General features: G+C 59.9%; 50 protein-coding genes (1 of these 50 running past the window's edge). 17 read left to right on the top strand and 33 right to left on the bottom strand.

Going from position 1 to position 57,671, the window contains the following annotated elements; all coding sequences use genetic code 11:
• The 4 genes in view from xdhC to uraH are tightly spaced (at most 4 nt apart) and all read right to left on the bottom strand, a layout consistent with a single transcriptional unit that may run on beyond the window.
• A protein-coding gene (gene xdhC / locus C7U61_RS05090) for a xanthine dehydrogenase accessory protein XdhC (protein ID WP_106997079.1) crosses the window boundary here: on the bottom strand, positions 1–801 show its 5' portion. It extends 51 nt beyond the left edge of the window; 801 of the gene's 852 nt are visible here — the first part of the coding sequence; its start codon is at positions 799–801; its stop codon lies off the left edge, out of view.
• 4 nt (positions 802–805) lie between these two features.
• Positions 806–3,160, bottom strand: a complete 2,355-nt coding sequence (gene xdhB, locus C7U61_RS05085; RefSeq protein ID WP_106997078.1) for a xanthine dehydrogenase molybdopterin binding subunit — start codon at positions 3,158–3,160, stop codon at positions 806–808.
• 3 nt (positions 3,161–3,163) lie between these two features.
• Complete coding sequence (gene xdhA, locus C7U61_RS05080; RefSeq protein WP_106997077.1) at positions 3,164–4,648, bottom strand: xanthine dehydrogenase small subunit; 1,485 nt, start codon at positions 4,646–4,648, stop codon at positions 3,164–3,166.
• A 3-nt stretch (positions 4,649–4,651) separates the two neighbouring features.
• A complete protein-coding gene (gene uraH, locus C7U61_RS05075) occupies positions 4,652–5,017 on the bottom strand; it encodes a hydroxyisourate hydrolase (protein WP_106997076.1) in 366 nt (121 codons plus the stop codon).
• 560 nt (positions 5,018–5,577) lie between these two features.
• Between uraH and C7U61_RS05070 the strand changes: the two genes are divergently transcribed.
• Entirely contained in the window at positions 5,578–6,063 is a 486-nt protein-coding gene (locus C7U61_RS05070) for an ureidoglycolate lyase (protein ID WP_106997075.1), read from the top strand.
• Positions 6,064–6,209: 146 nt separating this feature from the next.
• Here the strand turns inward: C7U61_RS05070 and C7U61_RS05065 are convergent, their stop codons facing one another.
• On the bottom strand, positions 6,210–7,502 hold the full coding sequence (locus C7U61_RS05065) for an NCS2 family permease (RefSeq protein ID WP_106997074.1): 1,293 nt from the start codon (positions 7,500–7,502) through the stop codon (positions 6,210–6,212).
• 632 nt (positions 7,503–8,134) lie between these two features.
• Between C7U61_RS05065 and C7U61_RS05060 the strand changes: the two genes are divergently transcribed.
• The 3 genes from C7U61_RS05060 (at position 8,135) to C7U61_RS05050 (ending at position 9,633) form a co-directional block, all read left to right on the top strand.
• Complete coding sequence (locus C7U61_RS05060) at positions 8,135–8,458, top strand: metalloregulator ArsR/SmtB family transcription factor (protein WP_106997073.1); 324 nt, start codon at positions 8,135–8,137, stop codon at positions 8,456–8,458.
• Positions 8,455–8,886 (top strand): SRPBCC domain-containing protein, encoded by a 432-nt coding sequence (locus C7U61_RS05055; protein WP_106997072.1) that lies wholly within the window; start codon positions 8,455–8,457, stop codon positions 8,884–8,886. Before C7U61_RS05060 ends, C7U61_RS05055 begins: the two co-directional genes overlap by 4 nt.
• 126 nt (positions 8,887–9,012) lie before the next feature.
• Positions 9,013–9,633 (top strand): YdeI/OmpD-associated family protein, encoded by a 621-nt coding sequence (locus C7U61_RS05050; protein WP_106997209.1) that lies wholly within the window; start codon positions 9,013–9,015, stop codon positions 9,631–9,633.
• Positions 9,634–9,705: 72 nt separating this feature from the next.
• On the opposite strand, the gene C7U61_RS05045 is transcribed toward C7U61_RS05050, so the two are convergent.
• The 5 genes from C7U61_RS05045 to C7U61_RS05020 all read right to left on the bottom strand — a co-directional run bounded on the left by C7U61_RS05045 (position 9,706) and on the right by C7U61_RS05020 (position 19,072).
• Entirely contained in the window at positions 9,706–11,265 is a 1,560-nt protein-coding gene (locus C7U61_RS05045; RefSeq protein WP_106997071.1) for a glycosyltransferase family 39 protein, read from the bottom strand.
• A 794-nt stretch (positions 11,266–12,059) separates the two neighbouring features.
• Positions 12,060–12,644, bottom strand: a complete 585-nt coding sequence (locus C7U61_RS05040) for a YigZ family protein (protein ID WP_106997070.1) — start codon at positions 12,642–12,644, stop codon at positions 12,060–12,062.
• A gap of 501 nt (positions 12,645–13,145) precedes the next feature.
• A complete protein-coding gene (locus C7U61_RS05035; RefSeq protein WP_106997069.1) occupies positions 13,146–15,242 on the bottom strand; it encodes a carboxy terminal-processing peptidase in 2,097 nt (698 codons plus the stop codon).
• Between the two features lie 549 nt (positions 15,243–15,791).
• Complete coding sequence (locus tag C7U61_RS05030; protein WP_106997068.1) at positions 15,792–16,841, bottom strand: porin; 1,050 nt, start codon at positions 16,839–16,841, stop codon at positions 15,792–15,794.
• A gap of 758 nt (positions 16,842–17,599) precedes the next feature.
• Positions 17,600–19,072 (bottom strand): nucleobase:cation symporter-2 family protein, encoded by a 1,473-nt coding sequence (locus C7U61_RS05020; protein WP_106997208.1) that lies wholly within the window; start codon positions 19,070–19,072, stop codon positions 17,600–17,602.
• 335 nt (positions 19,073–19,407) lie between these two features.
• Here C7U61_RS05020 and C7U61_RS05015 point away from each other — a divergent pair, with 335 nt between their 5' ends.
• Together C7U61_RS05015 and C7U61_RS05005 are read left to right on the top strand one after the other, a co-directional pair.
• Positions 19,408–21,036 carry a thiamine pyrophosphate-binding protein gene (locus tag C7U61_RS05015; RefSeq protein WP_106997066.1) on the top strand — a complete coding sequence of 543 codons (1,629 nt, stop codon included), beginning with the start codon at positions 19,408–19,410 and terminating at the stop codon, positions 21,034–21,036.
• Between the two features lie 259 nt (positions 21,037–21,295).
• Positions 21,296–22,009, top strand: coding sequence for a Pr6Pr family membrane protein (locus C7U61_RS05005; RefSeq protein WP_245410744.1), 714 nt, complete (start codon positions 21,296–21,298; stop codon positions 22,007–22,009).
• A gap of 80 nt (positions 22,010–22,089) precedes the next feature.
• Here C7U61_RS05005 and C7U61_RS05000 read toward each other — a convergent pair whose 3' ends face one another.
• A complete protein-coding gene (locus C7U61_RS05000; protein WP_106997064.1) occupies positions 22,090–23,313 on the bottom strand; it encodes an MFS transporter in 1,224 nt (407 codons plus the stop codon).
• Between the two features lie 132 nt (positions 23,314–23,445).
• Between C7U61_RS05000 and C7U61_RS04995 the strand changes: the two genes are divergently transcribed.
• Entirely contained in the window at positions 23,446–24,039 is a 594-nt protein-coding gene (locus C7U61_RS04995) for a TetR/AcrR family transcriptional regulator (protein ID WP_181315793.1), read from the top strand.
• Between the two features lie 67 nt (positions 24,040–24,106).
• Here the strand turns inward: C7U61_RS04995 and C7U61_RS04990 are convergent, their stop codons facing one another.
• From C7U61_RS04990 to C7U61_RS04975, 4 genes are all read right to left on the bottom strand, one after another.
• Positions 24,107–25,138: an ABC transporter substrate-binding protein gene (locus C7U61_RS04990; protein ID WP_106997062.1), complete on the bottom strand. Its 1,032-nt coding sequence runs from the start codon at positions 25,136–25,138 to the stop codon at positions 24,107–24,109.
• 34 nt (positions 25,139–25,172) lie between these two features.
• Complete coding sequence (locus tag C7U61_RS04985; RefSeq protein ID WP_106997061.1) at positions 25,173–25,943, bottom strand: ABC transporter permease; 771 nt, start codon at positions 25,941–25,943, stop codon at positions 25,173–25,175.
• A complete protein-coding gene (locus C7U61_RS04980) occupies positions 25,940–26,758 on the bottom strand; it encodes an ABC transporter ATP-binding protein (RefSeq protein WP_106997060.1) in 819 nt (272 codons plus the stop codon). Before C7U61_RS04980 ends, C7U61_RS04985 begins: the two co-directional genes overlap by 4 nt.
• A gap of 191 nt (positions 26,759–26,949) precedes the next feature.
• On the bottom strand, positions 26,950–27,510 hold the full coding sequence (locus tag C7U61_RS04975) for a type 1 glutamine amidotransferase domain-containing protein (RefSeq protein ID WP_106997059.1): 561 nt from the start codon (positions 27,508–27,510) through the stop codon (positions 26,950–26,952).
• A 133-nt stretch (positions 27,511–27,643) separates the two neighbouring features.
• On the opposite strand from C7U61_RS04975, the gene C7U61_RS04970 reads away from it, so the two are divergent.
• Positions 27,644–28,141 carry a cupin domain-containing protein gene (locus C7U61_RS04970; RefSeq protein WP_106997058.1) on the top strand — a complete coding sequence of 166 codons (498 nt, stop codon included), beginning with the start codon at positions 27,644–27,646 and terminating at the stop codon, positions 28,139–28,141.
• Positions 28,142–28,159: 18 nt separating this feature from the next.
• Here the strand turns inward: C7U61_RS04970 and C7U61_RS04965 are convergent, their stop codons facing one another.
• A complete protein-coding gene (locus tag C7U61_RS04965) occupies positions 28,160–28,858 on the bottom strand; it encodes an isoprenylcysteine carboxylmethyltransferase family protein (RefSeq protein WP_181315792.1) in 699 nt (232 codons plus the stop codon).
• A 157-nt stretch (positions 28,859–29,015) separates the two neighbouring features.
• On the opposite strand from C7U61_RS04965, the gene C7U61_RS04960 reads away from it, so the two are divergent.
• Complete coding sequence (locus tag C7U61_RS04960; protein WP_106997057.1) at positions 29,016–29,963, top strand: bile acid:sodium symporter family protein; 948 nt, start codon at positions 29,016–29,018, stop codon at positions 29,961–29,963.
• A gap of 76 nt (positions 29,964–30,039) precedes the next feature.
• Here the strand turns inward: C7U61_RS04960 and C7U61_RS04955 are convergent, their stop codons facing one another.
• Positions 30,040–30,657, bottom strand: a complete 618-nt coding sequence (locus C7U61_RS04955; protein WP_106997056.1) for a 4'-phosphopantetheinyl transferase superfamily protein — start codon at positions 30,655–30,657, stop codon at positions 30,040–30,042.
• 7 nt (positions 30,658–30,664) lie between these two features.
• Positions 30,665–34,708 (bottom strand): Pls/PosA family non-ribosomal peptide synthetase, encoded by a 4,044-nt coding sequence (locus C7U61_RS04950; RefSeq protein ID WP_106997055.1) that lies wholly within the window; start codon positions 34,706–34,708, stop codon positions 30,665–30,667.
• A 257-nt stretch (positions 34,709–34,965) separates the two neighbouring features.
• On the opposite strand from C7U61_RS04950, the gene C7U61_RS04945 reads away from it, so the two are divergent.
• Genes C7U61_RS04945 through C7U61_RS04935 form a run of 3 tightly spaced genes read left to right on the top strand, consistent with a single transcriptional unit; the run spans position 34,966 to position 37,264 of the window.
• Positions 34,966–35,202, top strand: a complete 237-nt coding sequence (locus C7U61_RS04945; RefSeq protein ID WP_106997054.1) for a hypothetical protein — start codon at positions 34,966–34,968, stop codon at positions 35,200–35,202.
• A gap of 2 nt (positions 35,203–35,204) precedes the next feature.
• Positions 35,205–35,876, top strand: a complete 672-nt coding sequence (locus tag C7U61_RS04940) for a response regulator transcription factor (RefSeq protein ID WP_106997053.1) — start codon at positions 35,205–35,207, stop codon at positions 35,874–35,876.
• The gene (locus tag C7U61_RS04935; RefSeq protein ID WP_106997052.1) at positions 35,873–37,264 is read left to right on the top strand and encodes a HAMP domain-containing sensor histidine kinase; all 1,392 of its coding nucleotides are present in this window, start codon (positions 35,873–35,875) and stop codon (positions 37,262–37,264) included. Before C7U61_RS04940 ends, C7U61_RS04935 begins: the two co-directional genes overlap by 4 nt.
• A 27-nt stretch (positions 37,265–37,291) precedes the next feature.
• Here C7U61_RS04935 and C7U61_RS04930 read toward each other — a convergent pair whose 3' ends face one another.
• A complete protein-coding gene (locus C7U61_RS04930; RefSeq protein ID WP_106997051.1) occupies positions 37,292–38,098 on the bottom strand; it encodes an MBL fold metallo-hydrolase in 807 nt (268 codons plus the stop codon).
• 376 nt (positions 38,099–38,474) lie between these two features.
• Here C7U61_RS04930 and C7U61_RS04925 point away from each other — a divergent pair, with 376 nt between their 5' ends.
• Positions 38,475–40,160 carry a Na/Pi cotransporter family protein gene (locus C7U61_RS04925; protein WP_106997050.1) on the top strand — a complete coding sequence of 562 codons (1,686 nt, stop codon included), beginning with the start codon at positions 38,475–38,477 and terminating at the stop codon, positions 40,158–40,160.
• Positions 40,161–40,302: 142 nt separating this feature from the next.
• Here C7U61_RS04925 and C7U61_RS04920 read toward each other — a convergent pair whose 3' ends face one another.
• The 5 genes from C7U61_RS04920 to C7U61_RS04900 form a co-directional block, all read right to left on the bottom strand.
• Complete coding sequence (locus C7U61_RS04920) at positions 40,303–41,223, bottom strand: homocysteine S-methyltransferase family protein (protein WP_106997049.1); 921 nt, start codon at positions 41,221–41,223, stop codon at positions 40,303–40,305.
• 62 nt (positions 41,224–41,285) lie between these two features.
• Positions 41,286–41,975 (bottom strand): ABC transporter permease, encoded by a 690-nt coding sequence (locus tag C7U61_RS04915; protein WP_106997048.1) that lies wholly within the window; start codon positions 41,973–41,975, stop codon positions 41,286–41,288.
• An 11-nt stretch (positions 41,976–41,986) separates the two neighbouring features.
• Positions 41,987–42,712 (bottom strand): ABC transporter permease subunit, encoded by a 726-nt coding sequence (locus C7U61_RS04910; protein WP_106997047.1) that lies wholly within the window; start codon positions 42,710–42,712, stop codon positions 41,987–41,989.
• A gap of 12 nt (positions 42,713–42,724) precedes the next feature.
• Positions 42,725–43,498 (bottom strand): transporter substrate-binding domain-containing protein, encoded by a 774-nt coding sequence (locus C7U61_RS04905; protein WP_106997046.1) that lies wholly within the window; start codon positions 43,496–43,498, stop codon positions 42,725–42,727.
• A gap of 44 nt (positions 43,499–43,542) precedes the next feature.
• Positions 43,543–44,322, bottom strand: coding sequence for an ATP-binding cassette domain-containing protein (locus C7U61_RS04900; protein ID WP_106997045.1), 780 nt, complete (start codon positions 44,320–44,322; stop codon positions 43,543–43,545).
• Between the two features lie 172 nt (positions 44,323–44,494).
• On the opposite strand from C7U61_RS04900, the gene C7U61_RS04895 reads away from it, so the two are divergent.
• A complete protein-coding gene (locus C7U61_RS04895; RefSeq protein WP_106997044.1) occupies positions 44,495–44,977 on the top strand; it encodes an Lrp/AsnC family transcriptional regulator in 483 nt (160 codons plus the stop codon).
• A 161-nt stretch (positions 44,978–45,138) separates the two neighbouring features.
• Here the strand turns inward: C7U61_RS04895 and C7U61_RS04890 are convergent, their stop codons facing one another.
• From C7U61_RS04890 to C7U61_RS04870, 5 genes are all read right to left on the bottom strand, one after another.
• Positions 45,139–47,280 carry a beta-galactosidase gene (locus tag C7U61_RS04890; protein ID WP_106997043.1) on the bottom strand — a complete coding sequence of 714 codons (2,142 nt, stop codon included), beginning with the start codon at positions 47,278–47,280 and terminating at the stop codon, positions 45,139–45,141.
• A 17-nt stretch (positions 47,281–47,297) separates the two neighbouring features.
• Positions 47,298–48,449: an ABC transporter ATP-binding protein gene (locus C7U61_RS04885; protein ID WP_106997042.1), complete on the bottom strand. Its 1,152-nt coding sequence runs from the start codon at positions 48,447–48,449 to the stop codon at positions 47,298–47,300.
• A gap of 38 nt (positions 48,450–48,487) precedes the next feature.
• Positions 48,488–49,339, bottom strand: a complete 852-nt coding sequence (locus tag C7U61_RS04880) for a carbohydrate ABC transporter permease (protein WP_106997041.1) — start codon at positions 49,337–49,339, stop codon at positions 48,488–48,490.
• Positions 49,339–50,214 carry a sugar ABC transporter permease gene (locus C7U61_RS04875; protein ID WP_106997040.1) on the bottom strand — a complete coding sequence of 292 codons (876 nt, stop codon included), beginning with the start codon at positions 50,212–50,214 and terminating at the stop codon, positions 49,339–49,341. Before C7U61_RS04875 ends, C7U61_RS04880 begins: the two co-directional genes overlap by 1 nt.
• A gap of 117 nt (positions 50,215–50,331) precedes the next feature.
• Entirely contained in the window at positions 50,332–51,609 is a 1,278-nt protein-coding gene (locus tag C7U61_RS04870; protein WP_106997039.1) for an ABC transporter substrate-binding protein, read from the bottom strand.
• Between the two features lie 199 nt (positions 51,610–51,808).
• Between C7U61_RS04870 and C7U61_RS04865 the strand changes: the two genes are divergently transcribed.
• Positions 51,809–52,954, top strand: coding sequence for an ROK family transcriptional regulator (locus C7U61_RS04865; RefSeq protein ID WP_106997038.1), 1,146 nt, complete (start codon positions 51,809–51,811; stop codon positions 52,952–52,954).
• A gap of 54 nt (positions 52,955–53,008) precedes the next feature.
• Here the strand turns inward: C7U61_RS04865 and C7U61_RS04860 are convergent, their stop codons facing one another.
• Complete coding sequence (locus tag C7U61_RS04860) at positions 53,009–53,692, bottom strand: 5-formyltetrahydrofolate cyclo-ligase (protein ID WP_106997037.1); 684 nt, start codon at positions 53,690–53,692, stop codon at positions 53,009–53,011.
• 111 nt (positions 53,693–53,803) lie between these two features.
• Here C7U61_RS04860 and C7U61_RS04855 point away from each other — a divergent pair, with 111 nt between their 5' ends.
• The gene (locus C7U61_RS04855; RefSeq protein WP_106997036.1) at positions 53,804–54,709 is read left to right on the top strand and encodes a LysR family transcriptional regulator; all 906 of its coding nucleotides are present in this window, start codon (positions 53,804–53,806) and stop codon (positions 54,707–54,709) included.
• 53 nt (positions 54,710–54,762) lie between these two features.
• A complete protein-coding gene (locus C7U61_RS04850) occupies positions 54,763–55,884 on the top strand; it encodes an HPP family protein (RefSeq protein ID WP_106997035.1) in 1,122 nt (373 codons plus the stop codon).
• Positions 55,885–55,929: 45 nt separating this feature from the next.
• Here C7U61_RS04850 and metB read toward each other — a convergent pair whose 3' ends face one another.
• From metB to C7U61_RS04840, 3 genes are read right to left on the bottom strand one after another with little or no spacing between them, the layout of a single operon-like run.
• Complete coding sequence (gene metB / locus C7U61_RS04845) at positions 55,930–57,087, bottom strand: cystathionine gamma-synthase (RefSeq protein ID WP_106997205.1); 1,158 nt, start codon at positions 57,085–57,087, stop codon at positions 55,930–55,932.
• Positions 57,088–57,101: 14 nt separating this feature from the next.
• Positions 57,102–57,257 (bottom strand): hypothetical protein, encoded by a 156-nt coding sequence (locus C7U61_RS19455; protein ID WP_181315791.1) that lies wholly within the window; start codon positions 57,255–57,257, stop codon positions 57,102–57,104.
• Between the two features lie 58 nt (positions 57,258–57,315).
• The gene (locus tag C7U61_RS04840) at positions 57,316–57,663 is read right to left on the bottom strand and encodes a DUF488 domain-containing protein (RefSeq protein WP_106997204.1); all 348 of its coding nucleotides are present in this window, start codon (positions 57,661–57,663) and stop codon (positions 57,316–57,318) included.
• Between the last annotated feature and the right edge of the window lie 8 nt (positions 57,664–57,671).

Genomic DNA, 57,671 nt, shown 5'->3' with positions numbered 1-57,671 from the left:
CAATGCAGCCGTCATGATCTCGGCGGCGGCGAGCGTTGCGATGACGGTCGGGCGTTTGTCTTTCACTGCCGTTCCGCCGATCGGACATATCAGGCGTTCGAAAAGCTCCGTCTGGCCGGTTTCGCGCGACAGCCAGTTGCGGAAGGTGGCGCGCTTCGTCTTGGAGCCGATCATGCCGACATAGGCTGCGTCCATGCGCTTGAGCGCCTCGGCCGCAATCAGGAAATCGAGCGCATGGTCATGAGTTAATATCACGAAGCTGCTGCCGGCCGGCGCGTCCCGCACCACGGCTTCCGGCATGGCCGTTAGGCAGGTTTCGACGCGCGGCACGGTGCTGGCAACGAGTTCTTCCTCTCGTGTATCGACAAGCACCACGCGCAACGGCGCTAGCGAAAGTGCCATGGCGAGGGCATCGCCGACATGGCCGGCGCCGAAAACATAGACATGTGGGCGTGCGGCCATCTCGCGATCGCTCCAGGCTATGAGATCATTCGCAAGTCTTTGGTTGAGGGCGGTGAAGGCAAGTCCAACACGGCCGCCGCAGCACTGGCCGATCTCCGGGCCGAGCGGCACGTTCATCGGCTCGGCTGCGAGACCCGAACGCAAGGCGCGTCGCGCCTGGTCGATCGCCATATATTCGAGCTGCCCGCCGCCGATCGTTGCAAAAATCGCTCGTTCCGACACCAGCATCCAGGCGTCGGTATCGCGCGGCGCGGAGCCCGCGACGCCAGTCACCTCCACCAGGATCGAGGCCGGCTCGCGGCGCAGAAAATCCCGGATATCTTCACGGGCGGCAGACATTGCCTCACTCCTTTTTTGCGGCCTTGAGACGCTCGATCGCCATCAGCACCCGTTCGGGTGTCGCCGGCGCGTCGAGACGCGGGCAGATCTTGTGATCGGCCACGCTCGCCACCGCGTCTGAAAGGGCATGCAGCACGGACAGGCCGAGCGGCAGCGGCGGCTCTCCCACAGCCTTCGAGCGATGGATCGTCGGCTCATAGGCCTCCGACCAGTCTGTTAGGGCTACATTGAAAATCTTCGGGCGGTCGGATGCAAGCGGGATCTTGTAGGTCGAGGGCGCATGGGTGCGCAGGCGGCCCTTCGCATCCCACCAAAGCTCTTCCGTCGTCAGCCATCCCATGCCCTGGATGAAGCCGCCCTCGACCTGGCCGATATCGATCGCCTGGTTCAGCGAGCGGCCGGTATCGTGCAGGATATCCGTGCGCTCGACGACATATTCCCCCGTCAGCGTGTCGACGGAGACCTCCGAGCAGGCAGCGCCATAGGCATAGTAGTAGAAGGCATGGCCGCGGCCCGCCTTGCGGTCCCAGTGGATCTTCGGCGTTTTGTAGAAGCCGGCGGCCGAAAGCTGGACGCGGGCCATATAGGCTTTCTTGATGAGCTCCGGGAAGGACATCTCGATATTGCCGATCCGTACGCGGTTCGGCAGGAACACCACCTGCTCGCGAGGCACCTGATGGCTTTCGGCGGCAAAGGCGATTAGCCGGTCCTTGATCTGCCGGGCCGCATTCTGCGCCGCCATGCCGTTCAAATCCGCGCCCGAGGAGGCCGCGGTCGGCGAGGTGTTCGGCACCTTGGTTGTCGTTGTTGCCGTGATCTTCACCCGGTCGAGATCGATCTGGAATTCTTCGGCTACGACCTGCGCCACCTTCAGATGCAGGCCTTGTCCCATTTCGGTGCCGCCATGATTCATGTGCACGGAACCGTCGCTGTAGACATGCACAAGCGCGCCGGCCTGGTTCGATTCCGTCTTGGTGAAGGAAATGCCGAATTTGACCGGGGTCAGCGCAATGCCGCGCTTGACGATGCGGTTCCTTGCGTTGAACTCGGCAATTGCCTTTCGACGGCCGGCATAGTCGGCGCTTTCCTCCAGTTCCGCAACGATGCGCTGGATGATGCAGTCCTCGACCTTCTGGTGGTAGGGGGTCAGGTTGCGCTCGCCGTCGACTCCCATTGCGTCGTAGAAATTCAGCTTCCGGATATCGAGCGGGTCCTTGCCGACGGCGAAGGCTACCTCGTCGATAACGCGTTCAGCACCGACCATGCCCTGCGGCCCGCCGAAGCCGCGAAAGGCGGTGTTGGAGACGGTATTGGTATAGAGCGGCGCCGACTTTGCAAGCACATGCGGGAAGAAATAGGCGTTGTCGCAATGGAACAGTGCGCGATCGCCGACCGGGCCTGAGAGATCGGCAGAGAAACCCGCTCTCAGCGCGAAAGTATAGCCCACGGCAAGGATGCGGCCCTCATCGTCGAAGCCGACATCATAGTCGATGGCAAAGTCATGCCGCTTGCCGGTCGCCACCATATCCTCGTCGCGGTCGAGCCGGATTTTGACGGCGCGCTTCAGCTTCTTGGCGGCGATCGCTGCAATCGCCGCACACTGGTTTGCCTGGGTTTCCTTGCCGCCGAAGCCGCCGCCCATGCGGCGAACCTCGACGGTGACAGCATTGCTCGGGACGCCGAGCGCGTGGGCGACCATATGCTGCGTCTCGCTCGGACCCTGCGTGGAGCAATAGACGACAACCTCGTCGTCCTCGCCGGGAACGGCAAGCGAGACTTGACCTTCGAGATAGAAATGATCCTGACCGCCAAGCCGCATGCGGCCTTTCACACGACGCGGAGCACTTTTGAGGGCCGCTTCCGCATCGCCGCGCTTCAGCGTCAACGGCGTGACCACCTGTCTATGGGTGGAAACATCGAGATCCCATATGTCGATATCGGCAGGCAATTCCTCGTACTCGATGTCTGCCAGCCTCGCGGCACGCCGCGCCTGTTCGCGTGTTTCGGCGATCACACAGAAGATCGGCTGGCCGTGAAACTCGACCTTGCCGGCGGCAAGCACCGGATCGTCGTTCATGTAGGAGGGCGAGATATCGTTGACGCCGGGCACGTCCTCATGGGTCAGCACGGCAACGACGCCGGGGGCGGCGCGGACGGCTGACAGATCGACGGATTTCAGGATGGCGTGGGCGACGGTCGACAGGCCAAGACCGGCGTGAAGCGTGCCCGCGGGTTCGGTGATGTCGTCGATGTAGACGGCCGTACCTGAGACATGCTTATGCGCGGAGTCATGGCGAGGGCTGGTATGAACGCCGCCAACGATGGTTTCGGCCTTGATGTCCGAAGCGTGTTTGTTCATGGCCTATGCAGCCTCATATCTGGACACCTGAGCCGGTGCCGCACTGGATGTCGTTTCCAGGTAGAAACGCAATAAAAGATTCTTCGCTGTCAGCGCCCGATATTCCGCGGTTGCCCGCATATCGGTCAGCGGCGTGTAATCCTCGGCGTATCTCTCCATCGCCGCTTCGACGGTCGCTTCGTTCCAGGGCTTGCCGAGCAGGGATTTTTCGACGGCGAAAGCCCGCTTCGGCGTTGCGGCCATGCCGCCATAGGCGATCCGGATTTCTGCGACCCTGCCGTCGGCGGCAAGTGCGAGACGGAAGGCGCCGAGTGTTGCGGTGATATCCTCGTCCCGCCGCTTCGTCACCTTGTAGACCGCGAATTTTTCGTCCGCTGCCGGAAGCGGAATATGCACGGTTTCGATGAATTCCCCCGGCTGGCGGTCCTGCTTGCCATAGGCGATGAAGAAGTCCTCGAGTGCTATCGTGCGGCGGGTTTGGCCCTTGCGCAGGGTCAGCGATGCCCCGAGTGCGATCAAGGGCGGCGGCATGTCGCCGATCGGCGAGCCGTTGGCGATGTTGCCGCCGATCGTGCCCATGTTGCGCACCTGCTGGCCGCCGATGCGCGTGATCAGCGGCCCGAGTGCCGGGATGTGCTGCGACAGAGTCGCGATCGCCTCCGAATAGGTGACGCCGGCGCCGATGGTCATGATATTGTCTTTAATGGCGATCGACTTCAATTCCTGCAGCCCGGCAATGAAGACGACCGGCGTAATGTCGCGCATATGCTTGGTGACCCAAAGGCCGACATCGGTGGAACCGGCAATCACGGTCGCAGTCGGCGAGGCTTGGAGAACATCAGCGAAATCGTCGAGATCAGCCGGCACGATCAGGCGATGGCGCCCGTCTCCGATTTCGACGCGCGCACCATCGGCAAGAGTCTTCAGCCGCGTGACCATGGTTTCGCGCTCGGCAAGCAGGGGATCGTTCTGCGTGCCGCCATAATTGGAAATAGCGCGGGCCGCACGCAGGATCGGCTCGTAGCCGGTGCAGCGACAGAGATTGCCCTGCAGTGTCGTTTCGATCTGCTGATCCGTTGGGTTCGGCGTCTGCATCCATAGCCCATAGAGCGACATCACGAAGCCAGGCGTGCAGAAGCCGCATTGCGATCCATGGAAATCGACCATCGCCTGCTGCACCGGGTGCAGCCGGCCGTCGCTGGCTGCCAGATGCTCGACGGTAACGACATGACAGCCATCGAGAGAACCGAGGAAGCGAATGCAGGAGTTGACGCCTTCATAGACGAGTTCGCCCGCCGGCGTCAGGCGTCCCACAAGTACCGAGCAGGCGCCGCAGTCTCCCTCGGCGCAGCCTTCCTTGGTGCCTTTCAGCGAGCGGGAAAGCCGCAGCCAGTCGAGCAGGCTCTGGTCCGGCGCGATGTCTTTGAGCGCAACGTCGTCGCCGTTCAAGATGAAGCGCAGTTCGGAGCGGATTCTTGCAGCGGTCATCAGTCAGCTCCCGCGATAGGTGGAGTAGCTGTAGGGCGAGAGGAGCAGCGGTACATGGTAATGTGCATTCTCGTCGGCAAGGCCGAAGCGGACCGGGATGATATCCAGAAACATCGGGCCATCGGTCGGGCGGCCGAGATAATCGCCCGCATGGAAGCGCAGCTCGTAGATGCCGGCCTTCATGGCATCGCCAGACAGGAGCGGTGCGTCGCAGCGGCCGTCATCATTGGTTTGAGTGGATTTCAGGAGGCGCAGTTCATCGCCATCGATCCGATAGAGATCGATGCGCAAGCCCTCGGCGGGCTTGCCGCGCGCCGTATCCAGCACGTGGGCCGTGAGCCGGCCGGCTCCTGGCGAATGAGGCTGCATGCTTTTCTCCCGAACCTAGCACTTCTGTCTCCACTATCCGCCAGGTCCATACCTCTGAAAAGCGGCGGCAACCTTCGAGACTTTCAAATTTTCCGAGGGGAATGGCGCGCGCGATTTACGGTTAGAAATTTGCGACGGAAAACGTTTGGAGGAACGTTTCATGCGCTATCGACGCAACATACCTGGACATGGCCGACACTTTTGCGGTTCACCGACACGATGAAGCAGGCATCGGCATAGAAAACTGCCCGATTGATGAAGCGGCAGCGAGAGCTGTCGGCAAGCTTATGCCCCAAGCCTATGCGCCCGGCTTCTGCCGGCGATGTCGGGCACAAAATAACGTGCACCATGCCAGCCGACCCCACAGCGAGAGACAGGCCTTAGGGATAACATCTGTAAGAATTATTTTACGGAAAGATAGGGCATGTCGGTTGGCGGAGTGTGGTTGTGCTCCGGACGCACCCGCTTGTCCGCGCTGCAGGCCACGCATCGAATTTCACAGACCCATTGCCAGTCGAGGCAGCGATGACTTCTAGGGAAATGAAAAAGGGAGACCAGGGATGAAAATGATCGAGATTCAGCCGCTGACCAGAGCCGCATTCGCCGCCTTTGGCGATGTGATCGAAATGGAGGACGCGCACAGCTATCCCATCAACGCCGGCAAATGCGTTCGTTATCACGACCTCGCAAAGGTCGAAGCGACCGGTGAGGAGGCAAAAACGATGATCAGCTGGCTGCGCGGCGAACCCTATGCGCTGCCGCTGGAGTTGAAGATGGTCGAACGGCATCCCCTCGGCAGCCAGGCCTTCGTTCCGCTGTCCAATCATCCGTTCCTCGTCGTTGCGGCGCGGGAAACGGATAAAGGACCAAGCGACCCCGTGGCCTTCCGCACCAGGCCCGGGCAAGGCGTCAACATCTGGCGCAATGTCTGGCACGGTATTCTGACGCCCCTCGACGGCGTCTCCGACTTCATCGTGGTCGATCGCGGCGGAAAGGGCGTCAATCTCGAGGAGCATTTCTATGAGGAGGTGTTCCTGATCCGCTGATCGGATTGGAAGCGATTGGGGTATTGGAAGGGGCGCTGCCATCGCAACGCCCTTATTTGCTGGCGTAAGTTCCTGTTTCAACTGGTCAAGTGCCAAAAGGCGGGGTCATCTAAGCGAATGACCCCGCCTAGCATTTATATCCGCCGTCAGTCCGCAAAGAAGGCGAAGCGCACGACGAAAAGGGCGGCGACGATCTGCGTTGCCGGGTGCAGCATCGACCAGCGGCCGGTGAGGACCTTCACGGCGACATAGGTGATGAAGCCGAAGGCTAGGCCGTTGGCGATCGAATAGGTGAAGGGCATGGCAAGTGCCGTGATTGCGGCTGGCGCCGCTTCGGTCAGGTCATCCCATTCGATCTCCGTCAGTTCACGCATCATCAGGCCGGCGACATAGAGCAGGGCCGGAGCCGTCGCATAGGCAGGAACGGAAGCCGCGAGCGGCGAGAAGAAGAGGGCAGCTATGAAGAGGGCTGCGATAGTGATCGCGGTCAGGCCCGTGCGGCCGCCGGCCTGAACGCCGGAAGCGCTTTCCACGAAGGCCGTCGTGCTGCTGGTGCCCATCAGCGAGCCCGCAACGATGGCGGCGCTATCGGCAAGCAGCGCCCTACTCAACCGGTTCGGCTTCCCGTCCTGGATCAGGTTCGCGCGCTTGGCGATACCGATCAGCGTTCCAGTGGCATCGAAGACCTCGACGAGTACGAAGACGAGAATGATATGAACCAGGCCGCCGTGGAGAGCGCCGACAATGTCGAGCTGCAAAAAGGTTGGCATGATGGACGGCGGTGCGGAAACGATGCCGTGAAACTGGCTGACGCCGAAGATCCACGAGAGAATGGTGACGGCAAGAATACCGATGAGGATCGAACCTCTTACCTTCAGTGCATCGAGAACGGCGATGACGAAGAAGCCGAAGATTGCGAGAAGTGGGCCGGTCTGCTTCAGGTCGCCGAGGCCGACGAGCGTCGCCTTGTTGGCGACGACGATGCCGGCGCTCTTAAGCGCTATGATCGCCAGGAAAAGGCCGATACCGGCAGCAATCGCGCTTCGAAGCGAGTGGGGAATGCCGGCGATCAGCCAGCTGCGCACGCCGGTCACCGTCAGTAGCACGAAGATGGAACCCGAAATGAAGACTGCGCCGAGCGCCTGCTGCCAGGTGAAGCCGAGGGCGGCAACGACAGTGAAGGCGAAGAAGGCATTGAGCCCCATGCCGGGTGCCATGCCGATCGGCCAATTGGCAACGAGGCCCATGACCATGGAACCCAGCGCGGCTGCGAGACAGGTGGCGACGAAGATCGCATTGCGATCCATGCCAGTCGTCGACAGAATGTCGGGATTGACGAAGATGATATAGGACATCGTCAGAAACGTCGTCACGCCGGCAATGAGCTCGGTGCGTACGGACGTGCCGTGCTCACTTAATTTGAAAAGTCGTTCAAGCATTGTTCCTCCCTAAGCGTTCCCGACGCTCGTCAAATCATGGGGCTTTCCCCGCATCTCCTCCAGATACGGGTGGCGAGAAGCGGCGTTCAGCGCTTCGTGGCGAGGGGGGATTGTGCGCTGTTAATGGCTTGACGCGCTAGAGCCGGATTTCCCCGCAATTCGCGAAAGACATTCTAATTTTTCAAGCTATTTCCGCGCGAATTCTTCTGAGCTCGGAGCCGTGATCGGGTGGTCGAAGCCATTCCCTTCATCCTGCACAATCGCTCGATGCAGCTCAGCAGGAAGATATGCGTAATATTTACAGCGACAAGGTGACAAAGCCAAACTATTTCCGTCCGATGGCGAAACCGTGAAGGCCGCCCCGACGGCGGCTATGAAGGATTGCGCTACGGCCGAAGCCGGAGAAGGCCAGCCGCGAAGGCCCTCATCCTCTGGTGCCGGCCCCCGGCCGTTGCTTCCCCGGTAATCGAACTCGTCGCGGCCTGCGCCGCCCTCTCCAAGGGGGCGGGACGAAGATGCCGCAGGAGGGATTGGAGAAAGGGTCCGCCGGCTGAAAGGCCATCCGCATCTTGACTTATCCATAACTCCTTGGCTATGAATTACATTCAATAGCTGAAGAGTTATGAATTGCCATGGCAAACGCTCACGATCCGATTTTCAGGGCTCTCGCCGATCCGACGCGGCGGGCGATCTTCGAGCGGTTGTGCCGCAATGGCGATCAGACCGTCGTCGCGCTCACCGCTTATGCCGGCGTGTCCCAGCCGGGTGTTTCGAAGCATCTCGCCGTTTTGAAACAGGCGGGGCTGGTGCGTGACCGGCACGAAGGCCGCGTGACCCATTATAGCGTGCGGCGAAACGCTCTTGAGCCGCTGGTTGATTGGACAAACCAAATGGTGGGCTTCTGGGAAAGCAAGCTCGACGATCTCGAAGACTTGCTCGGCAGGATGGATCAATGAAGGAAGGATCGCGTCAAATGGGCGCTGTGGTGGTCGAGCGCGAAATTGCCCATCCGCCCGAACGGATTTGGCGTGCCCTCACTGAGCCGCATTTGATGGCGGAATGGCTGATGAAGAACGACTTCGTTCTCGCCTTGGGACACAGGTTTACTCTTCGCGGCGACTGGGGCGGTGTCTTGGATTGCGAGGTGCTCGTCATCGAGCCGAACAGCAGGCTGTCCTATAGATGGAATTTCGCACATGATGACCCGGCTTTCGATCTGAAGAGCGTCGTGACCTTCACGTTGACGCCCACGGAGAAGGGAACGCGTCTGCGCGTGGAACAGCTCGGCTTCAGGCCGGATCAGAAGCAGGCCTATGGAGGCGCCAAAGCGGGATGGCGGCAGTTCCTCGAAAAGCTTGAACAGGTGCTGACGGGTGCAAGTTGAGACCATTGTCGGCAAGCCGCGGATGCGATCATGTGTGCACCGCCCCCAGGCTTGCTTTCATCTGGCCCTTTATCCCGTTCGACGCTGTGTCAGGCGTCAAGTACAGAATTAGAGATGGATGAGATCATGATTACCGATATCGAGGACTTCTTTACGCAGGGATGTGGACGCTGCGAACGCTTTGCGACGGCGGACTGTTCGACCAGGCGATGGATAGACGGTCTAAACGAACTGCGTCGGATCTGTTTGGAGGCGGGGCTCGCCGAGACGGTGAAATGGGCCCATCCATGCTACATGCATGAGGGCCGCAACATCGTCATCATCGGCGCCTTTCGCGGCGATTTTCGCCTCACTTTCTTCAACGCGGCGCTGATGAAGGACCCCGAGGGCGTGCTTGAAAAGCAAGGGCAGAATACCCGATATCCCGATATGATCCGCTTCGTGGATAATGCCGCCGTGGCGAAGATGGAGCCTGTCATCCGAGCCTATCTGAAGGAGGCAACGGAATATGCGGCGGCCGGCATCAAGCCTGCCAAAGAGGTGGGCGAGATCGACTTGCCGGAAGAACTGATCGAGGCGCTGGATTCCGATCCCGAGTTGGCGGAGGCTTTTCACGATCTGACGCCAGGACGAAAGAAAAGCTATGTGATCAACCTCGGTTCCGTGAAGAAGTCCGAAACGCGGACCGCTCGGATTGCCAAGTTTCGCAATCATATTCTCGCCGGAAAGGGCGCGCTGGAGCGCTAGCCGACGGTTGATGTCTCCTGTTTCTCGATCGTCTCGTCCACCGATGAGATCGAGCACCTACGCAATCTCAAATCAGTTCGGCTTTGGATAATACCACGCATAGCCAAAATGATAGCGATCCGGCTCCCTGCCGTAGTAATACGGAAGGGCGATGTCCTGTTGCGGCGGCAACTGCGCCGTCGTCCCGAATTTCGACGCGAACCATAGCTGCAGCGCGTCCGGCATGGTGGATTGATGCCCGTCCCGCTCGTTCCAGACCAGCAAGACCGGTCCATCTCCTATGACCTGCCGGCTGAGATCCGACGCGGGATATTCCGTCGATATGACCGGTGTGTGCGGCATGTTCACCCGGAGATTGCCGGCCTTGAGCCAGGTCGTCGCCACCACCGCCGAGGGTTGTTTTCCCTCTGCGGTGACGACTTTGTCCACAAAGGTGGCATAGGGCGTATTCAGATGCTCGTAGGAATGGAAAAACCGCGCGAAAAGAACACTTCCCGCTATGATCAGAGGCAGCGCAATCATCATGATGATGGGCAGGTAAAGGAGTTTTTTGATATCGGCCTGGCTTTGAGGCCCCGCTGCATCGAGCTTGAGACAGAAATAGGCCGGCAGCAGAAACAGGAAGGGGAGCAGCCAGCGGTCGCGAAACTCCGTAAGCGTGATCACCAGTATCAACACCACCAAGATCGCGATGGTGCTTAAAAGTATTCTGCCGACGAAATCGCTCCATTCGCTTCTGGCCCGCAGCGCTCGCAGGAGTGATTGGCGGAAGAACAGAAGAAAGATCACGCTCGTGGGAGCAATGATTGCCACGCTCGTCTTGACCAGCTCCAGAAGTCCGAAACCGATATCGGAAAGCTTTCCGCCGTCGCCTTGCTCCGACATGGTGTGGACCGTCGTTGTCAGGACCCGATCCATGTTGGACACCATCCATATCGCGTGTGGCAGGAACACCAGAACGGCGATTGCGAGCGTCAGCAGAAGGCGCCAGTCCATGAGCCTTTTTCGTCCGACCGGATGAAAGAAGGTCGCGGCGAGGACGCTGCCGATTACCAGAGCGAAATTGTACTTCGTCAGCATGCCGAGGCCGGCCCAGAGGCCGATCTGCGCATAGGAGATGACGGTCGGGCGGCGAATGGTCACGACGATGAAGTAGATCAACATGAGCACCGCAAGCAGGGTGCCGACGGTATGCGTCAGGTCTCTCTGCGCCTGCCAGAACATCTGTGGCATCGTCAAGAGCGATAGCGTTCCGACCGCCGCCAGGCCCTTATCGGTCACGAGCAATCGCAGAAGCTTGTAATAGGCGAGATAGACCAGGAAAAGCAGAAGATTCTTGACGATGACGAGGGATGCCACGCTCGTGCCGAAAATTTCGAAGATGCCGTATTGAATCCAGTTGTAGAGCGGCGGCTGGGCGTCATACCCCCAGGCGAGCCATTGGCCGACGAGAAACTGCTGCGCTTCGTCGATCCGCAGCGAGTTCGAGATGGCAATGCGAATGGCTGCCTGCACGATGAAATATATCGCCAGGCTTCCCGGTACCCACCAATATTCTGAGGATGATCTGCTGCCTATTGATGCAGTCTGCTGGCGGGCACCCGCAAAACTGTCTTTTCTGAGAAGATTCATCCGATTCTCCGTGCGATTGCCAAGATCGTTGCACGGCCATCCCATAGATGTCGCGACGGCACAATCGTTTTCAGCAGGATTTCAAGAGTTGCCGGTCGAGGGGAGATGTTATTCCTCAGATATCCTCCCTTGAGCAGCCGGGTCGTTAAGCATCCTCGTCATTTGTCGCCTTCTGCATTTCAACACCATGCCCGTCGAATCCGCATGGTCAAGGGAGCATGAATGCCAAACCTGGCGTCAACAACCGTTTTCCAAATGTTGCCGTAATCCGCTTGAAATCGGTTGTCAAACATACCGAATGTATGTATATAGAATTCATAGCTCGGGCGAGGGGCATTTTCAAGCTCCAAGTCCGGTCGCCATCCGACACCCTGTGTCGGTAGCTGCAGCCCGTCGTTCCAATCCGATGGGGCTGCCCGCCCCGATCGGTTGACCTCCGATCAAGATGAGAAGGATTCGGCTTTCCCTCCGAATCCTTCTCTTTTTTAACTGCATGACTTTTCAGTAATTTGGTGAAGCGCATCTGTTGATGATGCGGGGCGGCAAGTATGGATGTTGCCGGCGTTCCACTGGTGGCTGGCGCGGGCGGGAAATCGGTTACGGTACGATGTTCATTATCCTTGGGAGCTTGCGCTCGGGTCTATTGCGCTTTGGGTCGGGTTTACGGCGTACGGGGCGTCGTCGAGATCGGGGCCGCTGCGTGGGCTTGTATTATAAGCTGACCGATCGTCTATGCGTGTCCTATCGCAAGCACAGGCAAGCGCCATTATTCGCCGTCGTGATGAATGTTCCAATCAATCCCATTTTACCGCAGCGCGGCCGCTCGTCAGATCCTGGACGTTGTCAGAAACCCGCTCGACGAGCGAGGCGGCTATGGTCACACTGAGCACGGCTCCGGATTCGGTGAAACGCTCTTCCAGAATCTGCACGCCGGCCTCCGCGTGGAGCTTCGCTTTCACCAGAGCGAGATATGAAAACTGCACGTCGATGGTTGCCGCGATGGTGGGGAGTATTTCTTTCTTCTCAGCGCCTTGCAGACATAGTGCGGCGGTGCCGCCATAAGCGCGGATCAGCCCGCCAGCGCCCAAAAGAGTGCCGCCGAACCAGCGTGTCACGATGACGGCGATCTTATCCAATTCGAAGCCGTCGATAGCCTGGAGGATCGGCTTGCCAGCCGTACCGCTCGGCTCGCCATCATCGCTGAAGCGATAGTTCTGTCCGATACGCCAGGCCCAGCAATTGTGATTGGCATCCATGGCAGAGTGCTGTGCGACGAACGTCTTTGCCGCCTCGGTATCGGCAATTGGAGCGGCCGTCGCAACGAACCGGCTTCGCTTGATTTCCTGACTGGCGGTGGCGATCGAAACAAGCTCAAACATATGGCCTCTTAGCCAATTTCGTGCACCCTGCGAAGAGGCAGTTGTCGCCGTTCCTAAAGAGATGCGGTGGAGAGTCGTGGGGATGAAAATGAATTCAATGAGGATAGCTGCGGAGAGTATCCAAAGCTTCAATGATGTAGCCGAAGCACGTTGAGCCTGCTCGGGCGGGGAAAGCTCTGCCTCATTGGCATGAGGCAGAGCAGAGAGCCTTATCGGCGCCTCGTGCGAAACTTTGTTGGGGGCGCAAGTATTCGCACGCACATAGCCTACAACGGCTAGCTGAAACGTAGCTGAGGCCCTGAAGCCGGATGAATTCAGGTCTATCGAACTGAAATCCGAATTCGCCTTGAAATCAAGGCAGTAGAGCGGAAGGCCGTCTGAAGGCTATCCACACTTTTTTGCATTTTGCTCTAACTGCGCGTCTCACGCACCCGCAGCCGACGAGCCGGTCGAGGTCCGGCCGCGCCGTCGATTCCTCGGCGGCGCGATGTAACTTCGTGACTACTTTGCCGCAGCCCTCGACATACCGGCCTGCAGGTCCGCCTCATCCGCGACGATGGAGGCAGCCTCATTCTGCAGGATATCCTTTGCGTTCTTGCGGGCCTTTTCGATGGCGATATCGGCGCTCAGGCTGCGCTCATTGGCCTGCAGCCCGTCATCCTCGCCGGTATCGATGCCGTCATTCACCTGTCCGCGTGCCTTGAGGCGGTTTGCCTGGGCGGCCAGCTCGCTGCGGCGCTCGGCTTCGTTGAGAGAGATGACCTTCTTGTCGCGCTGCTCCTTGAGCGTCATGACGTCTTCCACGAAGCGCTGGTATTCCGGATCGTCCTTCACCCGCGCGTCATGGCGGCTTTGCAATTGCGGCAGCAGCGCCTGGACATTACCCCAAGTTTTGTAATTCGCAGGCTTCACCTGCGTCCAGGGCAGCGCGTTGTCGTAGCTCGACTCGCCGAAGGTCTTGAGATCGGAAAGTCCCGGCAGGCTGATATCCGGCGTCACACCGCGCAGCTGTGTCGTACCGCCATTGACGCGGAAGAATTGAGCGACCGTCAATTTCAGCTCGCCGAATTTCGGTTTCTGATTATGGGCGACCTGATCGAGATTGACCACGGTTTGCACCGTGCCCTTGCCGAAGCTCGGTTCCCCGATAATCACGCCGCGGCCGTAATCCTGGATCGCTGCGGCAAAGATCTCGGAGGCCGATGCCGAGCCGCGATTGATGAGCACGCCGACCGGACCGGTCCAGGCCGGAGCGGCAAGATCATCGCTCTCGACCTCCACTTCGCCGCCGGCATCGCGCTGCTGGACGACCGGACCCTTGCCGACGAACAGACCGGTCAGGTCGATCGCTTCCGACAGTGAGCCGCCGCCATTGTTGCGCAGGTCGATCAGCACCCCATCGACTTTTTCCTGCTTCAATTCGCCGAGAAGCTTGGCGACGTCGCGGCTGGCGCTGCGGTAATCCTTGTCGCCCTTGCGCCGCGCTTCGAAATCTTCATAGAAAGCAGGCAGAGTGATCACGCCGATCCTGCGCGTCGCATTGCCGTCCTTTACCGACAGGATCGTCTGCTTGGCGGCTTGCTTGTCGAGGCTGATCTTGTCACGGACGAGGCTGATGACGTGATGCTTGCCATCCGGCCCGGCATCGGCGGGCAAAATGTCAAGGCGCACGACCGAACCCTTGGCGCCGCGGATCATCTGTACGATTTCATCGAGCCGCGTGCCGACGACTTCCTTGATGGGGCCGCTCTCGCCTTGACCGACACCGATGATGCGATCGCCAACCGCAAGCTTGCCGGACAATTGTGCCGGACCCCCGGCGACCAGTTCGCGGATCGTCGTATAATCGTCCCTTTCTTGCAGCACCGCGCCGATACCGACCAGCGAGAGCTTCATCGAAATATCGAATTCCGCCGAGGCGGTCGCGCCGAAATAGTCGGTATGCGGATCGACGGACGTCGTATAGGCGTCCATGAACGTCTGGAAGACATCGTCACTCTTGTATTTATAGGCGCGCTCCAGGGAATTTTCGTAGCGCTTGTCGAGCGTATCGCGAATGGCGGCATCATCCTTGCCCGCAAGCTTGAGGCGCAGCCAGTCGTTCTTGACGCGCTTGCGCCAGAGATCATTGCTTTCCGCTTCCGTTTGCGGCCATGGCTCCTTGTCCCGCACCAGCGAGTAGTCTTCCTTGACCGTGAAATCGAACTTCTGGCTGAGCAGGCTGCGCGCATAGCTCATGCGATCGACGACGCGCTGCTCGTAAACGTTGAAAATGGAAAATGGGATATTCAGGTCTTCCTGATTGATGGAGTCATCGATCTTGGTGCTGCCCACCATGAACTTGTCGATATCGCTCTGCAGGAAGATGACACGATCCGGATCAAGGGATTTGATGAAGCGATTCATGATCCTGGCGGAGAGAACGTCATCCAGCGGAACGGGCTTATAGTGGAAGCGCTGCAGAAATTGCGCCGTCAAATGAGCGGCCTGCGCCTGCTGCGGCAGCGGTGTCAAAACTGGCGGTGAACCGGCTTCCAGAGCATATGCCGATGAGGCAAATGTCAGGAACAGGCAGAGGAAACCATATTTCGTACGCATCAAGTCTGGGCCCGATTCTCAACGTTAAATGTTCAATCTATAATCTAGGTGGAACAATTATGGTTTTTTGGCAACCAGACAGATGCTTTCCTTCGGGAAAGATTCTCGAAACATTTGGGTTGCGCGAGTGCGAAGACCGTCAACTCCTCCGCAAAGACAAAGTTGAATCTCGCTGATTCGACCTTGAGATGCCACAGAACATGCTACGCGAAACGTTCCTCGGCTATGCCCAGGTGCGTCAGGCGGTATCATCTTCGGATCTTACGGGTCGGAGTACCCTTTCTTAGGTCTCGCGGCGGGCAATGTGCGGCAAGGGGAGGGATTACGAAAGCAGTGTCTCCCCGGCGTGTCTTATCGCGGTAGGCGCAGGCCGTCAGGCTGGAAAGTTTCGCCTCGGTAACGCGAGCGCTTCTTCTCGCCTTGCTCGGACTGCGTGACATATGGATTGGAAATGACAGCCGGAATATGGCTTCAATGAATTATGGAAGAAGACCCGGAGGGAAACCAGGTCTTCTCCCGTCTCTGATCGGAGGTCTAGTTCAGATCAGATTAGAAGGTGCGCTCGAAGCGGAGCCTGCCTGCCCACTGATCCTGGTTGATGGAGTCCCAGTTGGTGTAGGAAATTTCCGGCTGAATCAGGAGGTTCTTGACCGGATGCCACTTGACGTTCGTGGTTGCGGCGAAGGTCTTGTTGTCCGTGTAGGCGAGCTGCAGGTTCCACTTCAGCTTGTCGTTGACGGGAACGCCAACGCCACCCCAAACAGCCCAGTCACCCCAGCTCTGGCCGATCGAATCGCCAGGCGCATACTTGTTGAGCTTGTCGCCATCGGTGTTCCAGCCGCCCATCACGAAGACCGAGAAGACGCCGAAGTCGGCATCGACACGAGCCTTGATGGCGCCTTCTTCAACGATCGAGTCGTAGCCGCCAACGAGCTTGAAGCTCCATGCACCAGACTTGAAGCCAGCACCGGCAACAACATCAGGAGCGTAGTGGTTGTGGCTGTCTTCGCCGTTTGCGCCGGTGGCGCCAGGGCCGGAGTTGCTGTCTTCGACCGAGATCACAGCCGTGAAGCCGTTGCCGGCGTCGTAGTTGTAGGTGATCTGGTTCAGTTCATACGGGCCGTCAGCGATCACGTCGTCGTTGATGACGTCGCCGGCATAACCGGTGAAGACGTTGAACTGCGAGTCTTCCTTACCAATGGTGAAGCCGCCGAGGCTGATGCTGGCGTGCAGCAGGTTGGTCGCCGTGGCATTGCCTTCCTGCCAGTCCCAACGCAGTTCGGTGTTGGTCTTCAGCGGGCCGTATTCGGTGTCCGTTGCCGTCTGGAACTGCAGCTCAGCACGAGTGTGCCAGAGAGTGCCAAAATGAGTGTTCGGGTTGTAGGCGTCGTACCACTGACCTTCGGTACGAACCTTACCACCGATCTTGAGGCAGGTTTCCGTGCCCGGGATGAAGAAGTAACCGGCACCGTAAGCGTCGCAGATGCGAACGTATTCCAGCGGCTCGGGCTCAGCAGCAACAATAGCGTCGGCCGCGTGAGCACCGGAAACTGCTGCAAGCGCAGCAGCGGAGCCGAGAAGAAGGCTCTTGATATTCATTTTTTCTCCAATCGTTTGCCGGATCGGAACGCAGTCGGAGGTTATCCGCCACGTCCATCAATTCGGGGTCCCTCTTACCGAAAGCTCAAAAACTTTCGTGCAGGCACGCTAGCGAGGCTAATGGCGTACCGGAATAGAATAGTTCGAAGTTGTTATGTATTTTGTCTTCATAAATCCGTCACAGGTGCAAAAATACACCATAAACTAATGTAAACTTAGTACTTTTACAAAGTATATTAGCGGGACTTACTTAATAAACATACCATATGTATATTATCTTTGTACAAGATTTCGCAAAATAATAAGTTTTACATAGAAATATACTGTAGGGCGCATAGGTGCGCCGGGCGGCAAACGCAAATTTTGACGCGCCTTACTCAAGGTCCTTGGGGCTTGCCGGAGGAAGAGTCGGATTTACGACCCGTCGGTCTACCGGTGATGACGCGAAGGCGCTGCGCTCAAAGCCGAACTCGGCCCGCACCCCACTTGCGAACGTGGTAATGCTTCGTCAGTCCTGCCGCCCGGCAGCCGACTGGATTGAAGGGGCCGGCGCAGCCATGGAATACGCCCGGGCGACGGTGTTGACGGAATCGATCAAGACGGTGAGAGGCGGCGGCCTTTGAGGGTGCGATAGCACCGTAGAGGCTTCAAACCGCGTCCAAAACGCCGCATCTATCAGCAATAGCAGTTGGGACTGCATAAGGAGGCGGCTCCAAGATGCCGAAGCTTTGAAGCCGCCGAAGCGGGTCTGTTTGCGTTCAATGCGCTTCCGCAGGGATCAGCGGCACTTCAGAGCCATTGGCGTCGTAGAGTTTGCCGTTCAGGAAATAATCGCCGTCATGCAGGCCGGCAATATCCTGGTAATGGATCAGGCGTTCCGTTCCCGCAACGAAGACCGATTGCTGATCCGAGTTTCCGGTCGTGAGGTGATTGAACAGGAGGTTCAGCGTGATCGCCATCAAGGCCGCCGAACTGATACCCGAGTGGAAGATGGTGATGACCCATGCGGGAAAGTGCTCGTAGAAGCCCGGCGAGGCGATCGGGATCATGCCGAAGCCGATCGAGGTCGCCACGATGATGAGATTCATGTTGTTCTCGTAGTCGACCTTGGCGAGTGTGCGGATACCACTTGCCGCAACCGTCCCAAAGAGGACGAGCCCCGCCCCGCCGAGGACGGAACTCGGCACCGCCGCGACGATGCGGCCGACGATCGGCAGCAAGCCGAGGGCGACGAGAAAAAGGCCGCCGGTCGCCACGACAAATCGGCTCTTGATGCCGGTCACGGCCACAAGGCCGACATTCTGGGCAAAGGCACTCTGGGTGAAGGAGCCGACGACCGGGGCGAGGATGCTGGAAAGCATATCGGCGCGCAAGCCGTCGCCGAGCCGGCGCGCGTCAACCTTGGTGCCGACGATCTCGCCGACGGCGAGGATATCCGCCGAGGTTTCGACCAGCGTCACCATGATGACGATGCACATCGAGATGATTGCCGCCGTATCGAATACAGGATAGCCGAAATGGAAGATCTGCGGTAGGGCGACAAGTGGTCCGTTCATCACCCGCGAGAAATCGGCAATGCCGGCTGCATAGGCGATCCCCGTGCCGATGATGATGGCGAGCAGGATCGATAATCTCGATATTGCGGCACTTCCCAGCTTGCTGAGCAGCAGCACGATCATGAGCGTCGCGGCGGCAAGCAGAATATTGGCCTGGCTGCCGAAATCCGGCGCGCTCCTGTTGCCGCCCATGGCCCAGCCCGCCGCAACCGGCATGAGCGTGAGCCCGATGGTCGTGATGACAATGCCGGTGACGATAGGCGGAAAGAAGCGTGTGACGCGTGAAAAGACGGGCGTGATGATGAGCCCGATAAGCGATGCCGCAATAACCGCTCCGAATACCGCCTGTATGCCACCATGTCCGGTAATGGCAATCATCGTTGCGACCCCGGAAAAGGATACGCCTTGCACGAGGGGAAGGCGGCTGCCGAAAAAGGGTATCCCCATCGTCTGCAGGATGGTCGCAAGACCGCCGGCAAACAGCGATGCGGTCACGAGCAGACCGACGTCGGCCGGCGTGAGGCCTGAGGCCTGGCCAATGATCAATGGAACGGCGACGATGCCGCCATACATGGTCAGAACATGCTGAAGCCCATAGGCCAGATTGGCGCCGATGCTGAGTTTTTCATCTTCGGGGGATAGGCGTGCGGTATTTTCCTCTGCTGCTTCTGCCAAGGTAATCTCCTCCATACCTTTGCGTTTCTCGTTTCCTCCAAACGAGCGTCGCACGTTACGGGGTGAGCCGCCGCAAGACTTTATAGAAAAATGCGAAACACCTTATCGGAAGGCGTGCCGGAGATGGTAGCATGACATCTCACACCCAAACCCATGAGGAGATGTCTTGAGGTCATCGCATCCGTATACGCACAAATCATGTATGATCTTCAAAAGGCCAGGCATTGTCTTGCGCGAAAATGGATATTTGATCTCCAACTTGCGCACCTCTTGCACAGTCTTCCTGATATTCTGAGCGTCACCGATTTGACGCGCTGCGGCGGGGGAAATACTCAATGACCGACAATACGATCTATGTGTACCAGTCGATCGCTCGCGCGGTTCGTGATCACGATGTCGGGACGATGTTCGGTCTCATGGGGGATGCCAATCTCTTCATGATCGACCATTATGTGCGCGGATGCGGCGGCCGTTTCGTGCCGGCAGCGCACGAGGGAAGTTCGGTCCTGATGGCGCTTGCCTATGCCCACGTCGCGGGCAGGGTGGGTGTGGCGAGCGTAACCCACGGTCCGGCTTTGACCAATTGCGTCACGGCGCTCACCGAAGGTGTGCGCGGCTCCATCCCGATGGTGCTCCTGGCGGGTGACACGCCGGTTGTCAACCCGCACCACCTGCAAAGCATCGATCAGCGCGAGGTGGTCAAGGCCACCGGCGCCGGGTTCGAGCAGATGCGCTCACCGGAAACCGCAACCCGGGATGTCGCCCGCGCTTTCTACCGAGCCCGCGTCGAGCGGCGTCCGATCGTCTTGAATATGCCCGCCGATTTCATGTGGTGCGAACAGGCTCACGAGCGGGCTGTCTTCGAAGTCTTCGACGCTCCCGGCTATGTGCCCGAGGGCGATGCGCTGGACAGGGCCATCGGCATGATCGCTTCGGCAAAGCGTCCGCTCATTCTCGCGGGCGGCGGGGCTTGCAGCGCGCGCGATCAGCTGATCCGGCTGGCGGATCGGCTGGAGGCGCCGCTTGCAACGACCTTGAAAGCCAAGGGCCTCTTCGGCGGTCATCCCTATAATATGGACATATTCGGCACGCTCAGCACACCCGCCGCCTATGAGCTGATCGCCAGGACGGATTGCCTGATCTGCTTTGGAGCGGGACTGCATGACTTCACCACCGACAGGGGCAAGCTCCCGAAGGGCAAGCGCGTTGTCCAGATCGATATGGATGCGCGCGCCATCGGCAGGAACATTCATCCGGATGCGGCTTTGGTGGCCGATGCGGGATTGACGGCAGACAATTTCGTTCATTGGCTGGATATGGCGGAAATTCCGCCCAGCGGCTTCACGCGTGAACTGGATATTCCCTCGCTCACCACCCATCCACCCGATCAGCGCGGCAAGACGAATGCGGGATATGTAAACTACATCTGGGCGCTCGAGGAGCTGGAAAAAGCCCTGCCGAAGAACAGAGTGCTTGTGACCGACGGCGGACGTTTCATGACCGAGGTCTGGTGCCGGATTTCGGTCGGCGATCCCAGCAGTTTCGTCGTGACGGCAAATTTCGGCTCGATCGGTCTTGGATTGCAGGAAGCGATCGGCGCAAGCGTTGCCGCGCCGGATCGGCCGGTCGTGCTTTTCACCGGGGACGGCGGTTTCATGATGAGCGGCGTCAACGAGTTCAATACCGCCGTGCGTCTGGGGCAGGACCTGATCGTCATCGTCTGCAATGATTCCGCCTATGGGGCGGAACATATCCAGTTTCGCGATCGGAAGATGGACCCGGGTCTCACCCAGTTCGACTGGCCTTCGTTTGCCGAGGTCGCTACCGCGCTCGGCGGCCACGGTATTGCGGTCAACTCGGCCGATCAGCTTGAAGGCGCTCTGGACGCCATCAGGAATCGCAATCGCCCGGTGCTGATCGAGCTGCGCCTCGATCCCAACGACGTGCCGCGCATGCGCATCTGACGATCTCCTGCGAGAGCGCGTCCTGCAAGCGGCTTTCAAGCATCAACGTACCGATATCAAGCCGGCGATCCCTAGAAGAGCCGGTCGCTTCACGGCCGAAGGGCTGCTTTGGCCGTTCGATGCTTGCTTTTGATTTGCCGCAATCGAATAGTCTTCTGCGAGCGGATTTATCTCCGATACGGCCGATCTTACCGTGGAGTTTGGCGGACTGGCGGAAGTTTCGGGGTGTGTCTTGTCTTCGATGAGATATGGAATTTCGATGAAATCGAACGGTTTCGATGTTAAATTTTCCCAGCCTCCGCTGCGGCGGCGATTCAGCAGGCGAGGCTTCATGAGAGGCTTGATTCCCATCTATCGATATCTGCTTGCGCTACTCGCTTTATCGGGTATCGCGGTTTCATATTTCGCCATCATACCCGCCGCGCATGTTTCCCGGCTGACGATGACGGTGAATTTCTTCAGCTATTTCACCATTCAGTCCAATCTCCTGCTTGCTGCGATACTGCTTTGCGCGCAGATCGTGCCGCGCTCGTCGATCGGTCAATGGGCGAGCAGGCCGTCAATCCGAGGCGCCCTCCTTATCTACGTGGGGATTGCGGGCATCGTTTATGTCTTCATGCTAAGGGACGTTTGGCACCCCCGCGGCTGGCAATTGTTCGGTGACCAGATACTCCATTATTGTGTTCCGGTGCTGTATGCCTTGGATTGGGTTTTTCTGAGCGAGCGCGGCAAGCTTTCCTGGCGCGATATGCTCTGGTGGCTGGCTTTTCCCGCAGCCTATTCCGTTTATACGCTTGCGCATGGGTATGTCTCCCGCTTCTATCCATATCCGTTCCTGGATGTCCGCGATATCGGCCTTGAAGCCGTCCTGCTGAACATGGCGCTGCTGGCCACAGCCTTTCTGGTTTTGGGAGGGGCGCTGACTTTTCTCGACTGGGTCAGCACCCGGCAACGGGTCTTTCGGCGCGCATAGGCTGCAGGAACAGGCAATGTTGTTCCGCGGACAAATTCGTCACGGAGCAATATGCCGCCGCAGGCGGCTCTCCCGTCCCCTCATTCGGCCAGCTGCGTAACGGTGGCCGTGCTGGATGCTCGTGCGCCGGAAAGGCTAGCCTGGCCGAGCGCTATGACGACGACGGCTGCGATGGTTGCCGCGACTGAAACCCAGAAGCCGTTGGCGGGGCCGAAACTATCCACCACCCAGCCGGAGACGAAGGCGCCGAGTGCCATGCCGATACCGATGCCGGTCATGACCCAGGTCACGCCCTCCGTCAGCATGGCCTCCGGCACGCGGCGTTCGATCAGCCCGAAGGCGGTGATGAAGGTCGGGGAAATGGCGACGCCGCTGAGGAAAACGGCAAAGGCGAGCAGTGCGACCGAGGTGCTGGCAGCAAGAAGCGGCAGGGAGGTGATGGTAAGGACCGTGACGGCCACCAGTAGCTGACGCTGCAGCCGCATTTTAAGATTCAGCGCTCCGATGATGAGGCCGACGACGAAGGAACCGAGCGCATAGACGCCGATGACGATGCTTGCGGCACTCGGTTCACCAAGTTGCTTGGTGATGGCGACGGCACTGACTTCCGCAGTTGCGAAGGTGGCTCCCACGAAGATCAGGGCGAGCGTGATGATCTGGACCGGTCGCAGCCGGATCGCCGAGTGTTGCGGCGCTGCGGCATCGACAGCACGAACCTTGGGCTCCGTCGATCGTTGCATCAGGAAGGCTGCCGATCCGAGTGCGAGGAAGATAGTGCTGGCGACCATTCCGGCTTCCGGGAATAGCGAGACGGCTAGTCCGACGGAAAGGGACGCACCGGTGATGTAGACGAGCTCGTCGGCTGCCGATTCGAATGCGAAGGCCGTGTTCAACTCGGGCCGGTCGCGAAAGATTTCCGTCCAGCGCGCGCGTACCAGGGCAGGTATGCTCGGCATGACGGCCGCGAAAAAGGCCGAGGCAAATAGCGTCCAGGCTGGCCACATCTGATTTGCGGCGACAACGAGAACGATGAAGGCGGCGACCGAAACGATGGTGGCCGGCACGACGACGGCACTTTGGCCGAGCCGGTCGACGAAGCGCGATATCTGCGGCGAGACGAAAGCATTGGTCAGCGCGAAGGTGGCTGACACCGCGCCGGCCAGCCAATATTCACCGCGTGTCTGCGACAGCATGGCGACGATGCCGATCGGCGCCATGGCAAGCGGAAGTCGGGCAAAGAAGGCGGCGGCTGAAAAGCCCTTGGCACCGGGCGCTCGGAAAATCTCTCTATAAGGATTGGACATCGGAACATTCCCTGGATTGGACGAATGGCATGCGCATACGCAGCGTATGTAAATGAATAATTGCATACGTCTCGTATGTCAACTAATATACGCGGTGTATGCGAATTAATGTGAAGGGCCGATGGAGACACAATGCGCAAACCTCGCAGTGAAATGATTGCCGAAACGCGAGCCAAGCTGCTGGCCGCCGGCCGCAGGGCGTTCGGCAGCGTCGGCTATGCCGACGCCTCGATGGACGATTTTACGGCGGAGGCCGGGCTGACGCGAGGGGCTCTCTATCATCACTTCGGCGACAAGAAGGGGCTGCTGCAGGCCGTGGTCAACGAGATCGATGCCGAAATGACCGCAAGGCTCTGTCAGATCTCATCCCAGGCACCGTCACGCTGGCAGGCATTCGTCGATGAGAATGTCGGTTACGTCGAGATGGCGCTGGAGCCGGAAATTCAGCGCATCATGTTTCGTGACGGTCCGGCCGTGCTCGGCGATCCCTCCGGATGGCCGAGCGCCAACGGCTGTATCGCCACGATCAGGGAAAGCCTTCGCTGTCTTCGCGAAGAAGGTATCATCGTCGACATAGACCCGGAAGCCGGCGCTCGCCTCATCAATGCGGCAAGCAGCTGCGCCGCGCAATGGATCGCCAATTCCGAGGATCCAGAGGCGACGTCGAAACGGGCGGTCGGCGCTTTTCGTACGTTTCTCGAAGCGTTGCGTATCGAGAAAGACTGAGCCGAGGGGCGTGCCGCCGTGCACGAGGGCGGCAGGTCGGTTATCGTATGTCGCCGGTGGCCTTTGATCAGGTCTTTGCGGCCTTGACGAAGGTTGGATCGAATGTCTTCTCGAAGGGTACGTCGGCATTGGCGAGCTCGGGATCGAGCGTCTTCAAGACTCCCATCATGGACTTATAGCCTTCCATCGTCACCATGCCATCCGGCGAGTACATTTCCTTGGAATTCTTGAAGGCCTGCATATAGAGGTCGCGATTGCCGAGCAGATATTCCTCCGGCACGGCGCCGGCGACATCCTCCGGGCTTGCCGTCGCGATCCACTTCAATGCCTTCATGAAGGCATTGACCGTCCGTTGCGTGGTGATCGGGTTTTCCTTGGCAAACTCGCGCTTGATGTAGACGGTTGCAGCCGGGTTCGGGCCGCCGAAGAGCGCACGGGTACCGGCTTCGGTGCGGGTATCCAGAAGGACCGTGATGTCGCCGTCATATTGCAGTTGCGCGATGACGGGATCGAGATGGGAAAGGCCGTCGATCTGTCCGCTCTTGACCGCGGCAACTGCGCCCGCCCCGCCGCCGACGCCGATCAGCGATGCATCGTCGGTCTTCAGCCCGTTCTTCAGCATGGCATATTGGAACATGAGCGCCGTCGAGGAGCCTGGCGCGGTTACGCCGATCCTGCGGCCCTTCATATCGGCCATCGACTTGATTTCGGCGGCGAGATCCTTGCGCACGGCAATGACGATGCCGGGGAAGCGGCCGAGGTTGCAGATCGCGACGATATCCTGCCCCTTGTTCTGCATGCGGATCGTATGTTCATAAGCGCCGGCGACGACATCAAGGGAGCCGCCGATCAGGCCTTCCAGCGATTTCGAACCGCCGGCGAAATCATTGATGGTGACATTGAGGCCCTCTTCCTTGAAGAAGCCCTTCCGCTCGGCGATCGTCAGCGGCAGGTAATAGAGCAGCGGCTTGCCGCCGACGCCGATCAGGAGATCGGGCTTTTCCGGCTTCGCGTCCTGCGCCATCGCCGGCAGAATGCCGGCAAGCGATGCGCCGATACCGAAGCTTGCCGTCCCGATCAGAAATGTCCTGCGTTCCATGTCCTTGTTCCTCCATTTCGCTATTCTCAATGTGCTATTGGCCGCGCCAGGCAAGCAGCCGTCGTTCGACCATCGTCATCACCCAGTCCACGAGCAGGACAAAGGCGGTTAAAACGACCATACCGGCGAAGACTCCAGTCACGTCGAAGACGCCCTCCGCCTGCTGGATGAGATAGCCGAGCCCGGCGGCCGAGCCCAGATATTCGCCGACGACGGCGCCGACGACCGCAAAACCCACCGAGGTATGCAGGCTGGAAAACACCCAGGAGAGCGCAGACGGCATATAGACATGGCGCAGCAATTGCCGCTCGTTCATGCCGAGCATACGGGCGTTGGACAGCACGGGCTGGCTGACTTCCTTGACACCCTGATAGACATTGAAAAAGACGATGAAGAAGACGAGCGTGATGCCGAGCGCGACCTTCGACCAGATGCCGAGGCCGAACCACAGCGCGAAGATTGGGGCGAGCACGACGCGGGGCAGTGCATTCGCCGCCTTCACGTAAGGGTCGAAGACAGCGGCGATGAGAGGCCGGCGGGCGAACCAAAAGCCGAAGACGATGCCGCCGAAGGCGCCGAGCAGGAAGGCCAGGATCGATTCCGATAGCGTGATCCAGAGATGATACCAGATCGAGCCGGAAGCAAACCATTGAACGACCCGCTGCGCCACCTTGAGCGGATCGGCAAAGAAGAAGGATATGGTCTTTGGATTGCCGAAGAGGCTGGTGTTGGTCGCCAGATGCCAGAGAGCCAGAATGACCAGTGCCACCAGGATTTGCAGCAGGAGAAGGAGAGAGCGGTTCATGCGATCTCTCCGCTGCTCTGGCGGTAGGCTGTCATCACCTCATCGCGCAGCGCCTGCCAGATATCACGATGCAGGCGGTTGAATACGGGATCGTGGCGTATCTCGCCGATGTCGCGCGGCCGCTCCAGAGGAACTTTGAAATCGCCGATGATGCGGGATTTCGGACCGGCGGACATGATGACGACACGGTCGGCAAGGGCAATCGCCTCATCGAGATCGTGCGTGACGAACATGACGGCCTTGCGGTCCTCGGACCAGAGTTTCAGCAGCAGGTCGCCCATGATCAGGCGAGTCTGCGCATCGAGCGGCCCGAAGGGTTCGTCCATCAGCAACAGTTTGGGATTGCGGATGAGCACCTGGGCGAGACCGACCCGCTTGCGCTGGCCGCCTGAGAGCATGCGCGGGAAACGATCGGCAAATGCGGCAAGGCCGACGCGTCCCAGCCACTCGCGCGCAATCCGTCTTGTCTCGGCTTTATCCCTTCCCGCAATCTCTAGTCCGATCGCGACATTCTCGAGAACCGTTTTCCACGGCATCAGCGAATCCTGCTGGAAGAGATAGCCTGCCTGTTTATTGATGGACTTCAGCGGCTGGCCGAAGACTTCGACCGTGCCGGATGCCGGCGTCAAAAGCCCCGCCGTCGCATTGAGAAGGGTGGATTTGCCGCAGCCGGTCGGCCCGACGATAGCCACGAACTCATGCGCTCCTACCTCCAGATTGGTTGCCGCCACGGCATCGAACCGTGCCTTGCCGGCCATTTCAAACGAAATCGCCACCTGCTTCAGGCTGACCGCCCTAACAGCCTCCATCGTCATACTCTGCTTTCCTCCCCGATATCCGTCCACTTCCGGCGGGCATCAGGCATTGTCATGTCCCGCCAACAGATCAAAGCAAGCCCCACCCGTCAATATGCGGATTGGCAAAGCTTCGGTCTGCCACCGGGAAAGTACGCGAAAGCCCCGGCAGTTGCCGCCGGGGCTTGGCAAATTTCGTTGGGATCGAGCGGTCAGGCTGCACGCCGCCGGTGCCGGCCCTCTTGAATTTCCTCGACGATCTTATCGACGAAGGCCGGAAGATCATCGGGCGATCGGGACGTGATGATGCCTTCATCGGCCACGACCTTTTCGTCCTTCCAGGTCGCACCGGCATTTTTGACATCCGTCTTGATGGACCAGTAGGAGGTTGCCTGGCGTCCTCGCAACGCGTCGGCCTCGACGAGCAGCCAGGGCGCGTGGCATATGGCGGCGACCACCTTGCCGGAATTCAGGAACTCGCGGACGACGCGCATGGCATCCTCTTCGACACGCAGCTTGTCGGGATTGATCTGACCACCCGGCAGCACCAGCGCGTCGAACTGGTTCACGTCGACGTCCTTGGCCATGAGATCGACGTCGACGCTGTCGCCCCAATCGGTCTTATCCCAGCTCTTGATGCTGTCCTTCTTGATGGAGGCAACCTTGACGTCGGCGCCACGCTTCCTGAGTTCGTCGAGCGGAACGCGAAGTTCCGAACGCTCGTAGCCATCCGTCGCCAGAATGAGGATATGTGCGGAATTGATGGAAGGCATGATCTATCCTTTCGCTGCATCGTTGATCGGAATGCCCGTTTCCAAACCCCGGCGGCAGGCAATCGTTCCCCGGTTTCCGCGGGAACCGCGGCGAGGTCCGGCGGTTATGATGGCATCGATAGGGAGAGATCGTATGGAACAGGCAATCCAATTCGAGCGATCCGGCTGGGTCCCCAATAACCAGCGATTTCCGGTCATCGTCTATCGTCAGGTGCTTGACGGGCCTAACAGGGCGGAGGCTTTCGAACGGCTCTTTCAGACCAATGGGTGGGGCGGCCTCTGGCGAAACGGCATCTATTCCTTTCACCATTTTCATTCGACGGCCCACGAAATATTGGGTATCGCGGCAGGTCAGGCCCGGCTGATGATCGGCGGACCCACCGGCAAGGAAATCACGGTCGAGGCCGGGGACGCCCTGCTGCTACCGGCCGGAACCGGCCATTGCCGGCTGGAGGCGAGCAACGACCTGCTCGTGATCGGCGGCTATCCGCCAGGGCAAGAGGCCGATCTCTGCCGGGAAATGCCTACGGCCGAGCAGCAGGCCATGATCGAAAAGCTTGGCGTGCCCGCAAGGGATCCGCTGAAAGGAGAGGCCGGTGGCCTCCTCTCCCTCTGGCATGGCCATGCGTAGCGCGGATGAAATAGAGCGTCACCAGATGCCCGGCAGCAAGCGGAACCGCACGCGCCTGGAATAGTCGGCATAGCCTTCGAGCTCGCTGTGAAGCAGCGCATCTTCCCAGCTCGTGCGCAGGATCAGCACGGCGCTCGCCCAGGCGGCAGGAACTAAGGCCCACCAGGAGCCGAGTGCCAATGCCAGCCCCGCAAATACCAAGATCGCGCTGACATAGCCGGGATGGCGTACGAAGGCGTAGGGGCCGTTACTGATGACGTGCTGGCCGCGTTCGCGCTGGAGGCGCACGCCGGGTTCGAAGAAGCGATTGACGCCCTGGGCCCATGTGCCGAGCGCGATGCCCGCCGCGAGCAGAACATAACCGAGGATCACGATGGAGATTGGCATCGCCGACCATTCCATCCGGCCGGCATCCAGGGCGCCGAGCGGTATTTCGGCAACCATCCCAAGCAAGATGAGCGAGACCAGGATGAGATCCCAGCGCTTGGTGCCGGTTTGGAAGCGGCTGCGCGCTTGGAAGATGACCGGGTTGACGCGCCACATGATCAGAAACGCCATTCCATAGCTCACCAGCAGAAACGTGACGAAGATCCATCCGGGCCGCCAGTCGAGGCGACCGGCGGGCAAAAAGATAAGTAGGAGCAGCGCCAGCGGCAGGCCCACTGCATAGGATATGGCCTTCCTGCGGGACATCGGCGCCGGATCGGTAACAATCATGCATTTGCTCCTCGAAAGACAAACCTGCCGTGCTCTTCTGTGTATTTAATGCCGTATCGATGATGGAAGTGGACGGATCGGGCAATTCGATGCCTTGACACGCGATAGCCCGAGTTTAGACCGGCCATATCCTTACGCTCCTTCCCCCGGAGATCCCATGAAATTTCTGGCATCCTTTTCCGCCTTCGTCGGCAAGACCTTTTCCATATGGGTCATCCTGTTTGCCGTCCTCGGATTTTTCCTGCCCGATGTCTTCAAGCAGCTTGCACCCTGGATCGTCACCCTTCTCGGCATCATCATGTTCGGCATGGGCCTGACCATATCCGTTGACGATTTTCGCGAGCTGGCACGTCGTCCCTATGAAGTCGCGATTGGCGTCATCGCACATTTCGGCATCATGCCCGCGCTGGCACTTTTGCTGACCAAGATCATTCCGATGCCGCCGGAAGTCGCCGCCGGCGTCATTCTGGTTGGCTGCTGCCCCGGCGGCACCTCGAGCAATGTCATGACCTATCTTGCGCGGGGCGACGTGGCGTTGTCGGTCGCCTGCACGAGCGTGACGACGCTGGCTGCGCCCATCGTCACGCCGTTCCTGGTGTGGATGTTTGCGAGCCAATATCTGCCTGTCAATGCCTGGTCGATGTTCATCAGCATCGTCCAGGTCATCATCGTGCCGCTGCTGCTTGGCTTTATCGCGCAGAAGGCTGTGCCCGGCCTGGTCCGCGCGGCAATTCCGGCTCTGCCTCTCGTTAGCGTCATCGGCATCGTACTGATCGTTGCGGCTGTGGTCGGGGCTTCGAGGGCTGCCATCGTGCAGTCGGGCCTGCTGATCTTCGCCGTCGTCATGCTGCATAATGGTCTCGGCTACCTCTTCGGCTATTATGCGTCGAAGGTGCTCGGGCTAAATTTCTACAAGCGCAAGGCGCTGGCGATCGAAGTGGGCATGCAGAATTCAGGCCTGGGTGCCGCGCTGGCCACGGCCTATTTCTCGCCGATCGCCGCGGTTCCGAGCGCGATCTTCTCTGTCTGGCACAATATTTCCGGCGCCACCCTGGCAAACTGGTTTGCCTCGCGCCAAGACGCAGACGCGCCGCCGCGCCCCTGAAATATCGGCGCTGCAGGAAGGCGCGGTTTCCACCGGCGCCGTTCCGACCGAAGTGCTCGCGCCAAGAGATCGCCGCTCAGCCTATATCCCTGGCAAGAGCACAATAGACGGGCTGATCCGCAGCGTTGACAAGCCGGGTCACAGTGAGCGCAATCGGCGGCAGCCGCGACCCGGGGCCAAGATGGATTGTTGCGCCATCGGTGCGGAGGAGATTCAGCTGCGCCGCCAGATCTGGTTCGTCCAGTCCGTCGAAAATACCGCGGCCGCTGATCTTCAAGGCGGCCTCCTTCGCGGCCCACAGGCGATAACAGATCTCCAGCGCCGCTGCACTGTCGAGGGCAGCGAGAGCGGCCGCCTCTTTCGTCGAAAAATGATCGGAGGCAAAAGCTGCCGGATCGAAGCCGTTGGAATCTTCGATCTCGATGTCCACGCCGACGGCACCATCGGCCGCAAAGCCTGCCAGCAGCATATCGGCGCGATGCGAAAGCGAAACGCCCAGCTCGTGATACGGAGGCCTTAGCGCCGGCCGGCCGCTCGGCCGGCGACAAATGGAAAGATCGTTTCGACGTGCGGCACTTCTCAAGGCTAATTGCGCGGCCTTGTCACGCTCTTCTTGTCCGCCCGGCATCGGGCGGACAAGGACGGCGATCGCATCAGCAACCGTCAGGACGACCTCGAATAGAGGGGCGGTCATGCCGCGTTCACGCAGCGGCGGAGGGCAGAGCCTCTTTCTGAGTGACGGGAGCCGGCTGCTGCTCGGTTTGAACCGCCTGGGCGGGAGCACCGACCCATGATGTCCCCTGCGGGATGGCCTCACCCTTCATGACTAGGGTCAGCAATCCGATCTCGGCGAAATCGCCGACATGGGCCTCGTAAAGCACGGTGCTGCCCGAGCCGATGGAGACGCCGTCGCCGATCGTGATGCGGCCGACCTTCATGATGCGGTCTTCATAGAGATGGGTTTGCGGGCAGGAGCCCATATTGAGAACCGCGTGGTTGCCGATATGGGTGCAGTCGAATTCGCAGATATCGGTGCTGTTGATCCACGCGCCCTGACCGATCTTGGCGCCGAAGGGGCGGAGCAGCCAGGGCAGGAAGGGCGTGCCGCGCAGATAGTCGAGCAGCATCTTGCTGGCAAGACCGCCGTAAAACACGGCAACGGCCTCGGTGCGCATGGCCCACCATGACCACATTGGCCGGTTCATCGGCTTGTAGGTGCCAATCAGCGTCCATTTGAACGCGACGGCGACGAGATAGAGGATGCCGGAGGTCGCAAGGCCTGCAGCCATCAGCGTCCAGAAAAGGCTGCCCCAGGCGCCATTGTCGATTTCATTGGCCATCATATCGGACATGGCGAGGGCCATGACGATAAGGATGGCGGTCGGCAGCGACGTGTGCATGGCCTCGAATAGGATGCGCACAAGGCGCATGCGGAGCGGCGGCGCATAGGTGGTGTTCGCAGCCGCCTGCAGCCTCTCGCGCGTTGGGAACTGAAAGGCGGGGCTGCCGCACCAGGTTTCACCCGACTTGACGTGCAGGGAGTCGGGCAGGCGCGTTTTGATACCGACCAGCGAATCGCTCTCGATCACCGCGCCCTGCGAGATAACGGAGGAATTGCCGAAGAAGCAGCGATCGCCGGTCTTCAGGCGTTTGAGTATCATCCAGCCGTTCTGGATCTCCTCGTCGCCGAAGATGGTCTCGTCGCCGATGAAGTTGTCGCGGCCCATTTCGATCAGATCGTAGCGACCGGCGAAATTTGCCGAGATTTCCGTGCCCTTGCCGATCTTGGCCCCCATCAGGCGGTACCAATTGCGCATGAAGACGGTGGCGTAAAGCGAATTCAGGGTTTCCAGCATCGCTTCGGTTGTCAGGCCGACGACCCATTTGCGGAAATAGAGATTGCCGAAGATGGAATAGCGGCCCGGCACGACGCGCGGCAACAGCACCCATCTGAGCGCCACGACGACGGCCATGGACACGACGATCAGCAGGAAGGCGGCCGGCCAGGAGAGCGCGGCGATCATTCCCCAGGACAAAGCCTCGTCGGAGCCGGGCGCGTAAATCTGCTGCACGGCGGAGAACAGATAGAAGGCCGGGAAGATCGGCAGCAGGCCGACGACGAGGCTGAGATTGTAGGCAACGAAATAGGCTGCGAACTGGAAGACGCGGCCGACGGTGCCAAGCTCCGGATGAGCGGGCATGTCTTCGTGCTCGGCATGCCCGGTCTGGCGGGCGGGTGAGCCGTCCCAGCGCGTATGGGCTTCGACATGCGTGCCGGCGGCAATCGCCGTCAGGTCGCCGATGACGGCGCCGTCATCGATCTTGACATTGTGGCCGATGACGGAGCCATTGCCGATCTGCACGCCTTCGCCGATATCGATCGTGCCGACATGGATCTCATTGCCGATGACTTCGACATTGGCGAGCTTGATCTTGACACCGAGGCTGGATCTTGCGCCGATGCGCACGAGGTCGATCGCGCCTTCCTCGAACTCGTCGATCATCGCATCCTTGCCGACCTTGGCGCCGAGTGCGCGCATATAGACGCGGATGAGCGGCGAACCTTTCAGGAATTTCGGAGCGGTGAGCTGGACGATGCGCTGCATCAGCCAGATGCGGAAATAATAGCTGCCCCAGAGCGGGTAGACGCCGGGCCGCGTGCGGCCGATCACAAGCCATTTGAGGGCGATGACGATCAGCTTCTCGCCGAGATTGAGAGCGAGATAGACGCCGCCGAGAATGAGGATTTCATTCCAGAGCGATGCACCGTCGTTGATCAGCAGGATCGAGGCGAGCAGAAGGCCGATCCATTGCAGTGTTGCGATCGCGACGATGAAGGGCAATACCAAGGCCTGCGCGAGACCGCAAAGGATGCGCCGGCGCAACGGCACCGGGTCGAAATTCTTGCGCTCCTGTCCCGAGGTGCTCTCCACGCGCTGCTCCAGGATAGCCGCAATGCCGCGCAGAGTGCGGCCGGCATAGACGTCTCGCAGCGCGATGCTGGCGAGCAGCGGGATCTTGCGCACTTCGGAAACAAAGCGGGCCGCCAGCATGGAATGGCCACCGAGTTCGGTGAAGAAATCCGCTTCGAAGCCGATGGAGCGCAGTCGAAGCGCCTCGGTCGCGGCCTTCAGCAGCTGTGCTTCCGTCCATGTGCGGGGCGGCTCCTGCGCCTGCGTCGGCTGATCGGCCACCAGCGGAATGGCGGCAAGCGTCTTGCGGTCGATCTTGCCGGAAGGAAGCCGTGGCAGGGAGACATGGCTATGCCAGGCGGCGGGCACCATATAGGGCGGCAGCTTGGCTGCAAGCACGGCGCGCGCCTTGTCGCGATCGAAGCTGCTGCCCGTGGTAACGACGTGGGCGACCAGCATGTCCTCGCCATCCGGCGGGCGGTGCACGACGACGGACGCGGCCTTCACGTCCGGAAGCTCACCGACGACGGTTTCGATCTCGCCCAGCTCGATGCGATAGCCGCGAATCTTGACCTGGTCGTCGATGCGACCGAGGAAATGGAGCTGCCCTTCCTCGTCCATCAGCACCGCGTCGCCGCTGCGGTAAAGCACCGGATCGTCATGGCCTGCGAAGGGATTGGCGATGAACTTCGCGGCGCTCAGCTGCGGCAGGTTTCTGTATCCTGCGGCTACACCCGGTCCGCCGATCAGCAGCTCGCCGGTATCGCCTCGCGGAACTAGTTGAAGGTTCTCGTCAACGACATAGGCCGTCGTGTTGGCGATCGGGCAGCCGATCGTGATCGGCCGCGACGGATCGAGTTCAGCATAGGTAGCCACCACCGTCGTCTCGGTTGGGCCGTAGGTGTTGATCAAACGCCGGCCGGCTTTGGAGAAGCGGCTGACGATCGCCGGAGGGCAGGCTTCGCCGCCGACGATGATGACGCGCAGGCTGTCGACATCGCGTTCCAGCATGGTGAGCAGGGTCGGCACGGTGTCGATGACCGTGATCTTTTCGGCTTCCAGCACGTCGGCGAGCCTGTCGAGCTCGGCCATGACGGCAGATGTCGCAACCTTCAGGGTCGCGCCGACCAGATAGGGGATGAATATTTCCTCGAGCGAAAGGTCGAAGGCAACCGAAGCCTGCTGAAGAACGACGTCCGATTCGACCATGCCGAGGACGTCGTTGCCGGCTCGCAGATAATGGCAGATGTTCCGGTGGGTGATGACGATGCCCTTCGGCTTGCCCGTGGAGCCGGAGGTGTAGATGGCGTAGGCGGGATCGTTCTGCGTGGCGACGCGAGGCGCAATGCCATCACCGACTTCTGCGAGCAATGCCTTGAGGACCAGGGTCTGGCCCTCGAATTCGGGTGCGAGGGCTGCCTTTTCGTCATGCGTCAGCAGCCATTTCGCGCCGCAATCGGCGAGGCTGACCGCCACGCGGTCGGCAGGGGCGGACGCATCGAAGGGAATATAAGCAGCTCCGGCCTTGAGAATCGCCAGAAGCGCGACATGCAGCTCAAGGGAGCGCTGGAACCACAGGCCAACGAAATCGCCGGGACCAATGCCGCGACGGCTGAGCGCACGTGCCGCCTCATCGGAAAGCCGGTCAAGTTCGGCATAGGTCATTGCCTGGTCGGTTCCGATCAGGGTCAGTGCCGTTTTGTCGGGACTGCGAGCAACCGTTGCCTTGAATATGTCCACCAGGGTTTCATTGCGGACGAACTCAGGCCGAATGCCGCCTGAGGAAGCCGAGAGGCTGGCATTGGGGGTAATCGACGAAATCTGGATAGTCATTGTAACTTCTGCGGAACGAAACTCGGCACAATCAGCGTGCCATCTGCCATGCTTATACACCTTTCAATTTGCAGCTCTCTTACGCGCATTGTCAGGGAATTGTAATGTTGAGAAAGCTATGCTTGGTTCGCTGCGGGCGAACCCTGCGTGCCATCTCGAAAGAAGGATTGATATCGTTGTGCATATTCGGGCGAAGAGCCGGCTGGCCCCGCTGGCTGTCCGTTCTCTTGGTGGCGGCTCTGCTAAGCTCGCCAGGCATGGAAGCATTAGCTCGTACACATAGCAGTGTTCTGGTCGAAGATGCAGGCAGCTTGCGGCCGCTGCGCGACATCTATGCGGTCGTTGCGCGCGAAATGCCGGGAAAGGTGCTGCGTATCAAGCGGGTCCGCCGGGCCGGACGTCAGGCCTATGCCGTGCGCGTGTTGAAGCCGGATGGCAAACGTGGTGATATAGTGCTCGACGGCGCAACGCTTGCCGTGATCGAGAGACGCTGAGAATGCGCATTCTGGTTGCTGAGGATGAGCCCAGTATTGTGGCGGATATGCGCCGCTGCCTGGAGGATCAGCATTATGTCGTCTCGACCGTGAGCAACGGGGAGGAGGCTTGGTATCGCGGCGATATCGAGCATTTCGATCTTGTCATCCTCGATCTCGGACTTCCGAAGCTTGATGGCCTGACGGTGCTGCGGCGCTGGCGCGCGGAAAAACGCGGCATGCCTGTCATCATATTGACGGCGCGAGACGGCTGGCGTGACAAGGTCGACGGCATGGATGCAGGGGCCGACGATTATCTGACAAAGCCCTTCCGCATGGAGGAGCTTCTGGCCCGCGTGCGCGCCCTGATGCGCCGTGCGGCAGGACAATCCTCACCGATCCTTTCCAATGGCGTGCTGGAGCTCGACACCCGCCAGCGCACGGTTTCGTTTCGCGGGCAGCCGGTCCAGGTGACCGCGCTCGAATACAGGCTTCTTGCCTATCTGATGCACAATGCCGGCACCGTGCTTTCCCGAACGCAGATCGCCGACAGCATCTATGACGAGGAGACGGAGCTTCTGTCGAACGCGCTTGAGGTCGTCGTCGCGCGCCTGCGCCGCAAGTTCGACGGCACCGTCATCGAGACCCGGCGCGGCCAGGGCTATATCATTCCGCGCGAGGCGCCGCCGTCATGACGCCGTTTTCGCTGCGAGGACGGTTGCTGCTGGGGTCTGCGGTGGCAATCATCGTCGCGACCTTTCTCGCCGGCGTCGGCATCAATGCCATTTCCGGGCTGGCCGTCAGGGCGCTTGCCCTCTCGGAGATCGATGAGGAATTGCGCGTTCTTCTGGCCGCAGTCGATATCAATTCCTCCAATCAGCTCTTTCTGGACGACACGCCGACGGATTCCCGTTTCGGCATCCCTAACGGGGGCTTCTATTGGCAGGTCGGCCGCAACGGCAATGTGGAACTGCGCTCGCAATCGCTCTGGGAGCAGAACCTGCCCTGGCTTCGGTCCCGCCCTCGCGATGCCGGACGGGCGACGGATATGAAAGGGCCGAACGGCAGCCATCTCCTTGCCGTCGAGCGTACCATTTCCATCCCCTCGGCGACAGGCGATCAGATGGTCGATATCCTGATGGCGCTGGACAATCGCGAGCTGGCGCCGGCGCGCTGGCGCTTCTTCTACGCCATGGCGCCATCCCTTGGCGTGCTTTCCGCCGCTCTCATCGTGGCCGTCATCGCTTTCCTGCGATACGGGCTGCGGCCGCTCAACGATCTGCGCGCGGCATTGATGGCGGTGCAGGAGCGATCCGCACGCAAGATCACAGGCCAGTTTCCGCGAGAAGTCCAACCTCTCGTGGACGATCTCAACGGGCTGCTCGCATCGCGCGAAACGCAATTGACACAGGCGCGTGCGCGCGCCGGCGATCTGGCACATGGTCTGAAGACGCCGCTCGCGGCACTGGAAGCGACAGCACGCCTTCTGTCGGAAGAGGGCATGTCGGAGCGGGCCGCGGCCATCCAGACGGAGGTCAGCCGTATGGAGGCGCAGATCAAGCGAACGCTTGCGCAAACCCGCGCCAGCCTTGCGGCCGCCCACACCGTCGGCGTCATGGACGCCAGCGCCGATCTCCACAAGATCATCTCGGTCATGCGGCGCCTGTCGAGCGAGCGCAAGATCGATTTCGAGCTCGTGGCGCCGCCCGAGATGTGGCTGGCAATCGATGAGGCGGATTTTGCCGATATCACCGGCAATCTGATCGACAATGCCAGGAAGTGGACGGCCGGCAAGGTGAAGGTTCACCTGTCGCAGTTGCCCGAGCTCGAGGGTGTGGAACTGTGCATCGAGGATGACGGTCCGGGGCTACCGGAGGACGCGGAGATGGCCTTCATCCGCCGCGGCAGGCGGCTGGACGAAAGCATCGCCGGAACCGGTTTCGGCCTGGCGATTGCCAAGGATCTGGTCGAAGCCTATGACGGCAAGCTGACGCTCGACCGCTCAAGCCTTGGCGGTTTGTCCGTCACGGTCAACCTGCCGGCGCGCTTGGTAAAGGACAGACAGGCAGCGCTGGAAAATTAGGCCTGCCGCATTTCCGGCGTCGGATTCTCAGCTTGCGATCGCCTTGATATATCTCTGTGCCGAGCGCTCCACCACGTGGTTGCCGTCTTGCTCAACCGTTCGGCCCGGAAATGCGCCGTAGATCTTCTCGAACCGATAGGGTCGAACCGCTTCCGATATCGTTGTGACCGTCTCGATGTCGAGCGGAACGAGGTTCGGGTAGCTGCGCATCAAGCTCACGAATTTGCGGTCCATGGTCACCTGCATCGTGTCGCCGACGAAGAGGGCGCCGCGCCCGTCTTCCAGCCAAGGGCAATGGAGCACGCAACTTCCAGCGAAATGGCCGCCGCATCGGATCATGGTTGCCCGGCCGATCGATAGCGTCGCGCCCGTCCATGGATGCAGGGCAGCATCCGGCCTTTGCACCCATTCGCCATCGTCGGAATGGATATGGATCGGCACGCCCCCACCGGCCGCACTCCACTCGACCATCGACGAATAGAAGTGCGGATGGGAGATCGCCATCGCGCTCAAGCCGCCCATTGTAGCAATCCGTGTTTTGCTGGCCTCGTCGATGAGGCTGAGGCAATCCCAAAGGATGTTGCCATCCGGCCCTTCGATCAGAAAGGCGCGTTGGCCGATGCCGAAGTGGGGCGAGATCTGCAGGCTGTGAACGCCTTTCCATTCCTTGTTCCAGATCACGCTATGCGTCTGGCCGAGGCTTGCCATGTCGGTCCATTCCTGCCCCGATCGGGGTACGAATTGGCGCTCATCCTCACAGATCGGGCAGGCTCTCGGCGGTGCGTCGCTCTCGCTGAACTGCGTACCGCATGTGATGCAGACAAAATGCGTCATCTCGAATTCCTCACCAAGCCATCGTCTCAACGCGCACGGGGCCTGCCGCAGGCTGAGGTGGGCTTTGTGTTATATTGGGCGGATCTACCCTGGATCAAAGGGAAAAGGCGAGGTTATTTTGCCGTGGAAAGAAACCGTCGCTTTTGGACTGGCCTTCTTCGTCTCGGCGGCTGTTCGTCGCCGCGAAATAATCGTATTGGTCGATGTATTGCGCTGATTTTAAATGCAAAAAATATTACAATAACAGTTTTATGACAATCCGGCCTTGCAAAAGGTGCAAAGACGAAGAAACATAGTCGGCTAAGGAATGTTACCATCTGCGATCTTGATTCCCGGCGTTTGTGCCGGGAGGATCGCAGGCATATGGAGGACCATTATGGCGCTTATTCTCGGCCTCGTCGCTCTGGCCGGCCACATCGCCCTTCTGCTCTGGGGCACGCGCATGGTCCAGACCGGTATTCAACGCGCCTTCGGACCTGATCTGCGGTCTTTTCTCGGCCGGGCACTCAGCAATCGCACCAGGGCGTTTTTTGCCGGGATCGGGGTCACCGCCATTCTGCAGAGCAGCACGGCAACCGGCCTGATGGCCTCCGGCTTCGCGGCCGGCGGCCTGGTGGATCTCGTGCCGGCGCTTGCCGTCATGCTGGGAGCCAATGTCGGCACGACCCTGATCGTCCAGGTGCTGTCTTTCAATGTCGCAGCGGCCTCCCCGGCGCTGATCCTGATTGGCGTGCTGATGTTTCGCCGAATCGGGAATTCACGTGTGCACGATCTCGGACGCGTAATGATCGGGCTCGGCTTCATGCTTCTGGCGCTGCATCAGCTTCTCGACCTGATGACGCAGTATGAAGGGTCGACGGCGCTCGCCTACGTTCTCGACGCGATCGCCGCAACACCGGTGCTGAGCCTGCTCCTTGCCGCTATTCTGACATGGGCCGCCCATTCCAGTGTGGCCGTGGTGCTGCTCATCATGTCTCTCGCGAGCAAGGGCCTTGTCGATGTCGAGCAGGCTTTTGCGCTCGTTCTCGGCGCCAACCTCGGAACCGCGATCAACCCGCTCATCGAAGGGCAAACGGGCGCCGATCTATCGGTAAAAAGGCTGCCCATCGGCAATATGCTGACGCGCATTGTCGGCGTCATTGCGCTCATCGGCTTCCTCGAACCGGTCACGCGCCTGTCGGCGCTGGTCGATAGCGATAGCGCCCGCGCCGTCGCCAATTTTCATACAGCCTTCAATGCCGTTCTGGCCGTGGTGTTCATGCCGCTATTGCGGCCCTATGCCGATCTGCTGACCAAATTCCTGCCGCGGAAGATCGATGAGGCCGATCCGAGGCGTCCCCGATATCTCGATCCGGCTGCCAAGGAGACACCGGTCGTCGCGCTTGGCGCGGCAGCACGGGAGGCATTGAGATTGGTCGATGTCCTTTCCGAAATGCTCGCGGGCGCCAAGGCTGCCCTATCGGATACGGATCGTAAGGCGCTTACGCGATTGCGGTCGCTGGACAACATCCTCGACAGCCTGAATACGGCCGTAAAGACCTATCTCACCTCGATCGATCCCGATGAACTCGGCGAGGCCGACAGACGCCGCCTGAACGAGATCCTGCTGTTCTCGATGAATATGGAACATGCCGGCGACGTCCTCGATCAGAACCTCTTGCCGCATCTAGCCAAACGTCTGCGCCGGGGTCTGAATTTCTCGAAGGAGGGCCAGCTTGAATTGGGTCGGCTGTTCGATCGATTGCAATCGAACCTGCAGACGACAGCGGCCTTGTTCATGACCCAGAACGAGAGCGCCGCTCGCTTGCTGGCGGAGGAGAAGGTTATATTTCGCAAAGCGGAACGCGAGGGTACGGAAGCTCATTTCCAACGCCTGCGGCAAGGCGGGATCGATACCGCCGAGACCAGTTCGCTTCACCTCGACCTGCTGCGCGATCTCAAGCAGATCAACTCCCACCTCGTCGCCGCTGCCGCCTATCCCGTTCTGGAGGAGCGCGGCGAGCTCCTGCAAAGCCGCACGCCAAGCCCCGTTCCGCAGACCGCAGCGGCGGCGCATGAGTAAAGACCGTCACGTTCGTATGGCTGGCAGCCGCGCCGGAATGTGCGACGGCCGAGATGTGGTCAACTCGGCCTCGGCTGGTCGCGTTTTCCCGAGCTTATCTGGTGCGATAGTCTCCCGGCTTGATGGCCGTTGGAGGCTCTCGCTACACGCTCTGAGGCTCAAGGAGCGCCTTTTTCAGCTGATGAATATGCGCAGCGCCAATCCCGCAGCAGCCGCCGACCATCGTCGCGCCGGCATCGACCCATGAACAGGCGAAGCGCGAATAGGCGTCGTCGTTCAGATCTTGCCGGGTCGCGTGAAGGCCTTCATTGGCGGCCGACTCGCCTTGTTCGCCTTCGAAGGCATTGGCATAGACGCCGATCTGCAGATTGTGGCCGCTCTGCTTGAAAATTTCCGCTGCCGTATCGACGGCCTTTCGCATGACTTCCGGCTTGCTGCAATTGAACAGGAGCGCGTCGGCGCCGGATGACGCGGCCCAGCGAGCCGCATCCTCGACGGCTTCGCCGGAGCGGAGCTTGGGTGAGGCGCCATCCCTTTGCGCGGCGTCATCCGCCAGCGTGAAGGAAATCCAGTACGGCTTGCCGGTTTCGGCAACGGCAGCCCGAACCGCTTCCCCTTCCGCGATCAGGCTGAGGGTCTCGCCGAGCCAGACATCGACGTAGGGACCGAGGCTTTCGACCAGAACCTTGAGATAGTCCTGGACGCGTGACGGATCGAAATTTTGCGGCTCGTAGGAGCCGAAGATCGGAGGCAGCGACCCTGCGACAAGGACTTTTCGATCCATGCACGCATTGGCGGCGTCGCGCGCCAGCCGTCCCGAAAGCGCGATGAGATCGGCCCCCTCCTTCCAGAACCGCTCTTCGCCGATGTGGAAGGGCACGAGCGCGTAGCTGTTGGTCGTAACGACATCGGCGCCGGCAGCGATGAATTCGTCATGCACCTGGCGGACAATCTCCGGCGAATTCATCAGCGCCAGCGCCGACCATTCCGGCTGCTTCAATTCCGCGCCGAGACGCAACAGTTCGCGGCTCATGCCGCCGTCGAGGATCAAGGGTTTGCTCATGAATGGGATCTCCAGAATGGCTCGGATCTGCGGAGAGGCTTGATCTCTCCTTCGTGCCTTGGTTAGCGCCGCACCGGCACCTGTGCTTCCAGGAAACGGAAGCTTCGCGCGATGATGGCTGTGATGATGAGATAGAAGACGGTGACGACAACAAGCGGTTCGTAGACCAGCAACGTGTCCTGACGGACCTTGGTGGCAACGGCGTAGAGGTCCATGACGGTGACGGTGAAGGCGAGCGGCGTCGCCTTCAGCTGCATGACGATTTCGCCGCCGATCGTCGGCAGTGCGATACGAATGGCGCGCGGCAGCCAGATGCGCCGCGTCAGCGTGAGGGGCCGCATGCCGAAGGCACGGCCGGCTTCCAACTCGCCCTTTGGAACGGCAAGCAACGCTCCGCGCAAAACCTCCGCTTCATAGGCTGCGTAGTTCAGCGTGAAGCTGACGGCGGCGAAGAAGAAACCTTCGCGCAGGATGGGCCAGAACAGGCTCTGACGGATCCCGGGGATCATCGGTAAAAGAGAGCCGACACCATAGTAAAGCAGCCAGAGCTGTATCAGCAGCGGTGTGCCCCGAAAGAAGGTGCAGTAGCCGCGCGCAAGGACGCGTAGGAGCGGGCCGCCGCTGACCTGGGCGAAGGCGAGGCCAATAGCGATGACGAAGCCGAAGACTACGGAGATCGCAAGCAGCGACACCGTCTGCACGGCTCCGGTCAGCAGAAGCGGCCAATAGGCGGATATCCATGAGAAGGTCATGCCAACACTCCTCAGGCAAGCTTCGGCTGGCCGCGCCGTACACGCTGCTCCAACAGGTTGAACAAAGCGTTGGAAACGAGTGTGAGGGCGAGATAGATGAGGGCGGATGCCAGGAAAAAGATGAAGTAATGCTTGGTGCTCGCACCGGCGAGACGCGTGGCGAGAGCCAGTTCCTGATAGCCGACCACCGCGACGAGGGCGCTATCCTTGGTGACTGACATCCACAGATTGGCAAGACCAGGCAACGCGTTCGGCAGCAAGGCGGGCAGGATGATACGGCGGAAGCGCAGCTGCGGCCCCATGCCGAATGCCTTTGCCGCCTCGATCTGGCCGACGGGGATCGCCAGGATCGCGCCGCGCAACACTTCCGTCATATAGGCGCCCTGCACGAAACCGAGCACGGCGACCGCGACGGCGAAGCCGTTCAACTCGAAGACAGGCAGATTGAGCGCGGCGAGCAGCTGATTGAGGCCATCCATGCCCGCGTAATAGAGGCCGACAATCAGGATCAGCTCGGGAACGGCGCGCACTGTGGTCGTATAGAGTTCGAGCAGTAGCCAGAGCGGCCTGATGCCCGAAAGCTTGCCCAATGCTCCGCCTGTGCCGAGCAACAGGCCTATCAGAAAAGCGCCGGCGGAGATGGCGACCGTGGAGGCAGCCCCGGTCAAGAGCACGCCACCCCATCCCGGAGGATAGGGGGAGAGCAGGTCCAGAATGCCTTGTGAGGAGGTCGCCATCGTCGCGATTGTTTACTTGGCGCCGTAGATATCGAAGCTGAAATACTTCTTGGTGATTTCGTCGTATTTGCCGCTGGCGCGCACCGCGGCGATAGCCGTATTGAGCTTTGCCTTCAGCTCGGTGTCTTCCTTGCGAAGGCCGCCGGAAACGCCGGCTCCGAGGACTTCCTTGTCGTCGGCGACATCTCCCATCTTGGCGCAGCAATCCTTGCCGCTATCGCTCTTGAGGAAGGCATCAAGCGCAAGCGAATCGCCGAAGACATAGTCGATGCGGCCTGCGGCGAGATCCTGAAACGCCTCGTCGAGGGTCTGGTAGGTCTTCTCATCCGCGACCTTGGCGAAGTACTTCTTGTAATATTCCGACTGGATGGTCGATACCTGAATGCCGATGGTCTTGCCCTTGACGTCGTCTGCCGTTGCGCCGGTTTTCTGATCCTTCGGGCCGATCAGCGTGCTGGGCGTGTTATAATATTTGTCGGTGAAATCGATGATCTTCGAACGTTCGGCGGTATTCGACATCGACGACCAGATCACATCGAACTTCTTGCTCTGAAGCGCTGGAATGAGGCCATCCCAGGAAAGCTCGACGATCGAGCATTTCTCTTTCATCTGCTCGCAGACGGCGTCCATCATGTCGATTTCCCAGCCCTGCCATTTGCCGGAGGCATCCTTGGCGAAGAAGGGCGGATAGGATTCGTTCATGATGCCGAAACGAACTTCGGCCTGCGCCGTCATCGAAGAGAGCGCAAGCGCAAGTCCGGCGAATAAAGTGGAAACCAGTCTCATATAAAGGATTCTCCTAATGGTGTTGTCTGCGAATTGGATGTGGATCAGGCCGTCAGCATGCCGGTAAATTCCCGGCAGCGGGTGCTGATCGGGGCGTCGAAGATCTGCCGGGGCGGCCCTTCCTCCTCGATCCGTCCCTGATGCAGGAAGAGGACATGGTTCGAGACGTCGCGGGCAAAGCGCATCTCGTGGGTGACCAGCAGCATGGTCCGGCCCTCCTCGGCGAGGTCACGGATGACCTTGAGGACTTCGCCGACCAGTTCGGGATCGAGCGCCGATGTGGGCTCATCGAAAAGCATCACGGCCGGATCGATGCAAAGCGCGCGGGCAATTGCCGCTCTTTGCTGCTGACCGCCGGAGAGAAAGGCCGGATAGGCATCGCGCTTGTCGTAAAGCCCGACTTTATTGAGAAGAGCCTCCGCCTTCTCGATCGCCTCGCGACGCGGGATGCCGAGGACATGCACCGGCGCTTCGATGATATTTTCGAGAACGGTCATGTGGGCCCAGAGGTTGAAGCTCTGGAATACCATGCCCAGCCCGCTGCGGATGCGTTCGATCTGGCGCCAGCTTTTCGGCTGCATCTGTCCGTGGCGCCCGCGCTTCAAGGCGACTTCCTCGCCGTTGACGGTGATGCGCCCGCGATCGGGCATCTCAAGCAGGTTTATGCAGCGCAGGAACGTGCTTTTCCCGGAGCCGGACGAGCCGATGATGGAAATCACGTCCCCTTGATTGGCGGTGGTTGAAACGCCCTTGAGGACCTGATGTGACCCAAAGCTCTTGTGGAGATCTTTCACACAAAGAGCCTGGGAGGACAGCTCTGCCATATAGAATTCCGATGCAAAACAATTTGCGGAGAATATCGCGAAGGAGAGCGGAGTTTGCGCGCAATTTCCGATTATTTTGCATAAAAAAAGCAAAAATGTATTTCTTGTGCATGTTTTATGATGGAATAGAGATGTCGTGACCTGATTTCATCGGCGCCTAAAGGAATGGGAAATGGAAAATCTGGATCGTTTTGATCGCGATATTCTCGATATCGTTCAGCGCAATTGCCAGCTCACCGCCGAAACGATCGCCGAGGAGGTCGGCCTTTCGACGTCAGCGGTGCAGCGCCGCCTGAAACGGCTGCGTGAGGACGGCATTATCAAGGCGGAAATCGCTATGGTCGATCGCAAGGCGACGGGAACACCGATGGTATTCATCGTCGGCATGGAGATCGAGCGGGACAATTACGATGCGCTTGCGAAATTCCGTCTTTGGGCGGAAAAGCAGGATCATATCCAGCAGGTCTACTATGTCACGGGCGCCGTCGATCTCATCGCGATCGTCACGGCGCGGGATGTCGAGCACTATGATGATATCGCTGCCGTGATCATGGCGGAGAATCCGCAGATCCGGCGCATGCATACGAATGTGGTGCTGCGCGACGTCAAGCTTGGATTGTTCGTGCCGCTGGCAAGCGGTGACGATGCAGGCTGATCGACGCCGAGCGCGCAGCGCCGAGGCTTCACCCTTGGCGCGAGGTCCAGAGCATTTCCGCTTTTCTTCGAATCGCGAAAACGCTCTATGTTCTTGTTTCTTTACGCATTCCGGACGGAAAACCGCCGCGCACTTTTCCTGGAAATGCTCCAAAGGCCGTGTCAGGCGGATTGCTCGATCACAAGCACGCCGTAGCCTTGAAGCTCGCTTCGTCCCGATATCGCCTTGCCCGTCAGCAGATCGATCCCTTCGGGCAGATCGATGATTTTCGCTTCATGCTCGGTATTGAGCACGAACAGCAGCTTCCTGCCGTTGCCCTCGCGCAATGACACTTCGACGCCGGCAGGCAGATCCTGTACCAGTGGCGCGGCAACGCCGTTGCTGACGAGAATCGCCCCGATGACCTCCGCAAGCGGCGCGGTGAGATAGGTGCCGAGATAATAGACCTGCCCATCGCCATGCCGGCGGCGCGTCATCATCGGTGTGCCTTCCAGGAAGCGGTCGGACCAGCGCCCGACGATCTCGGTGTCGGCGGTCGTCTCCAGCTTCTCGTAAAGGTGCCCGGCCTCGAGCTGGCGGTTGCCGATCGTATAGGCGTATTTGCGCGAGGCCGAGGATGCCGGCGGACGCGGGGATGGTTGATGGCTGCCGATGCCGCCCTCGCGGAAGCCGGTAAACAGCCCGTCCGCGCCCGGGGCGGAGACGGGGCCGAATTCGTAAACGCTGACGCCGGAAAGCTTGGAAAGTGCCGTACCCGGCGCCTGGGTGCGGATGATGTGGTTGTTGTTGTCGCGGGTGCCGGTCATCGCCGACAGGATGAGCGTGCCGCCGTCGGCAACGAATTTCTCCACCGCTGCCGACCATTCCTCCTTCCACATGACCCAATGGGGAACATAGAGCGCCTTGACGCGCGACAGATCGTCTTCCGGATGGATGAAGCCGCAGGCAATGCCGGCCTGATAGCATGCGCGGTGCAGATGGGCGGCATCCTGCATCGGGCTTGGCAGGCCGATCGCATAGGTCTTATAGGCTTCCTGATTGTCGAAATCCGCGCCAGCAATGGCAATATCCATGCGGACGGTGGTGCCGAGCAGCTTGCCCTCGATCTTGCGGATGTCGGAGGCGAATTGTTTGGCCTCCTCGTAACGGCGGCGCGGAACGTCGTCGTGGTCGATAATGCCGTTCCAGTAGATTTCGGCGCCGAAATGCGCCGGCCGCCAGCGGAAGAACATCAGGCCGTCAGCGCCGCGCGATACCGAAGTCATCGCCATGCGGCGCATTTCGCCGGGCTCCGGCACGGATGAGGAAAAACCTGGCTGGCTGCCGAGGCCGGAGGCCTGTTCCGGAACGATGAAGTTGCCGGAATAGGCGCGGCATTGGTCGAGATGGAAGGCCTGCGTGATCGCATGGCCGCCGCCGCGGCGCATCTCGTCATAGAGGAACGGGTAGATGTCGAAGCCGAGGAAATCGAGATCCTGGCCGAACTGGCCGCGAAAATCGATGTCGGCAAGGTTGCCGAGATTATGGAAGATGAACCATGCGGGATTGGTCGCCCGCAGGATTTCCACCTGATCGTGCTGGAAGAGAGCGGTCGCGAAGGCGAGAAAGCGATGATAGTCCTGCACGTGACCGGGGCTGGAGAAGGAGGGGTTCATCGGCTTCGGGAAGACGATCTGATCGAAGGTCTGATAGGCCGTCGCCCAGAAATCGCCGCCCCAGGCAAAGTTCAGGGCTTCGATCGCGCCGTATTTGGCGCGGCAGAACTTCTGGAACTCGGTCAGCGCCGATGGCGAATAGCTTTCGGAAGTCGTCGTATTGAGCTCGTTATCCGTCTGCCAGCCGATCACGTGCGGATTGTCGCGGTAGTGCTCGGCCATCGCGCGGGTAATACGCTGGCTATGGCGGCGCAGCACCGGGCTTGTCGTGTCGCAATGCTGGCGCGATCCATGGCTTGCCTGCCTGCCATTGGCATCGACGCGAAGGACTTCTGGGTACTTCGCCGTCAGCCAGCGCGGCGGCGTTGCCGTCGGCGTGCAGAGAATGGTCTTGATGCCGTGCTTGGCTAGGCTGGCAATTGCCTTATCGAAAAGTGAGAAGTCGAAATGGTCTTCATGCGGCTCCATGATATGCCAGGCGAATTCCGCCATGCGAACGGTGTTGAACCCGGCAGCCGCCATGCGTTCGGCATCGCGGTCCCAATAGCTCTCGTCGACATGTTCGGGATAATGAGGAACGCCGACCATGAAGCCGTTGAGATTGAGCGTCCGCCAGACCGAGAGCGGCTTTCTTTCCAAAACTTTCATGAGGTCACAAGCTTTCTTTACAGAGAGGCAATAATGGGTTTCGGCCGGCTGAGGGTTCTGCCATCGGGGCCGAAGAGGTAGAGGGCGGAGCTGGCGGCGGACAGTTTGACCTGCTCGCCGGCCGAAAACCCGGTCGCGTTGCCGAGCTGAACGGTGAAATTGCGTGTGCCGCTCTCCGAGCCGATCGTGGCAAGCGGACCCGCATCGACGTAGAGAATGGTTTCGCGGCCGAGCTGCTCGACGAGGCGGACCTTGCCGTCGAAGGATATGGCGGTGTCTTCGGCGGAGGAGCCGATCTTCAGCGATTCCGGACGGATTCCCAGGGTCAGGCTTGCCCGCGCTTTAAGATCGCCGACATCGGCCACGGGAACCCGAACCGTCGCGCCGCCACCTTCGAGCGCGACTTCAGCGATGCCGTCACGAAGCGAAACGAGCTCTGCTGTGACGAAGTTGATCCGCGGCGCGCCGAGGAAGCCGGCGACGAACTGATTTGCCGGATTGTGGTAGAGATTGAGCGGCGCGCCTTCCTGTTCGATGATGCCCTTGTTGAACACGACGATGCGGCTCGCCATGGTCATCGCCTCGACCTGATCGTGCGTCACATAGATCATCGTCGAGCCGAGCTGCTGATGCAGCGTCGAGAGCTCGACGCGCATTTGCGTGCGCAGCGCTGCATCGAGATTGGAGAGCGGTTCGTCGAAGAGGAAGACCTCGGGCGAACGGGTGATGGCGCGGCCGATCGCGACGCGCTGGCGCTGGCCGCCCGAAAGCTGCTTCGGGCGCTTGTCGAGCTGGTCGGATATTCTGAGGATTTCGGCAGCGCGCTTGACGGCAGCGTCGATCTCGGTTTGCGGGCGCTTTGCCATCTTCAGGCCGAAGCCCATGTTTTCGGCGACCGTCATGTGCGGATAAAGCGCATAGGACTGGAAGACCATGGCAATGCCACGATCGCCCGGCTCTTCGCGCGTGACGTTGCGGCCGTTGATCCAGATATCACCCGAGCTGATATTCTCAAGCCCGGCAATCGTCTTTAGCGTGGTGGACTTGCCGCAGCCCGACGGGCCGACCATGACGATGAACTCGCCCCTGTCGACGGAAAGATTGACCGAATGCAGGGCGTGGTAGCTGCCATAATATTTGTCGATATCGATCAGCTGTACGTGGCTCATGAATGGTACTCCAAATCGTCTCAAGCGGGCGGAACGGGTCAGCCCTTGACGGCGCCCATGGTCAGGCCCGCGATGAAATGCTTTTGCATCAGGAAGAACATCAGGACCGGCGGTACGGCGACGAACAGTGTAGCTGCCGCCACGATGTTCCAGGCGGATGTCCATTCGCCCCTGAGGTTGTTCAGGCCCGCCGTCACCGGTTTGACGACGTCGCTCTGCGTCAGCACGATCGCCCAGAAATAATCGTTCCAGACGAAGGTGAAGATCAGGATCGCAAGCGCTGCAAGCGCCGGCCGCATCAAAGGTATGACGACGTGGCGCATCGTCTGCCAGGGGGAGGCGCCTTCCGCACGCGCGGCCTGGAACAATTCGTCCGGCAGAGCCGCGATGAAATTGCGCATGAACAGGGTCGCAAAGCCGGTCTGGAAGGCAACATGGAAGATGATCAGCGCGAAATAGGTGTCGTAGAGACCAAACTTGACCATGAGATCACGCACGGGGATCATCATGATCTGCGCAGGCAGGAAGTTGCCGCCGACGAAGAGCGAGAAGAGCAGGGCATTGCCGCGAAAATTATAGCGGGCGAGCACGTAGCCGGTCAGCGTCGAGAAAACGAGGACCAGCAGCACCGAAGGCAGCGTGATGATGAGGCTGTTGATGAAATAGCCCCACATGTTCGTCTGCTGGAAGACCGATGTGAAGTTCTCGATGAGATTGAAGTGCTCGGGCCAGGTCCAGTATTTGCCGGCCATGATTTCATCGGCCGTCTTGGATGCGGTCAGTATGACCGCAAAGAGCGGCAGCAGCCAGAGGATGAGGATCAGACCGACGAAGCTGGCATAAAGGCCGCGGAGCACCGGCTTTTCTTCAGGGATCGGGCGAGGATACATCAGCGTGTCTCCCGTTCCATGCGCACCATGACGCGCAAATACCAGGTGATGAAAACGATCATGATTGCAAAGAGGACGGTGGCGATCGCCGCGCCATAGCCGAAACGATAGGAGAAGATCGACTGTTCGTACATCTGGTAGGCCAGAACTTCCGAGGAGCCGAAGGGGCCGCCCGATGTCATCACCGCGATCATGTCGAAGGATCGCAAGGCGCCGACGACCGTTACGGCAAGGGCGATGAAACCCACCTGGCGCAATTGCGGCAACACGACGTGCCAGAGCATGTTAAAGCCGCGGGCGCCATCGACACGTCCGGCCCCTATGAGATCGGAACTCAGATTGTTCAGGCCCGCAAGAAAGAGCACCATGCAAAAGGCGATCTGCGGCCAGAGCGCGGCGGCGACGACGGCGAAGGTGACGAAATGCTCGTCGGCGAGTAGGGCAGGCGCCGTAGCTCCGAAGAGACTGAAGATGAGCGCAAGAAGCCCGTAATTCGGATCATAGACCCAGCCGAACACGACGCCGACCGTGACCGTGGCGAGCACCAGCGGAATGAAGAAAAGCGACTTCAAGACCCGCATGCCGGCGATCTGCTGGTTGACGAGCAGCGCCAGCGCCAGTCCAAGCGGCGGCGCCGCCATGAACATGACGAGCCAGATGATGTTGTTCTTCAGCGAGACGTAGAATTGCGGATCGGCAAAGAGTTCGGAATAGTTCGCCAATCCCACCCAGCTCTTCTGCCCGACGCCATCCCAATCGAAGAACGAAATCCAGATCGACTCCAGCGAGGAAGCGATGATGATCGTTCCGAACAGGATGCATCCCGGCACAATGAAGAGGACGGGCGTCAGCCAGTTCCTGTGTTTTTTCCACATGGCTCAGACTTCTTCGTTCGATAATTCCAGGCACTTCGGCGAGCGCGGGCTTTTGAAGCGAGTCGCGGCGGGTTGCGGGCTTAAAGCCGATGCCCGCCGCGCCCTGGTCCGGGAGGACTATTTGAAAATGCGCGCCCGCGTCTTTTCGAGCCGCGCCAGGATCTGGTCGCGACGCTCGGGCTTGACCGTGAATTCCTGGAAGCCCTTCATGCCGTCCTGCGCCATGTCCGGGTCGGTGTCACGGTCATAATATTGCGACGTACCCTTCACGCTCTTGAGCGATTCCACGGCGATATTGACCAAGGGGTCCTTGCTCGGCGGGCAATCGTTGCGCGGCGGTATCGTGCCTTCGGCTTCGAGGAATGCCCCGAGATTGTCAGGCTGATAGAAGTAGGCCAGAAAATCGCGCGCACCTTGGCGGTTCTTCGCCTTGGCAGGGATATGCACCGAGTTGACCGAGAAATCCTCATAGCGTTCCACGCCGGGAACGATTTCCGGGAAAGGAGCAAAGGCGATCTGGCCCTCGTCGCCTGCCGGGAAGGCAGACTTGATGAAGCCACCAAGATCCATCATCGCCGCCTTCTTCTGCGCGAGAGCCGCAGCCGCCTGCTCCCAACCGAAGGACGGTCCGCTCGCGGAGAAGAAATTGGCCTTGATGAGCTCTTCCCATTTATCGAAGACCGGCTTCAGCATCGGGTCGGTATAGGGGAGCTTGCCTTCCATAAGGGCGAGGTGCTTGTCGAGACCGTTGATGCGCAGGTTCATGTGATCAAACCAGCCGCCGGTCGGCCACAGTTCCTTTGTGCCCATGCTGATCGGAGTCATGCCGGCGGACTTCGCCGCCTCGCCGAATTTCAGGAAGTCGTCCCAGTTCTTCGGCACCGTCCAGCCCTTCTCGGCGAAAACGTCCTTGCGATAGAAAAGGCCCCAGAGAATGCCGCCAAGCGGCAGACCGTACTGCTTGCCGTTGACGGTAACGGCCGTCATGGTAGCGCCGAGCTTATCGCTATAGCCTTCCTTGGCGAACAGGTCGGAAATGTCGTCGAACAGCCCGCGGTCGACGAAAGCCTTCATGCGGTTGCCGGAGAACCAGAAGCAGACATCAGGAGCGCCGACGACGAGATAGCTGCGGATGGCCGTCTTGTGGGTCTCGTGATCCATATTATTGATGGTGACTTTCGTCCCCGTCTTCTTGGTAAAATCAGCGGCGATTCGGTCGAGGACGGCCCGCTGGCCGGCATTGCCGATATCAGAAATGATCGTCACCTCGCCGCCATTGGCGATTGCCGGGCGATAGAGCGCCGTCGCCGCCAGGGCAGCGCCCGTGCCGATCATGAACTGGCGCCGAGACGCCTTGATTGCATTGACGAGTGAAAGTTCGTTCTTCGATGCCATCTATTTCCTCCCGAGACACATCAAATCCAGGCCCGCCCACAGATGTGGGCAGCCGCTAACCTTCAGAAATGACGCAATAAACCGGCATTTCCGCTTGTGCTGACACAAACAGACATTCCTCCATTGCCATGTGCTATTGCATACCGTATCTTCCGAGAAGCAACAATAGTTAATTTACAAAATTAATTTAAGGATCATTGTGCGCGGCAATCCTGGTACCTCCCGAGCCCTTAACCGGCGGCTCATCCTCAACCTGCTGCGAAACCGCGGGCCGATGCCGCGCGCCGAAATCGCCACCGTGACGGGCCTGAGCCCGGCGGCGGTGACTTTCGTGGTGACCGAACTGATCGAAGAAGGCTTAGTTCTCGAGGGAAAAGCGCAGGCCGGTGCTGCGGGACGGCGACCGGTGCCTGTCGATATCAATTATGACGGCCATCTGGCGGTCGGTTTCAAGCTTCGCCACGATAGCATCGATTGTGTCCTGACCGATCTCGCCACGACGCCGATTGCCTCCTTCGATATGCCTGTGCCGGACACGCGGCCGGAAACGATGGTTGAGGCCATCGCGGCGGCAATCCCGAAGCTTCTGGCCGATGCCGGCCGCACCGGATCGCCCGTCATGGGAGTGGGCGTTTCCATCCCGGGTGAGGTGGACGCCGTCAAAGGCATCTGCATTCAGAGCCCGCGCTTTGGCTGGCGCAATCTTGCCTTTCCCGAACTGCTGCGTGAACGGGTCCATGTCCCGGTCTGGATCGATGACGACATCAGCGCCTTCACCGTCGCGCAGCGGCTGTTCGGCGCGGGCCGCAACTACAGCAATTTTGCGACGATCGCGGTTGGTACCGGTGTCGGGTCCTCGCTTGTCATGGGGGGAGAGATCTATCACGGAAGCCATGGCCTGGCAGGAAAGCTCGGTCACCTCATCACGGTTCCAGGTGGCCGGCTATGCGAATGCGGGAGACGGGGCTGCCTTCAGGCCCATACAGCCGAGGCTGCCATGATCGAGGAGTGGGGCCGGCGCAGAGGCAAAAAGGCCAATCGCGACGAATTCGCCGCCGCGATCGAGGGCGGCGATCCGGCGGCTCTTCAGGTCATGACGGAAGCGGGGGAATTGATCGGGCGTCATCTGGCTGATCTGGTGAACCTGTTCGATCCCGAGGTCCTTATCGCCGGCGGCGAAGCCATGCAGTTCGGTGAAGCGATTCTCGAGCCGATACGGCGCTCGATGGCGAAATATGTCTTCTTGAATACGCCGGAATTGCTTCCCGATTGGGTCCCCGGTTCGTGGGCGCGGGGGGCGGCCGCCCTTGCGACCCAGCATTTCTTTGATCTGGATGTCGAATGATGCCGCTGCGCGTCCTGACGCATGGCGAGTGGACTGTTTATTGCGCAACAGGGATCATCGATGGCGGGGCCCCGTCTGCGTGATGATTACATCCATCGGAATGTCGTGAGCGAGCGGATGAATGGTGTCGATCCTCTGCGATTCAAAGCCGACGCCGATGACCAAAGGCTTGTGCTCGAGAGTGGCGAGGGTTCTATCGAAAAATCCGCCGCCATAACCAAGACGGAAGCAACGGGGATCGAAGCCGACCAATGGCGCGATGACGATATCAGGAACGGCTTCCTGGCCTTCCGCGGGCACGGGAATGTTCCAGACCCCGCGTTCAAGCCTTTTCCCTATTTTCCAGGATCGGAATATCAGCGGGGCCGCCTTTGCCGTGACCACGGGTAACAGGCAATCCGCGCCGCGCGCCGTCGCAGTCGCCATCCATCCTCGAAGATCCGGCTCTCCCAGGAATGGCCAAAACAGACTGATATGCTTGCCGTTGACATCGGCGACGACCTGATCGAGATGATCGGCGATCGAGCGCGTATGATCTTCTCGCTCGGCGAATGGCAGCGCCTTCCGGTCATCGATCAACCGTTGCCGCTGTATCTTTCGCCACGCGAAAATATCCGAAATCCGGCTCTCGTCCGGTGAGATGCCGCTATAGGCCGGATCGACTTCGTGCAGCATGCAGGCGGGCGACGCATATTCGCGGATTTCTTCGTCGGATTCATATGGATCTGATTTTGTCATTCGTTCCAATACTCCCGTTGCAGCTCGATACCGAAACATGCTTGAGCTGCGAGAATGATTTTTATATAGGGAATGATAGGGCAGCTTAATTCCTGAATCGAGATCTTTTCATTGGACCTTTCATCGATCGAAATATTTCTGGCGGTCGCGAGCGATCGCAGTGTGACCAAGGCTGCGAAAGCCGTAGGACGCGTGCCGTCGAATGTGACGACGCGTATCCAGCAGCTGGAGGACGATCTCGGCGTCCGGCTTTTCAGCCGTGACGGCAAGAAGATGACGCTCACGAAAGAAGGCGAGACGTTTCAGGTCTATGCCAATCGACTTGCCGCGCTTGCTCTGGAGGCACGTCAGGCGGTGAGGCCTCTGCGCCCAACGGGCACTTTGCGTCTGGGCACGATGGAAAGCACGGCGGCAAGCCGGCTGCCCGCAGCACTCAGCCGGTTCAATCACATGTGGCCGGATGTTTCGCTCCAGCTGACGCTCGGCGCTTCCCGCGATCTCGCCCGCGATGTTCTGGGCGATGTGTTGGACTGCGCGTTGATCGCCCGGCCGCCCCAAGCAATGCTGGATGAGGATCCGGATTTTGCGGCTGAGCTCAAGCAGCTCGAGGCCAAACCGGTATTTGTCGAGGATTTGCTGCTCCTGCTGCCGTCCGGGCACCCGTCGATCCGATCGGCCGCCGATTTGCGGGTCGGATCGATTGCCGCTCTGGAGCCCGGATGCACCTATCGCAGGATTGCGGAAGGCTGGGCATGCAGGTCGAGCGCTTTGCCGACGACCGAACTTGGCTCCTATCATGCCATTCTGGCGAGTGTAGCGACCGGCAACGCGGCCGGCGTCATGCCAAAATCGGTTCTCGATCTCATGCACTGGCCGGCAATGTCGGCGACGCATCAGCTTGCCGTCGTCGATACGATTCTGATCTCCCGCAAGAATGATCGCCCAAGCTCATTCGATGCGTTTCATGAAGTCCTCGGCGCCACCAAGGGCAAAAGCGTGCCGCTATTGCCGAACTAGCCGGCGTTCTGCCGTTCATCCTCGAAATATCCTTCCTTAAAACTGGTTTCATCATGCAGCATTCAGAGCCCCACAAGGCTGGTTCCGGCCGGTTCCGCCTGTTTTCCCCGATCCTCGCCGGCGCCACCTTGCGCGAACGGCTGATCGCGTGCCTTGGCGCCTTGATCGGCATCGGCCTGACCGGGGTCATCAGCGGTTATCTCTTCGGGCAGGGGCCGCATCTTCCGCTGATCGTCGCGCCGATGGGAGCGTCCGCGGTCCTGCTTTTCGCGGTCCCGGCAAGCCCGCTCGCCCAGCCTTGGTCGATCATCGGCGGCAATACCATTTCTGCCCTGATGGGCATCATTGCCGCCTACCTCATCCACGATCCGATCATCGCGATCGGGGTCGGCGTCTCGCTCGCAATCGGGGCGATGTCCTTTACGCGATGCCTGCATCCGCCGGGCGGCGCTGCTGCCCTGACTGCCGTTCTCGGCGGCCCGGTTGTCGCTGGCTGGGGTTTCCTGTTTCCCTTCGTGCCGGTTGCCTTGAACTCCTGCATACTGGTCGGCCTTGGCCTGGTGTTTCACAAGCTCTCCAGGCGCAATTATCCGCATGTCGTCGCAAAGCCGGCCGAGAATACTCATCAGACGCGCGACCTGCCGCCGCCCTTGCGGGTGGGTTTTCGCGAGGAAGACGTCGATGCCGCTCTGGGCGTGCTTGACGAGACCTTCGATATCGATCGCGCAGACCTCAGCCGCCTCCTGCGGCAGGTCGAATTGCAGGCAGCGGTGCGATCGCACGGAGACATAAGCTGCGCCGATATCATGTCGCGCGACGTCATCGCCATTGGCGAGGATGCAGAGCCGGAACACGCACGGCATCTTCTGCTCAAACACAATATTCGCACGTTGCCGGTGAAGGATCGGGAAGGCCGCCTGATCGGGACGGTCGGCCTGCGCGAGCTCTCGGGAGGGCTGGACACCATCGGGCACGCCGTATCGAAACCGGCCGTTGCCGATGCTGCCGATCCCGCCTTGTCGTTGTTGCCCGTTCTGACGGACGGGCGCACGCATGCAGTCATCGTCGTCGATGCGGACTGGCGCGTCCTCGGTCTGATATCGCAGACGGATCTTTTGAGCGCCATGGCGAGGCTCCTGCCGACGAAGAATATTCCGGCGCAGGCGGTCGCGTGAATTCGGCGGCAGGGTTCCGATACGCCGCCGTTTGGCGATGACGGGCTAGTCGATCCTCGCAAGGCTTGCGGCGAGATCGGACAGCAGGTCCTCTTCAGCTTCGAGGCCGACGGAAACCCTGAGCAACCCGTCACCGATGCCCGCCGCGTGGCGGGCTTCGGCACCCATGCCGACATGGGTCATGCTTGCCGGATGAGCAACGAGGCTTTCGACGCCGCCAAGCGACTCGGCGAGAGTGAAGATTTTCAGCGCCGCTACGAAGTCGCGTACTGCTTCAATCCCGCCATTGAGCTCGAAGCTCAGCATGGCGCCGAAACCAGATTGCTGCCGCGCCGCAAGCTCATGACCCGGATGGGTTGGCAGACCGGGATAATGGACGGCCCTGACCTGCGGATGCCGGGCGAGAAACTGCGCGACGGCCATGGCCGTCGTCTGCTGTCGTTCGATCCGTGCAAAGAGGCTTCGTATGCCGCGCAGGGTAAGATATGAATCGAACGGCGAACCGGTAACCCCGATCATGTTCGCCCACGCCTGCAACTCCTCCACATCTTTGGAGTTTGCCGCAACGACTGCGCCGCCGACGACGTCGGAATGGCCGTTCAGATATTTGGTCGTCGAATGGATCACGAAATCGGCTCCAAGGGCGATCGGCCGCTGAAGCGCCGGCGACAGAAAGGTATTGTCGACCACGAGACGGGCCTGCGCCGATTTCGCCTTTCGGGAAGCGGCCTCGATGTCGACGACGCGCATGAGGGGATTGCTGGGAGTTTCCACCAAAACCAGAGCGCCGCCGCGATCAAGCGCTGCTGCCAGGGCCTCGCTGCTGCCTTGATCGACAAACTCGACCTCGAAGTGACCCTTGTCCCGCAAAGCAGCCAGGAGGCGATATGTCCCGCCATAGCAGTCATGCGGTGCGATCACCCGATCCCCCGGCTTCAGAAGACCGAGAATAAGGTTGATGGCAGCCATTCCCGACGAAGTCACCACCGCGCCGGCCCCGCCCTCCAGTTTTGCAAGCGTATCGGCAAGCAGGTCGCGCGTGGGATTGGAGGTTCTCGAATATTCGTAAGTCTGCGCCTGCTCGAACTGCCGAAATGCAAAATTGCTCGACAGATAGAGCGGCGGGGTGACGGCGCCATAAGCCTTATCGCCCGCGATCCCGTTTGCAGCCGCAATCGTTCTGAAGTCCTTGTTGATCGACACGAGGGAATTGCCTTTCACGAATTGAATTTGGCGTTCGCAGGAATACGCGTCGCCAAGAGAAATTGATCGGTTTGCCGGCTGGCCGTGGGCTTGGCGTCAGATGCGTCGGCAAAGATCACCGCTTCCGGCTGATTATAATTTTCAATTGGAGAATGACAATGACGTTTCATTCTCTCTTCTGACTAAACAGTCCATAGCCAGGAGGGGAGACCAGTTTGCTCCGACGATCTAATGCTTGCTGATGAAGTTTATGAGCACGACCGCGTTATTGTGCTGACTGTCTTTCGCGCCATAAAGAAGCGTTGCAGTCGTTTGCCCGATCTGCTCCTTAAGCTCTTCCACTGCCATCGAGTTCTTCTTGAGTTCATCCTGGTAGCGCCGGCGGAACTCATCCCATTTTTTCGGATCGTGGCCGAACCAGCGTCGCAACTCCGCGCTCGGGGCGACGTCCTTCACCCAGGCGTCGATATGGGCGTCGTTCTTGCTGACGCCGCGAGGCCATAGACGATCGACCAGGATGCGCTTGCCGTCGTCGTTGTCCGCAGGCTCGTAAATTCGCTTGATGCGTAGAGGCATATCCATTG

This window comes from Rhizobium sp. JAB6 (genome assembly GCF_003024605.1).
Classification (GTDB): Bacteria; Pseudomonadota; Alphaproteobacteria; order Rhizobiales; family Rhizobiaceae; genus Rhizobium.
This window is presented reverse-complemented; position numbering and strand designations above follow the sequence as displayed.

Bases quoted from the DNA above. Each gene is read 5' to 3' on its own strand.
- C7U61_RS04995 (WP_181315793.1), top strand. From the start codon at position 23,446: ATGCGCAAACCTCGCAGTGAAATGATTGCCGAAACGCGAGCCAAGCTG.
- C7U61_RS05040 (WP_106997070.1), bottom strand. From the start codon at position 12,644: ATGTTTGAGCTTGTTTCGATCGCCACCGCCAGTCAGGAAATCAAGCGA.
- C7U61_RS05005 (WP_245410744.1), top strand. From the start codon at position 21,296: ATGAAATCGAACGGTTTCGATGTTAAATTTTCCCAGCCTCCGCTGCGG.
- C7U61_RS05065 (WP_106997074.1), bottom strand. From the start codon at position 7,502: ATGCTTGAACGACTTTTCAAATTAAGTGAGCACGGCACGTCCGTACGC.
- C7U61_RS04955 (WP_106997056.1), bottom strand. From the start codon at position 30,657: ATGACCGCCCCTCTATTCGAGGTCGTCCTGACGGTTGCTGATGCGATC.
- C7U61_RS04930 (WP_106997051.1), bottom strand. From the start codon at position 38,098: ATGACGCATTTTGTCTGCATCACATGCGGTACGCAGTTCAGCGAGAGC.
- C7U61_RS04985 (WP_106997061.1), bottom strand. From the start codon at position 25,943: ATGAACCGCTCTCTCCTTCTCCTGCTGCAAATCCTGGTGGCACTGGTC.
- C7U61_RS04875 (WP_106997040.1), bottom strand. From the start codon at position 50,214: ATGTGGAAAAAACACAGGAACTGGCTGACGCCCGTCCTCTTCATTGTG.
- C7U61_RS04960 (WP_106997057.1), top strand. From the start codon at position 29,016: ATGAAATTTCTGGCATCCTTTTCCGCCTTCGTCGGCAAGACCTTTTCC.
- C7U61_RS04940 (WP_106997053.1), top strand. From the start codon at position 35,205: ATGCGCATTCTGGTTGCTGAGGATGAGCCCAGTATTGTGGCGGATATG.
- C7U61_RS04880 (WP_106997041.1), bottom strand. From the start codon at position 49,339: ATGTATCCTCGCCCGATCCCTGAAGAAAAGCCGGTGCTCCGCGGCCTT.
- C7U61_RS04850 (WP_106997035.1), top strand. From the start codon at position 54,763: ATGCAGCATTCAGAGCCCCACAAGGCTGGTTCCGGCCGGTTCCGCCTG.
- C7U61_RS04905 (WP_106997046.1), bottom strand. From the start codon at position 43,498: ATGAGACTGGTTTCCACTTTATTCGCCGGACTTGCGCTTGCGCTCTCT.
- C7U61_RS04885 (WP_106997042.1), bottom strand. From the start codon at position 48,449: ATGAGCCACGTACAGCTGATCGATATCGACAAATATTATGGCAGCTAC.
- C7U61_RS04935 (WP_106997052.1), top strand. From the start codon at position 35,873: ATGACGCCGTTTTCGCTGCGAGGACGGTTGCTGCTGGGGTCTGCGGTG.
- uraH (WP_106997076.1), bottom strand. From the start codon at position 5,017: ATGCAGCCTCATTCGCCAGGAGCCGGCCGGCTCACGGCCCACGTGCTG.
- C7U61_RS04920 (WP_106997049.1), bottom strand. From the start codon at position 41,223: ATGAGCAAACCCTTGATCCTCGACGGCGGCATGAGCCGCGAACTGTTG.
- C7U61_RS04910 (WP_106997047.1), bottom strand. From the start codon at position 42,712: ATGGCGACCTCCTCACAAGGCATTCTGGACCTGCTCTCCCCCTATCCT.
- C7U61_RS04970 (WP_106997058.1), top strand. From the start codon at position 27,644: ATGGAACAGGCAATCCAATTCGAGCGATCCGGCTGGGTCCCCAATAAC.
- C7U61_RS04925 (WP_106997050.1), top strand. From the start codon at position 38,475: ATGGCGCTTATTCTCGGCCTCGTCGCTCTGGCCGGCCACATCGCCCTT.
- C7U61_RS05015 (WP_106997066.1), top strand. From the start codon at position 19,408: ATGACCGACAATACGATCTATGTGTACCAGTCGATCGCTCGCGCGGTT.
- C7U61_RS04945 (WP_106997054.1), top strand. From the start codon at position 34,966: ATGGAAGCATTAGCTCGTACACATAGCAGTGTTCTGGTCGAAGATGCA.
- C7U61_RS04895 (WP_106997044.1), top strand. From the start codon at position 44,495: ATGGAAAATCTGGATCGTTTTGATCGCGATATTCTCGATATCGTTCAG.
- C7U61_RS05070 (WP_106997075.1), top strand. From the start codon at position 5,578: ATGAAAATGATCGAGATTCAGCCGCTGACCAGAGCCGCATTCGCCGCC.
- C7U61_RS04890 (WP_106997043.1), bottom strand. From the start codon at position 47,280: ATGAAAGTTTTGGAAAGAAAGCCGCTCTCGGTCTGGCGGACGCTCAAT.
- C7U61_RS04900 (WP_106997045.1), bottom strand. From the start codon at position 44,322: ATGGCAGAGCTGTCCTCCCAGGCTCTTTGTGTGAAAGATCTCCACAAG.
- xdhB (WP_106997078.1), bottom strand. From the start codon at position 3,160: ATGAACAAACACGCTTCGGACATCAAGGCCGAAACCATCGTTGGCGGC.
- C7U61_RS05030 (WP_106997068.1), bottom strand. From the start codon at position 16,841: ATGAATATCAAGAGCCTTCTTCTCGGCTCCGCTGCTGCGCTTGCAGCA.
- C7U61_RS04990 (WP_106997062.1), bottom strand. From the start codon at position 25,138: ATGGAACGCAGGACATTTCTGATCGGGACGGCAAGCTTCGGTATCGGC.
- C7U61_RS05050 (WP_106997209.1), top strand. From the start codon at position 9,013: ATGATTACCGATATCGAGGACTTCTTTACGCAGGGATGTGGACGCTGC.
- C7U61_RS05045 (WP_106997071.1), bottom strand. From the start codon at position 11,265: ATGAATCTTCTCAGAAAAGACAGTTTTGCGGGTGCCCGCCAGCAGACT.
- C7U61_RS04965 (WP_181315792.1), bottom strand. From the start codon at position 28,858: ATGATTGTTACCGATCCGGCGCCGATGTCCCGCAGGAAGGCCATATCC.
- xdhA (WP_106997077.1), bottom strand. From the start codon at position 4,648: ATGACCGCTGCAAGAATCCGCTCCGAACTGCGCTTCATCTTGAACGGC.
- C7U61_RS04870 (WP_106997039.1), bottom strand. From the start codon at position 51,609: ATGGCATCGAAGAACGAACTTTCACTCGTCAATGCAATCAAGGCGTCT.
- C7U61_RS19455 (WP_181315791.1), bottom strand. From the start codon at position 57,257: ATGAAACGTCATTGTCATTCTCCAATTGAAAATTATAATCAGCCGGAA.
- C7U61_RS05035 (WP_106997069.1), bottom strand. From the start codon at position 15,242: ATGCGTACGAAATATGGTTTCCTCTGCCTGTTCCTGACATTTGCCTCA.
- C7U61_RS04975 (WP_106997059.1), bottom strand. From the start codon at position 27,510: ATGCCTTCCATCAATTCCGCACATATCCTCATTCTGGCGACGGATGGC.
- C7U61_RS05000 (WP_106997064.1), bottom strand. From the start codon at position 23,313: ATGTCCAATCCTTATAGAGAGATTTTCCGAGCGCCCGGTGCCAAGGGC.
- C7U61_RS04980 (WP_106997060.1), bottom strand. From the start codon at position 26,758: ATGACGATGGAGGCTGTTAGGGCGGTCAGCCTGAAGCAGGTGGCGATT.
- C7U61_RS04840 (WP_106997204.1), bottom strand. From the start codon at position 57,663: ATGCCTCTACGCATCAAGCGAATTTACGAGCCTGCGGACAACGACGAC.
- C7U61_RS05060 (WP_106997073.1), top strand. From the start codon at position 8,135: ATGGCAAACGCTCACGATCCGATTTTCAGGGCTCTCGCCGATCCGACG.
- C7U61_RS04915 (WP_106997048.1), bottom strand. From the start codon at position 41,975: ATGACCTTCTCATGGATATCCGCCTATTGGCCGCTTCTGCTGACCGGA.
- C7U61_RS04950 (WP_106997055.1), bottom strand. From the start codon at position 34,708: ATGACTATCCAGATTTCGTCGATTACCCCCAATGCCAGCCTCTCGGCT.
- C7U61_RS05055 (WP_106997072.1), top strand. From the start codon at position 8,455: ATGAAGGAAGGATCGCGTCAAATGGGCGCTGTGGTGGTCGAGCGCGAA.
- C7U61_RS04860 (WP_106997037.1), bottom strand. From the start codon at position 53,692: ATGACAAAATCAGATCCATATGAATCCGACGAAGAAATCCGCGAATAT.